Origin of the sequence: Paenibacillus sp. BC26, from assembly GCF_900116125.1 — a bacterium.
In the GTDB taxonomy this organism is placed as follows: domain Bacteria; phylum Bacillota; class Bacilli; order Paenibacillales; family Paenibacillaceae; genus Paenibacillus_Z; species Paenibacillus_Z lignilyticus.
Window position 1 is genome coordinate 1 of sequence record NZ_FPAD01000010.1, and the last position, 56,680, is coordinate 56,680.

Genomic DNA, 56,680 nt, shown 5'->3' on the forward strand with positions numbered 1-56,680 from the left:
GAAAGACGATCAGGTTGATAGGTTCGAGGTGGAAGTGCAGCAATGCATGCAGCTGACGAATACTAATCGGTCGAGGGCTTATCCTACGAACATTCGCTCGGATGTTCAACTTCGGACAAGATCAGCTAAACAAAACCTTCGCAAAGGTTCGTATCCAGTTTTCAGGGCGTAAGTTCTGATTATTACGGCTGCCTCAGTCGTGATGGACAAGCGGTACTTTGAGGCAATTGTGTGGCGGTGTAGCTCAGCTGGCTAGAGCATTCGGTTCATACCCGGAGGGTCGGGGGTTCGAGTCCCTTCGCCGCTACCACACCTATATGGAGGCTTAGCTCAGCTGGGAGAGCATCTGCCTTACAAGCAGAGGGTCGGCGGTTCGATCCCGTCAGCCTCCACCATAATTTTTAAATGCGGAGCCGTGGTGTAGTGGCCCAACATGCCTGCCTGTCACGCAGGAGACCGCGGGTTCGAATCCCGTCGGCTCCGCCATTTAACTAAATCAATAAGGCTCGGTAGCTCAGTCGGTAGAGCAGAGGACTGAAAATCCTCGTGTCGGCGGTTCGATTCCGTCCCGAGCCACCATTTTCATATGGAGGGCTAGCGAAGTGGCCAAACGCGGGAGACTGTAAATCTCTTCCTCACGGTTCGGTGGTTCGAATCCATCGCCCTCCACCATTTCCTTTCAAGTAAGAGCCATTAGCTCAGTTGGTAGAGCACCTGACTTTTAATCAGGGTGTCGTAGGTTCGAGTCCTACATGGCTCACCATTTCATAAACCATTCACCTGTAGGTCATTGACCTGCAGGTTTTTTTGTTTTTTAAGCCCAATATTACATGGGGGGTCAGAGTATTTCATACTGCTGCGGGTAAACTGAACACAAAGGGCTGTTCAGGGGGTCACATAGAGATGAAATACGTATTAGCTGCCGTGCTTTGTTTTGCCATTGTTGCCGTATTGGTGCCGATTCTGCGGAAGTACGCAATCCGCATGGGTTTTGTAGACAAGCCATCTTCGCGTAAAATCCATCGCACCCCCATTCCGCTGATGGGCGGAGCTGCGCTCTATGCAGGGATAGTCATAACGTTGTTTATTTTTCAAGGCGCAACCCCACTTAGCATGACGATCAGCATTGGCGGCTTGATGCTTGTCATCATTGGTTTAGCCGATGATGCGGCGAAAGCGAACGGAGCGGAATTTCCGGTATGGCCCCGTGTGCTGGTTTATTTGGCTGCGGCAACGTTGCCTTTGTTCTTTGGTATTCGAATCGTAGGGCTATCGAGTCCGAACGGATTGATCCATTTTCCGACATGGCTCGGCACAATAAGCTCAATTATTTGGGTATTTGCACTGATCAATATGATTAATTTCATTGATGGTGTAGATGGACTCGCTTCAGGTGTCTCGACCTTCTCATCATTGACGTTATTTATTGCCGCGCTGCTGAAGCATCAGCCTTCTACTGCCATGCTGGCCGTTATACTGGTTGGAGCATGTCTGGCGTTTCTAATCTATAATTTCTATCCGGCAAGAATCTTCATGGGCGATGCCGGTGCTGCTTTCCTCGGCTATGCGCTGGCCGTAACCGCGGTAGACGGTGCTTTCAAGAGCGCTACGCTTGTGACCGTGGCTGTGCCGCTTCTCGCTCTCGGCGTACCGATTCTGGATACAGCGGTCGTCATGCTTCGCAGACTGCTTTCGGGCAAGGGACTGCACAGGGCGGATAAGCTGCATACCCATCATGTTCTGATGCGCTGGGGGTTAACTCAGATTCAAACGGTCTCCTTCATCTACCTGGTAGCCGCGTTGTTCTCCTTATTATCGATCGTCCTGCTCCTTGCCTTAAGCTGAAATAGATCCCAATCTATGGTACAATGTCCCAAGAAGAAACAGCTTTCGCCGTTGAAATCCGGTGAACTGGCGTTTCTTTCTAGATTATAAGCGAAGCCTGTTTAGATCGTATGCTTCCTTATATAATAAAGCGCATTTATGCGTGGATAGGATAGGGGCAAGCCGATGAGTGAAGCAAAATGGATAGCGCAATTGCAAGCTGTTCTGGATTGCCCGGTCCGAGAGCATCAATTGCCAATTCAAGATTGGAAAATGCTGGCCGAGGAAAGTGCGAGTACGGAAGAGCAATCATCACTTAAAAATAATGCAGTATCTATTGGCGATTACGTGCATGGAACCGAAGGAACTGTTTGGTTCGTTATGAACGTTAACGTGCATACCGTCGATCTGCTTGAAATTGAACGAAGCCAATTAAGCGAGAAGGAACAGCGCCTCATTAGCTGGACGTTATCCGAAATGCTGGCTGTACGTTCCAAGAGCTACGAGGGCGTTACGGAATCCGAGCGTTATGCGCGCGAGCTGGGAGCTTGGATCGATGAGCAGCTTGATTCCGCGGAACCGAAGCATACGCTGCCGGAGCGGCTTATCGCACGCGGAAGACTATTCTCGTCCATGATTCCTTTCATGCTCGTCTGCGAGCAGGCAGAATCGGGCCGATCCAGCTACAGCGAATTGGAGAAGCTGCTTCGTACGTTTCTGGCGGAAGAAGTCATTATTATTCCGCTGAAGGAACAAGAATGGCTTGTATTGGGACCTGTTTCGCTTATCCATGAAGCGCAGTCCGAGGAACGGGACGACGAAGAACAGGAATCGGTCGAGGAAAGCTTAGCCTCCATCGTCAACGGTCTGCATGAGATGCTGACGAGCGAGTGGATGGGGGAGTGTCATCTGGCCGTATCCCAACCGATCTCTCCGGCCAATTCGTTGGTCGGAACGACTGCGCTGCTGCGTGAGACGGTTCACCTGGGACGAACATTTCATATCGGATCCAATATTCATTTACCGTGGCTGCTGCATTTAGAGCGGCTGTTAAACACGATCCCTGAAACACATCGGCTTAAATTCGTAGAGCAAGCGCTGAAGCGTACGGATGCTTTTCTGGACCCGGAGATCTTAACGACGCTGGAAACGTTCTTCAGTCTGGACTGTAATGTAAGTGAAACGGCGAAGAAACTCTATATTCACCGGAATACACTCCTGTACAGACTTGATAAGCTTAAACAAGAGACAGAACTCGATGTTCGGCAGTTCCGTGATGCGGTATTAGTCAAAATTATTTTACTATTGTATAAAGTGACGAAAAGGTCGTAGTTTTTTTGTAAAGTATGTGCATAGTCATTAGGACAGCAACTGATATACACTAAGGTTATTGAATTACACTATTTCTTTTAGGGGGAAATACAATGGCTGGTGTACGCTTAGAGCACGTTTACAAAAAATACGCGGGAACTGATCTCGCTTCCGTAAAAGATTTCAACCTTGACATTAAAGACAAAGAATTTTTGGTTCTTGTCGGTCCATCGGGTTGCGGTAAATCCACAACACTTCGGATGATCGCAGGTCTGGAAGAAATCTCCGAGGGTAAACTGTTCATCGGCGAGCGTCTTGTTAATGACGTTGCCCCTAAAGACCGCGACATCGCGATGGTATTCCAATCCTACGCTTTGTACCCACACATGAACGTATACCAAAACATGGCTTTTGGTCTTAAACTTCGTAAATTCAAAAAAGCAGAGATCGACAAACGCGTTCGTGAAGCTGCTAAAATTCTTGATATCGAGCATTTGCTTGACCGTAAACCAAAAGCATTGTCCGGTGGTCAACGTCAGCGTGTTGCCCTAGGCCGCGCAATCGTTCGTGAACCGCAAGTATTCTTGATGGATGAGCCGCTTTCTAACTTGGATGCTAAACTTCGTGGTCAAATGCGCGCGGAGATCTCCAAACTGGCTAAACGTCTTGAAACTACTGTTATCTACGTAACGCATGACCAAATCGAGGCAATGACAATGGGTGACCGTATCGTCGTTATGAAAGACGGTATCATTCAACAAGCTGCTTCCCCGGAAGAGCTGTACAACCACCCGGTTAACATTTTCGTAGCAGGTTTTATCGGCGCTCCTTCGATGAACTTCATCACAGGTACGCTTAGCGAAGCTAACGGTGCTATTCGCTTCAAATCGACTGGTATCGACGTTCTTGTTCCAGATGGCAAAGCACAACAATTGAAAGACAAAGGCCTTCTTGGCAAAGAAATCATCCTTGGTATTCGTCCTGAGGATCTTCACGAAGAGCCTGTGTTCCACGAAGCTTCCCCGCAAACAATCGTGAACGCTCACGTTGAAGTTGCTGAGAACCTTGGTCACGAAATGTTCTTGTACCTGAACGGTCTTGGCAAAGACACAGTTATCGCTCGTGTTGACGGCCGCTCCGGCGTTAAAGAAGGTACAAACGTGAAGCTTGCTCTTGATATGAACAAAGTTCATGTCTTCGACAAAGAGAGCGAACTGAATGTATTTGAAGTATAAAATAAGGCGCTGAGCCTTTCCTGACAACCGCCCGAATTATCGGGCGGTTGTTTTTATTTGTTATTTCCGATACGATAACGATATCTGGTTAATTAATCTAACAACTCGTAGCTGGCTGCGATTTTGAGGAGGCCGAAATAGTGGCTAAGAAAGTGAAAGTGTCCGATCTGGTAAGTCAATTTCAGCTTGAAATCCTAAGTGGGGAAGACGGACTCCGCCGCAGCATTACGTTAGACGATTTATCGCGCCCCGGACTTGAGGTAGCAGGTTATTTCGACTACTATCCGAAAGAACGTGTTCAAATTCTGGGGAAAACCGAAATTACATTCATGGATACGCTTAGCAAACAAGAACGTGTCGATCGCATGGAACGGCTATGCGATGATGAAACGCCATGTTTCATCATAACCCGCGGCATGGAGGCACCGGCAGAATTGCTCGAGCAGTCTAATTTGAAGCAAATTCCGGTACTTCGCAGCAACGCGGCTACGACGATATTTTTAAGTCGGATTACCAATTTCCTTGAACGGAAACTGGCACCTTCGGCTACCATCCATGGTGTTCTTGTCGATGTCTATGGTGTCGGTATGCTCATAACGGGCGGCAGCGGTATCGGTAAGAGTGAGACAGCGCTTGAGCTGGTGAAGCGAAGCCATCGCCTTGTTGCGGATGATGCCGTAGAAATTCGTCAAACTTCAGATGGACAATTGCATGGCACAGCACCTGAACTTATTCGCCACTTACTTGAAATTCGCGGCCTAGGTATCATCAACGTCATGACGCTGTTCGGCGCCGGTGCAGTTCGCAACATGAAGAAGATCAGCGTTGTCATCAAGCTTGAGAATTGGCAGGCGGACAAGCAGTATGACAGACTTGGTCTGGATGAAGAGACGACGAGAATTATCGATACCGATGTGCCGATCGTGACAGTTCCCGTCCGTCCGGGCCGAAACTTGGCGGTTATTATCGAAGTGGCTGCGATGAACTTCAGGCTGAAACGGATGGGTTACAATGCAGCCTTGCAGTTTACGAATAAGTTGACAGAAACCATCGCTGAAGATTCGGATGATTTTGATTGATTTTCATGGATACCGTGAATTGGTAGTCAAACCATCGATTATGGAGAGAGAAGGAGCCGTTGACGCATGTATGGATTACGTTTAGATCCAATTGCTTTTTCGCTGGGCCCGATTACTGTGCATTGGTACGGTATTATCTTGGGTACGGCAGCGCTTGTGGGATTGCTGCTTGCAGTCCGCGAAGGAAAACGATTCGGTTTGTCTCCGGATTTCTTCATGGATTTATTGCTGCTTGGCGTACCGTCCGCTATTCTTGGTGCGCGCATTTATTTTGTAGCGTTCAAGTGGGATGAGTATAAGGGCAATTTGCTCGATTTCTTCAAGATTTGGAATGGCGGTATTGCGATATATGGAGCGCTCATAGGTGCGTTCATTTGCGGTATTATTTATTTTCGATATAAAGGCTACAGCTTCTGGAGAATCGCGGATATCTGTGCGCCTTCGCTTATTGCCGGCCAGATGATCGGTCGTTGGGGCAACTTCGTCAATCAGGAAGCCTACGGCGGACCTGTTGAAGAGAGCTTCCTGCGCGACACGCTTCATTTGCCGAATTGGATCGTAACCAATATGAATGTGGACGGTGTATTCCACCATCCAACCTTCCTATATGAATCAATGTGGAACCTGCTTGTGCTGGTCGTGCTGCTTGTCATTCGACGTCGTCCGTTCTTACGGGCAGGTGAGCTGCTGATGACTTATTTTATCGGTTACTCGATCGGACGTTTCTTCATTGAAGCCTTGCGTACGGACAGCTTGGCTTTCCATGGCGCTTCTTGGGCGGCTTCCTTTATGAATGCCCTATGGTCGCCGATGGGCATTGTTTTCGATCAAGGCTATTTGAACCCTGCAGAGGGTAACATTCGGATTTCGCAATTGATCTCGTTGCTGCTGATTATCGCGGCAATCGCTATGATCATCGGACGCCGTACTACGGGTGAAGCGAATGCGCGTTACAGCGATCCGGTTATCAATTACAAAACCGGTTTGCCTGCAGGTGCAACGACTGAGAAGAAGGTTGAGCGCAAGGAGACGGACAAGGAATCCGCCGGCGGTCACGGAGAATCGACATTAAAGGAGTAATAAATAATCGCATGGCAGCAGTAGTGAAAACAATGTTGTTTGACTTAGACGGCACGATTATGGACACGAATGAGCTGATCATTCAATCGTTCTTGCATTCCCTTAAAGGAATCGTCCCTCCCGAGTTTGATCGGGAGCATATTATACCAAGCATGGGACAGCCGCTCACCATGCAAATGCAGCTATTCTCTGGACGTGAGGACGTTACGGACCTTGTTGCGGCTTATCGTGAGATCAATCTTCAAATGCATGATGATTATGTATCGGCTTTTCCACAGGTAGCGGAAGTGTTCGCGCGTCTGCATGAAGCCGGGATTAAAATCGGGATCGTGACGACCAAAATGCGCCTGACGACGGAACGCGGATTACGTTATGTAGGCTTGTATGATTACGTGGAGCCGGGCGCGATCGTGACGATTGAAGATGTCGAGCATCCGAAGCCGCATCCGGAGCCGGTTCTTAAAGCGCTGGAAGCATTAGGCGCAGATCCGGCGACGACATTGATGGTTGGCGATAGCGTGGTCGACATTGAAGCTGCGGAAGCGGCAGGGGTTATCTCGGTCGGGGTGGCGTGGTCCCTGAAAGGTGAAGCGAAGCTGAAGGAAAGCGGTGCGCGTCATGTGATTCACGACATGCGCGAGCTGTATGCATTCGCGGGATTGGAGTAGAGCACCACTTGAGAAACGTTGAGCGTTATCCGGTCGAAGGGCCAAATGCCCTGTGGCAAGTATACCGTACGGTCAGCAGATTTAAGGCCGTACGGAATTTTATCTTCATCCAGATAGCGCGTTATTGTCCTTCTTTGCCGGTGAAGAACTGGATTTATCGGCATGTGCTTGGCATGAAGGTAGGGCGTCACTGCGCGTTTGCACTCATGGTCATGGTAGATGTGTTTTTCCCGGAGAAGATCAGCATTGGGGACAATTCCATCATCGGTTATAACACGACGATATTGACGCATGAGTACTTGATCAAGGAATACCGGCTTGGCGAAGTCCGAATCGGATCCGGTGTCATGATTGGGGCGAACACAACGATCCTTCCCGGAGTCGTTATCGGGGATGGTGCGGTTGTCGCAGCCGGATCGGTTGTACATAAGGATGTGCCGCCCGGAGCTTTCGTTGGCGGGAACCCCATTGCGGTTATTCGCAGCGGGACGGATCAAGGTACTTAGCGGCACTCTTTGCGGGTCAGAAACGGAGAGCGATGCTCTCCGTTTTTTCTATATCTACAGGCGCGAATAGTTGGATGCCGATGTATTGACGGATAGGGAGTCGCGTGTTATTATTACGACTAATCCTTTATTTTGGCAGTATGGTAATATGGTAACACGTTAACTAACTAAAGCATTGTAGGTGAGCATATAATGTCTAAACCGAAGGTATTTGAGAAGCCGATTGGCGTGAAAGATTATTTGCCGCATGCCGTAACGAAGCTGAGACAAATTGAGAATCAAGTGCTTGCTTGCATGAGCTCTTGGGGATATGAGCAAATCATGACCCCTACGATGGAGTATTACGATACAGTCGGTGTCGCGAGTTCGACTTCCGACCAGAAACTATTCAAGCTGCTAAACAATCGCGGTACGACGCTGGTGCTTCGCTCCGATATGACGGCGCCGATTGCGCGCGTCGTTAGTTCCGTATTGAAGGATGCACAGTTCCCTGTGCGCCTCTCTTATCATTCCAACGTGTTCCGTGCGATCGAAGAGGAAGCAGGCCGTGAGGCGGAATTCTTCCAAACCGGCGTTGAGCTTGTCGGAGACGCTTCCCCTGAGGCGGATGCCGAGGTTGTTGCCCTTGCGATCGCTTCGCTTAAAGCAGCAGGCGTGAACCGCTTCAAGATTGCGATCGGGCATGTTGGCTTCCTGAACGGTTTGTTCGAGGAAGCATTGCCGGGGCAATCGGCTGCGCAAGAAGAGCTGAAGGCTTATTTGCTGGGGCGGGATTACGTGGGGTACCGCGAAGGCTTGCGCAAGCTGACACTGCCTGATGCGATGCGCAGCGAGCTGGAAGGCATCACTCGATTGCGCGGCGGGCAGGAGATCTGCAGCCAAGCGATGGCGCTTAGCCTCGATCAGACAGCGCAGGCTTCGATTCAGCATCTCTGCGAGATGTGGGATGTACTTGAAGCGTACGGTGTGTGTGAGCATGTATTGATTGATTTGACGATGATTGGCGATTTTAAATACTACACCGGCATGACGTTCGAAGGTTACGCGGCGGATCTCGGATTCCCGGTAGCGAGCGGCGGCCGCTATGATAACTTATTGAAACAGTTTGGTCGTCCTGCTCCTGCAACAGGCTTTGCGTTGAAGACAACGCGAATTCTGGAGCTGATCGGGGACCATGTAAGCGAAACAAGAACGGAACGCGTGCTGATCGGTTATGACGCTGCTGGACGTCATGCGGCGCTTAATAAGGCGCGTGAGCTTCGTGAAGAGGCGGATACGGTTAGCGGCGGCAACAGTGGCGAAGCTATTGTTGTAGTGACGGAGAAAATGGACGGGGCTGACGCTCAGCGGGCCATACTTGCTGCATCGGATTCGGCCGATGGACAGGTGAACTATAAAGGCGTCACGTTTACGAAGCTGTTGACATTCTTCGCCGGCGGACAGGGAGGGACTTCAAGATGAGCATGACGAGCAACGGTCTATACACCGGAGATACTTCGGGACGTGAGCTGCTCAAGGTTGCGATGCCGAAGGGACGCATCTATAAAGTGGCTTCGAATCTGTTTCGGGAAGCGGGCGTGCCGATCCCGAGTGATTTTGACGACACACGGAAGCTTATTATTGAACTGCCTGAACTGGGGATGTCCTTCATCATGGCGAAACCCGTCGATGTACCGACCTATGTCGAGTACGGCGTCGCGGATATCGGCATCGTAGGTAAAGACGTACTCATGGAAGAGAATAAAGACGTCTATGAGCTGCTTGATCTGGGTATTGCCAAATGCCGCATGTCCGTTATCGGGCTGCCGGATTGGAAGCCGGTCATCCAACCTCGGGTGGCGACGAAGTACCCGAATGTGGCTTCGCAATATTTTCGTGAATTGGGGCAGCAAGTGGAAGTCATTAAGCTAAACGGCTCTATTGAGCTGGCGCCGCTTATTGGGCTTGCCGACCGTATTGTCGACATGGTGGAAACCGGGCAAACGCTTCGCGAGAACGGACTTGTGGAGATGGAGACGATCTTCGGGATTACGAGCCGTTTGATTGCCAATCGTGTCAGCTACCGGATGAAAAACGATGCGATTCAGAGCCTGTGCGATAAGCTGCAGACTGCGATTGCGGCTAAAGCGGGCGTATAGATAGTTAGGATTAGTGAGCCGCCATAAAGCAAGGTTCTAAGCGGCGGGAGAAGTGAAGGGAGCGGGTGGCGTTATGCGGAAGCTGCGTGCGGAGCAGTTTGGATTAACACGTAAGGTGGACTACGGCTCACCGGAACAAAATGAAGCGGTACGTCAAATCGTAGACGCGGTTCGTACCGAAGGAGACGCGGCACTGCTGCGATATACGGAGCAGCATGACCGCGTGAAGCTGGATGAGTCGCAGCTGCGCGTCACCGAGAGCGAAATTCAAGCCGCTTATGATCGCGTGGATGCGGGCTTTCTGACGGCGATTCGCGAAGCGGCGGCGAACATTCGCAAATTCCATGAGAAGCAGATGCGCCAATCCTGGGTGGATGTACAGCCGGACGGTACAATGCTGGGACAACTGCTCAGACCGCTCAAGCGTGTAGGCGTGTACGTTCCAGGGGGGAAAGCGGCTTATCCGTCTTCGGTGCTGATGAATGTTATTCCGGCACAGGTTGCCGGCGTACCGGAAATCGTGATGGTGACGCCTCCGGCTACCGGCGGCAAAGCCGGCATTGATCCTTATATTCTGGTAGCGGCTGCGGAAGCGGGCGTGAAGGAAATGTACCGCGTCGGCGGTGCGCAGGCGGTAGCGGCGCTGGCTTATGGCACGGCGACGATTCCGCCGGTGGATAAAATTTGCGGACCGGGCAACATCTATGTGGCGCTCGCGAAACGCTCGGTTTATGGCGTTGTTGCGATCGACAGCATCGCAGGTCCGAGCGAGATCGTCGTGCTGGCCGATGAGACGGCTGACCCGGCTTACGTGGCCGCGGATCTGCTGTCGCAAGCCGAGCATGATGAAATGGCGTCAGCGATTCTTGTGACAACATCGGAAGCGCTTGGCGATGCTGTCGCGATTGAGGTTGAGCGTCAGTTGGCGCTGCTTCCGCGCGAAGGTACGGCGAGGCAGTCCATTGACGGTTATGGCGCGATTCTGATCGCCGAAACGATGACCGAGGCGATCGACGCGGTGAACCGCATGGCGCCGGAGCATTTGGAAATTATGACGGCAGAGCCGATGGCGCTGCTCGGCCGAATCGAGAACGCCGGTGCGATCTTCGTCGGACCGTACAGCTCGGAGCCGGTCGGCGATTATTATGCCGGTCCGAATCATATTTTGCCAACGAACGGCACGGCTCGATTCTCGTCACCTGTGAACGTGGATGACTTCGTGAAGAAGTCGAGCTTGATTTACTATAGCAAGGACGCGCTGCTGGCGAATGGGGATAACATTATGACGCTTGCTCGACATGAAGGGCTTGAAGCGCACGCCAGGGCAATCGAAATTCGCTTGGAGCGGGAGCGTAACGCTTAAGTTTAGTTAGCCTTGATGAGCACTCATCATCGTCAAAAATATAGGGTACAGTGGAAAGAAGGATGGATGTAACATGGCAGAGAACCTCGCAATCCGCACGGCAGAAGTGGCGCGTAAGACGAACGAAACGGACATTAAGCTGGCTTTTGGCGTCGATGGAACCGGAATCTCCAAGATTGATACGGATGTTCCATTCCTGAATCACATGCTGGATCTATTCACGAAGCACGGTCAATTCGACCTCACCGTGGAAGCGCGCGGCGACGTGGATATCGACGATCACCACACCGTTGAAGACATCGGTATTTGCCTCGGTCAAACGCTTCGCGAAGCGCTGGGCGACAAACGCGGCGTGAAGCGTTATGCATCTGTATTCGTCCCGATGGACGATGCGCTTGCACAGGTGGTCATTGATTTGAGCAACCGTCCGGCTTTCGAATATCGCGCGCAGTACCCTTCTCAGCAAGTAGGCAGCTTCCAAGTTGAGCTGGTTCACGAGTTTCTGTGGAAGCTGGCGCTTGAAGCACGCATGAACCTGCATGTTATCGTACATTACGGCGTGAATACGCATCATATGATCGAGGCGGTGTTCAAGGCGCTTGGCCGTGCGCTGGATGAAGCGACAAGCATTGACCCGCGGGTGCAAGGAGTGCCTTCGACGAAAGGAGTGCTGTAGGATGATCGCGATCATCGATTACGGCATGGGTAATCTGCACAGCGTCAGCAAGGCCGTGGAGCGACTTGGGCATGAAGCGGTCATCACCGCCGATGCTCAGGAGATCATGGACGCGGACGGTGCGATTTTGCCGGGAGTTGGCGCCTTCGGCGATGCGATGCAGAATTTGCAGAATACCGGCCTTGAAGAAGTGACACGCTTCTACGCCGCATCCGGCAAGCCGTTGCTCGGCATTTGCCTTGGCATGCAGCTGCTGTTCAGCGAAAGCGAGGAGTACGGACAGCATCAAGGGTTGGGACTGCTCCCCGGCAAAGTCATCCGCTTCCGCGGCGACTTCAAGGTACCGCATATGGGCTGGAACAAGTTATCGTTTAAGGAGCAGAAGAGTCCTTTGTTTAAAGGGCTTGAAGAAGGACATGTGTACTTCGTCCATTCCTTCCATGCGAAGCCGGAGCGCGGAGATGATCTGCTCGCGATTACCGACTACAACGGTCCGGTTACCGCGATTGTCGGCAGAGGCAATGTGTACGGCATGCAGTTCCATCCCGAGAAAAGCGGCGAGCTCGGCATGAGCCTGCTGCGGAATTTTCTCGCATTGACGATCGATTCACGTGAAACCGCTCGTTAGATACGAGAGGTGTTCTACATATGAAGCTAGAAGGGAGGCGGCATTCGGATGCTGGCCAAACGTATTATTCCATGTCTGGACGTGAAGGACGGCCGGGTTGTGAAAGGAGTCAACTTTGTCAACTTGCGCGATGCAGGCGATCCTGTGGAGCTTGCGGCAATTTACGACAAGGAAGGCGCGGACGAGCTTGTTTTCCTTGATATCTCCGCTTCGGTTGAAGGCAGAGCGACGATGATCGAGGTCGTCAAACGCACGGCCGGAGAAATCACGATTCCGTTTACGGTGGGCGGAGGCATCTCCCACGTCGATGATATGAAGCGTCTGCTTCGCGCCGGCGCCGATAAGATCGGCATCAATACGGCAGCGGTCAAGAACCCGTCGCTAGTGAAGGATGGCGCTCGCAAGTTCGGTTCCCAATGTATCGTGGTTGCGATCGATGCCAAGTTCAATCCGGCTTGGGGCGAATGGGAAGTGTACACGCACGGCGGACGTACTGCCACCGGCATTAAAGCACTTGCTTGGGTGAAGGAAGTCGAGTCGCTTGGAGCGGGTGAGATCCTGCTCACAAGTATGGATGCCGACGGTACCAAGGACGGCTTTGATCTTAAGCTGACGCAAGCGGTATCGCAATCTATCGGTATTCCGGTTATCGCATCCGGCGGTGCGGGCAAGGTGGAGCATTTCTACGATGTATTTCAGCAGGGTCATGCAGATGCGGGTCTTGCGGCAACGATTTTTCATTATAAAGAATTGACGATCCGCGATGTGAAGGATGACTTGCGGCTGAAAGGAGTCGAGATCAGGTGAGTACGGGACAAGGAATTGAATCGGTTGCTGCGGCGATCAAATGGAATGAGGCCGGCCTCGTACCGGCAATCGTGCAGGATGCCAACAGTAAAGAAGTTCTCATGATGGCTTATATGAATGAGGAATCGCTTGGTCGTTCGATCGCGACGGGCGATACCTGGTTCTGGAGCCGCTCGCGCGGCGAATTGTGGCACAAAGGTGCTACAAGCGGTCATACGCAGCGAATCGTCTCGATGCACTATGATTGCGATGGCGACACGCTCTTACTGCGAGTCGAGCAGATCGGACCGGCCTGTCACACAGGCTCGTACAGCTGCTTCACGAATGAAGTGACCGGCATTCAAGGCGTGGACGCGAATGCGACAACGCTGACAAGCGACCGCTTCGCCATGCTGAATCAGCTCGAGTCCGTAATCGCACAGCGGTATACAGAACGTCCCGAAGGTGCGTACACCACGTATCTGTTCGAGAAGGGCGTCGATAAGATTCTGAAGAAGGTCGGCGAAGAGTCAGCGGAAGTCATCATTGCAGCTAAGAACAAAGACAATGATGAACTGCGTTGCGAAACGAGCGATCTGATCTTCCACCTGATGGTGCTGCTCCGCGAACGCGGCTTGTCCTTGGATGAGGTCATGGAAGAGCTGGGCCGTCGCCATAATAAATCCAAACAGCCGAAGTAATTTATCCAAAGCTGTTAATAGGAGGAACCGAGCCTGATTGCCAGTGCTCGGTTCTACGACGTTTTGCCATAAAACGTTCATAAATCGGGACAAATCGCGCAAGCTGTTGAAAGATGCCGAGAACGCGCAAATGGTGCGGATAATGGGTCTTTTTGCGCATTTGATCGTTTTTTGAAATATTACGATTTCCATGTATAATGAAGGGTGTCGAATCAAACGGTATTTTTGATGCATGTAAATAAAAAGTGGTCTAATCGCTCAGGAGGGTATTATGTTGTTTAGCGACAAGCTGCGTATTTTCTCGGGGTCCTCGAATCCCAAACTTGCGGAACGGATCTGCGAGAATCTAGGTATGGAGCTCGGTAAAATCAAAGTGTCTCGTTTCAAAAGCGGTGAAATTTATGTTCACTATGAGGAAACAATCCGTAACTGCGATGTCTTCCTTGTACAGTCGTTCTCACATCCGATCAATGATCATTTTGTCGAATTACTCGTCATGATCGATGCGGCGAAGCGTGCTTCCGCACGTACCGTCAACATCATTGTGCCGTACTACGGTTATGCACGCCAAGAGCGCAAAGCGGCTCCGCGTGAACCGATCTCGGCTAAAATGCTTGCGGACGTACTGACGACCGTTGGTGCAAACCGCGTTATTACGATCGATCTTCACGCGCCGGCGATCCAGGGCTTCTTCAATATCCCAGTGGATCATCTGACGGGCCTTGATCTGATCAGTGATTATTTGAAATCGAAGAACATTAAGAATCCGATTGTAGTATCTCCGGATGCCGGCCGCGCCTCGACTGCCGAGAAGCTGGCTAACTATCTGGATGCTCCGTTCGCGATTATGATTAAGAAACGTCCGGCACATAACGAATCGGTTATTACACATGTTATCGGTGACGTAGAAGGCCAGACTCCAATAATTATCGAGGACTTGATTGATACGGGCACGACAATCGTCAATGTTGTGGAAGGTCTTAAAGAACGCGGCGCTGAAGATGTGTACGTGTGTGCAACGCACCCGCTCTTCTCCGGCCCTGCTGTGCAGCGATTAGACCATCCGAATATTAAAGAAGTCGTGGTAACAGACTCTATTGCGCTGCCGGAGAACTGCTCCGACCGCTTCACCGTACTGTCTGTAGCGCCAATCTTAGCCGAAACGACGCGCATTATTATTGAGGGCGGCTCCATCAGCACGCTCTTTAAAAATGCCGGAATCTAGGCGACATACGGCCTGTACGTAAGGCCAAACTCCGAAATCGCGGGCGAATGCCCGCGATTTCCCACATATTCTTTCGTGTAAGGATAGGCCGCGCTATGGTATAATCGTAGAATATTTGTTTGTACCGGGGAGGTGCCTTTTGTTATGAAAGAAAAGAAAATTGCGGTAGCCAGCCACAGCACGAAAGTCATTCCGATTCAATGGGACGCAACGTTCTTCTTCGAGCGAGCGGTTCGGTCGATGGATCGTTATCATTATGACAAGGCACTGAAGTATTTCCGCCGCGCGGCCGAGTATGAACCGGATAATCCGGTGAATCACTGCAATATGGCCGGCATTTTGTCAGAAATGGGCAATTACGAGGAATCGAATCGAATCTTGTCGTCCATTGTGAACGAGCTCGATCCGGAGATGACGGAATGCCATTTCTATATGGCGAACAACTTCGCCAACATGGAGAATTACGAAGCGGCTGAGGATTCACTCGTACGCTACCTGGAGGAAGATCCCGAGGGCCAGTTTCTCGATGAAGCCGAAGAGATGATGGAGCTGCTCCAATTTGAATTGGAGCGTCCGATGAAACTGGCGTATATTAAGGCGCGCGAAGGATTCTTCGAGCATGACCGCGCGAGGTCCATGCTGGAAGAAGGCAAGTTTGTCGAGGCAGTGCGATTGCTAGAGAGTATTGTCGAGAAGAACGGCGAATTTCTTGCGGCTCGTAACAATCTGGCATTGGCTTACTACTATATGGGCATGTTCGACAAAGCGATGGTCACGATTCATCAGGTGCTGGACATTGAACCGGGTAACTTGCATGCGTTATGCAACCTGGCGATCTTCCATCAGCATGCCGGCGATCAGGAGCAGTTGAAACCGTTAGTGGAGCTGCTATGCAAAACCGTGCCGTTCCATCAGGAGCATGTGTTTAAGCTAGCTACCACAATGGGTATTCTAGGGGAACACGGCGAGGCGTACCGTCATTTCATACGTCTGCTTAAGGACAATGCGTTGAAGTCCGATCCGTGCCTCTACCACTACGCTGCCGTTGCGGCCTGCAATATGGGGCGTTACGAAGAGGCTAAGAAGCTCTGGCATCAGGTCAGCAAGCTGGACAGCGAATCGCATGTGCCGGGCTACTACCTGGAGCAGCTTTCGCTTATGGAGAAGGGGATGAATGCGGCGCCTACGAGCTACCATTATCATCTGCCCTTCGAAGAGCAGTTTAAGCTGTGGGAGAAATCGACCGAGGCGCTGCCTGATCATATGAAGCGGGATCCGCTTGTTCGCTCTTCGTTCTTCTGGGCGCTGCGCCATGGCGACAGACATACGAAGCTGCAGGTTATCCAAGCGCTTGGCATGATTGCGGACAATGAAGTGAAGGATGCGCTGCGTGATTTTATCGTGGAGCCGCAGGAAGATGACTATTTGAAACGAATTGCGATCTTCGTGCTTCGTTCCATCGGTGTACATGAATCTCTTAAAGCGGTGCTTGAGGGCAAAGAAACGGTTATCGAGCATAGCCGGATGCCTTCACGACTTCCGATTTGGGAGGATAAATGGCAATCGGTCCTTGAAGCTGCATTGATGCGGATGAACAAGCATTATGATCTCGTTCAGCAGCATGATTTACTGACGCTGTGGATCGAGTTTCTGTCGCGGATTTACCCCAATGTGCCGAAGCTTGGGAAAGTCGAAGGCTGGGCTGCTGCGCTGGAGTATTTGACGGCCAAAATGCACCGGAGAGAAATTTCGTACCACGAGGTATCTCAGCGGTACGGGACGTCGATAGCGACTGTAAGTAAATGTGCCAAACGCATTGATGAAATATGCGGAATTAAAGAAAAAATGAGAATGACATTCCCGGGACTTGCGGAAAGTCGCGACTAGGGGAGTCCGTGCTTAGGAGGTAACAACTGTGCATAAAGCAATTATTATCGGAACAGGCCCTGCAGGGCTGACAGCCGCGATCTACTTGGCTCGCGCGAACATGAACCCGCTTATTATTGAGGGTCCTGAGCCGGGTGGACAATTGACGACGACGACAGAGGTTGAGAACTTCCCGGGTTTCCCTGATGGCATTATGGGTCCGGACCTGATGGCCAATATGCGTAAGCAAGCGGAGCGCTTCGGCGCAGAGTTCCGCACAGGCTGGGTGAATTCGGTAGACACATCGAAGCGTCCGTTCACCCTTCAAGTTGAAGGCCAAGGCGAGCTTCAAGCAGAAGCCCTTATCATCTCAACAGGTGCTTCGGCTAAATACCTCGGTATTGCTAACGAACGCGAGAATGTTGGACGCGGCGTAAGCACTTGCGCAACCTGTGACGGATTCTTCTTCCGCGGCAAGAAAATTATCGTGGTCGGGGGCGGCGACTCTGCAATGGAAGAAGCAAACTTCTTGACTCGTTTCGCTTCGGAGGTTGTACTCGTTCACCGCCGCGCAGAAATGCGCGCTTCGAAGATCATGCAGGATCGCGCTCGCGAGAACAGCAAGATCACTTGGGCGCTTGATCGCACGCCGCTGGAAGTTGTCGCAAATGACATGGCTGTAACCGGCCTTAAAGTGCGTAACAACCAAACAGGCGAAGAGGAAGTTATCGAAACAAACGGTATCTTCGTAGCGATCGGCCACACGCCGAACACGAAGTTCCTCGGCGGCCAGCTGGAAACAGATGAGACAGGCTATTTGATCGTGAAGCCCGGTACATCGGAAACGAACATTCCCGGCATTTTCGCTTGCGGCGATGTTCAGGATAACAAGTACCGCCAAGCGATTACTGCTGCGGGAAGCGGTTGTATGGCAGCACTTGATTGCGAGAAATTCATTGAAGGTCATGCCGTGCATGACTGGAGTCAATCGTTATAAGGGCAAGCTGCAAGCTGCATGCTGCATCAAGAGTGTATCTGCACAAGTAAATGACGTATGGATGACGCTGTCCGTAGCAACGGACGGCGTCACTTCATGTTAGCGCGGTTGGGGCATTTTCATATCTCCTATTATCATTCCGAAGTCTTGCTCATTTCCCGCCGAGGCGGCAGCCGTTTCACCTTGAAAACAAGATTGTATAGGTTTCATTCTACACTCACCTTGTATTTCTTCGGAATGAAACGCACTGCGCCACCAATAGGATGGCGGCAGCCGTTTCACCTTGACCAGTTGGAAGCGTTCGCTTATAGTTTAGTTGGAACAGAAGTAACCCCAGATCCTTATATTATAGAGGTGGCCTATTATGTCTGAGAAAATAGTCGTTGGTGTAGATATTGGCGGTACAACAATTAAGGTTGGTATTTGCAGTATGGAAGGCGCATTGCTGCATACGTATGAAGGAGCAACGGAAGTTGAGAAAGGCTCTGACGCCGTTTGCTCGAATATCGCTGATTATGCCAAGCTGATCGTCGAACAGTCCCCGTATTCGTGGGAGCAAGTAGAAGGCGTAGGCATCGGTATCGCCGGTTTCCTCGATATCCCGAACGGGATCGTGAAGCAGTCGGTTAATCTGTTCTTTGATCATGTTCCACTGAAAGCCATTCTTGAAGAGAAGCTTGGCAAAAAAGTACTAGTCAATAATGACGCAAACGTTGCAGCACTTGGCGAAGCATGGGCAGGAGCAGGCCGTAACATCTCGGATTGCGTATGCTACACACTTGGAACGGGTGTTGGCGGCGGTGTAATTATAAACGGTAAAATCGTAGAAGGTTTCGCTGGTATGGCCGGCGAGCTTGGACATATTCCAATCGTGCCGGATCTGGAAGCCATTCAATGCGGCTGCGGCAGAATGGGCTGCTTGGAGACTGTTTCTTCGGCAACGGGCATTATCCGTATGGCGAAAGATGCTGTCGAACGCGGAGACCGTACTTCGCTGTCGTTCGTACCGAACATTATGGCGAAGGATGTCGTAGATGCGGCTAAAGCCGGCGATGAAGTGGCAGCTCGTATCGTAGCTCGCGCAGCTCATTACTTGGGCAAGTCGATGGCTACCGTAGCGGTTGTTCTGAATCCGCAGCGTTTCATCATCGGCGGCGGCGTATCCAAAGCAGGCGAATTCTTGTTTGAACAAATTCGTGAAGCATTCAAGAAATCAGCACCTGAGATGGCGCAAGAAGGCGTCGAAATCGTACCGGCTATTCTTGGTAACGATGCAGGCGTTGTCGGTGCAGCAGGTCTAATCATTCGCGCGTAGAAAGTCATGGTAGACGGTGGGAGGGATTGAGTGTGGAAGCGGGAACAGCGATGGCAAAGCTAGTCATCATTACAGGCATGTCCGGTGCTGGTAAAACGATTGCGGTACAAAGCCTGGAGGATCTCGGATTTTTCTGCGTAGATAATCTTCCGCCGGTGCTCATTCCGAAGTTTGCGGAGCTCATAGAACAGTCTAATGGCAAAATCGGTAAGGTCGCACTCGTCATTGATTTACGAGGACGCGAGTTTTTCACGGCGTTGTCAGAGTCGCTGAACTATATGAAAGAGCACTACACGATTGGGTATGAAATTCTCTTCCTGGATGCAACGGATGGCGTGCTTGTGCAGCGCTATAAGGAAAGCCGCCGACTTCATCCGCTGGCTCCGGAAGGCTTGCCTCTGGAAGGCATTAAGCTGGAAAGACGCATTCTTGAGGATCTGAAAGGCTGGGCAACGCAGGTTATCGATACAAGCAACCTGAAGCCGGCTCAGCTGAAGGAACGAATCATGTCTCGCTTCACAAACTCGGATCTCAATACAATCTCTATCAATGTCACTTCATTTGGATTCAAGTATGGAATCCCAATCGATGCCGATCTCATATATGATGTTCGTTTTCTCCCGAATCCACACTATGTCGATCATTTGCGCCCCAATACAGGGCAAGATCCCGAAGTGTTCGAGTATGTGATGAAATGGCCGGAAACGCAGGCATTCCTCACGAAGCTGCTCGATATGCTGCAGTTTCTTATCCCCCTCTATCGGAAAGAAGGCAAGAGCCAGGTTGTTATCGGGATAGGTTGTACGGGCGGCAAACACCGTTCGGTCGCCATTGCCGAATATCTAGGGCGAATGCTTGGCAGCAGTGATACAGAGCTCGTTCGAGTCAGTCATCGAGATTCAGATCGTGATCGGAGCTGAGGTAAGCGTGGCAGAACGGAGAAAAGAACAGAAGCCCCGAATTGTTGTTATCGGCGGGGGCACAGGACTGTCGGTCATGCTGCGTGGATTGAAAGAGAAGCCGCTTGATATTACGGCCATCGTAACGGTGGCCGATGATGGCGGAAGCTCCGGTATTCTGCGCAATGAACTGCAGATGCCGCCTCCGGGTGATATCCGCAACGTGTTGATTGCCCTTGCTGACGTCGAGCCGCTTCTCTCCGATTTGCTGCAATACCGGTTTAATTCCGGTAACGGCCTTGCGGGTCACAGCTTAGGCAACTTGATGCTTGCGGCAATGACCGACATATCCGGCGATTTCGTGTCCGGCGTTCGGATGCTCAGCAAAGTGCTTGCGGTTCGCGGACGTGTGCTGCCGGCAGCAGGTGAAGCGATTGTGCTGAAGGCGGAGACGGTGGACGGCACGATTATTACGGGCGAGTCTAACATTCCGAAGGCGGGCCAAGCGATCAAGCGGGTCTTTATCGAACCGGCAGATGTCGAGCCGCTCGAGGAAGCCGTTGAGGCAATCCGCGAAGCCGATGCGATCTTGATCGGTCCGGGCAGTCTTTATACGAGTATTATCCCGAATTTGCTGGTGCCTAAGCTGGCTCAAGCAATCGTCGATTCCAATGCGGTGAAGATGTTCGTTTGCAACGTCATGACGCAGCCGGGAGAAACGGATAATTATTCGGTAAGCGACCATTTGGCTGCGGTACATGCGCATATCGGTCATCATCTGTTCGATTATGTCATCGTCAATGACGGCGAGATTCCCGAGCAGGTGCAAAATAAGTACGCCGAACGAGGTGCGAAAGCCGTGCATCTTGATCTCGAAGAAGTGAAACGGCGCGGGTATGAAGTTATTGCGGACCGGCTCGTACTGTTTCGCACGTATTTACGTCATGATGCAGCAAGGTTAAGTCATCATATTTATCAGCTTGTGGAAAACTGGATGGAACGAAAGAGGTGAGTTACATTGTCTTTTGCGGGACAAACCAAAAAAGAATTGACGCTCATCGAAGCCGATCCGTGCTGTGAGAAGGCGGAGCTCTCTGCACTGATTCGAATGAACGGCTCGGTTTCGTTGTCGAGCCGAAAGGTAATACTCGATATATCGACGGAAAATGCGGCGATCGCCAGACGGATCTATTCGCTCATCAAGAAACAGTTCGCCGTTCATACGGAGCTGCTCGTTCGCAAGAAGATGAGATTGAAGAAGAACAACGTCTATATCGTGCGGATTCCGGCCAGAGTGCAAGAGATATTGAGTGATCTCAAAATTGTCTCCGAGGGCTTTATGTTTAATCAGGGCATCGACAGGGACATCATTCGCAAGTCATGCTGCAAACGTTCCTACTTGCGCGGTGCGTTCCTGGCCGGGGGTTCCGTAAATAACCCGGAAGGATCGTCCTACCACCTGGAGATAGCCACTATGTATGAAGAGCACTGTCAAGCGCTCGTGGAGCTGGCGAATAAGTTTGAATTGAATGCCCGCTGCATCGAACGTAAGAAAGGGTTCATCTTCTACATGAAAGAGGGCGAGAAAATTATCGAGCTTCTCAGCATCATCGGTGCTCATCAAGCGCTCTTCAAATTCGAGGATGTTCGCATCATGCGCGATATGCGAAATTCCGTTAACCGTATCGTCAACTGCGAGACGGCGAATTTGAACAAAACGATTGGTGCGGCCGTGAGGCAGATCGATAATATCAAGCTGCTCGAGCGCGAGGTGGGGCTGGATACATTGCCTGATAAGCTTCGCGAGGTGGCGAATATACGCCTGCTGCATCCGGATTTGAATTTAACGGAAGTCGGCGAAATGCTCAAGGGCAAGGTGAGCAAGTCCGGTGTGAACCACCGTTTGCGTAAAATCGACGAGTTGGCCGAAAAATTAAGGAACGGTTAAGCAGAAGGCTAGTGTAGACTTTAGAAAAGTGATATAATAGCGAGTAAAATGACTTGGTGCAAATGATCGCAGGATTGAATTTCGTATAGGGGGTAAGGTTTCCATGACAAGGCATCCGGTTGTCGTTCGACTGAAGACAGGTCTTCATGCAAGACCGGCCGCACTTTTTGTTCAGGAAGCGAACAAGTTTTCTTCCGAGGTGTTCGTAGAGAAAGACGATAAAAAAGTGAACGCAAAATCGATTATGGGTATTATGAGTCTCGCTATCAGCTCAGGTACTGAGGTTACAATAAGCGCGGAAGGTTCCGACGCCGATCAAGCTGTAACCGCTTTAGTCAACCTGGTTAGCAAGGAAGAGCTTGAAAACCAATAATCAGACATAAACGACTCGAAGAAGCTCCCTATTGGGGGTTTTTTCTATTTTTTGGACCATTTTTTGGCTGGATAGCGCAACAAAGCATTAGAGCACAGCGTCTGAGTAGATAGAACCAAATATGAAGATTGAAGGGGGCTGAACGTGATGGTGAAGTGTAAATCCAAATGGCTGATGGTACCTGTACTGGCACTGGCGGTTGGCGTTGGGGCAATGTTTGGGGCAAGCGGTCATGGCAGCAATGAGGTGTATGCGGTGGATAATGGGACCATTGTACAGAAAAGCACGATTACGGTAGCGGGAACAGGCAAGCTGGAAGCGGCACCGGATGTGGCGTACCTAAGCGTGGCGGTAGAAGCGCGTGCGGCTACGGCAAAGGAAGCACAGTCAAAGAATGCGACGCAGTTCGCAGGCTTGAAGAAAGTGCTGTTCGATACGTACAAGATGAATGCCAAGGATGTGAAGACGGTAGGATTCTATGTGCAACCGGAATATGAATACAACAGCAAAGACGGTACAAGCAAAATCAAAGGTTACCTGTCCGTGCATAACATTCAAATTACAACGCGCGACTTGGGCGGCATCGGCAAATTGCTGGATGATCTATCCGCGAATGGCGCTAACCGGGTAGACGGAATTCAGTTCAATACAGAGAAGCAAGAGCAATATGAAATTCAAGCGCTTGAGAAAGCGATGACGAACGCCAAAGCAAAAGCGGCAGCGCTTGCGAAAGCGGCTGGCAAGCAAGTGAAGGAAGTCATCAGCATCTCGCAAAATGGCATGAACAGCGGGCCGATTTATTATGGACGTGATCAGATGGCTCCGGAAGCGGCAGGAATGGCAGATAAAGCGGTAACGAGTGTGCAAACCGGTGTCATTAATGTATCTGCGGATGTTACAGTCGTCTATGAAATGCAATAACAACACGGCAGTTGATTAGCAAAAAAATAAGGCAGACCACTCTCCGGCCGGAGAAGGGTCTGCCTTATATGTTGAACTGGCAGTAATGCTGTCTGCAAGGCGGGTTAGGCTAATGATTTGCGATCATCGGCAGTGGACAAACCGCGCTGCTCAATAGCATGTTCAATCAGTGCAATAAACTCTTCGGATAAGCGCATCGCTCTGGCTTCATGATACACTTCAATTAAGTGAGTATCGCTAAGTGGACGCAACAGGAGAGACTTGTCCTGCATAGGCAAGAAGAGATGTTGATTATCTGTGTCCGTTGGGGCATGCTGAAAATTAGGCTCATACGATGGCGTGTAGGAAGTGTAGACGCTGCCAGAATCACTGGATCGAATGAAATTTCGCACGCTTGCGAATGGGTTCGTAAGTTTCATGCGTGTGCAACTCCGTTTATATTAGATTTCCGAAACGTAACCTAAGTGACGGTGGATATGGAATCATTTAGTACATCTTATCATGATTTTATGGAGCAGTCCGCACCCATTCAGCGCTTCAAATTGTCATTGACAGACCAAGTGAACTGTGGTAATCAAGAGGTCGTGAAAGATAAAAAGAGCGTTAATCCCGCGAAGGATTAACGCTCTTTCTTAGTTTAATACATGATGGCTTACAATTTCTCGATTACCTTGTCGACGAGGCCGTAAGCTGCCGCTTCTGCAGCGGACATGAAGTAATCGCGGTCGGTGTCGCGCTCGATCTTCTCGAGCGTTTGACCGGTATTCTCCACCAAAATCCGGTTCAGCGTATCGCGAGTCTTCAAGATGTGCTTCGCACGGATCTCGATATCGCTTGCTTGACCTTGCGCGCCGCCAAGCGGCTGATGAATCATCACTTCGCTGTTCGGAAGCGCGTAACGCTTGCCCTTGGCACCGGCTGCAAGCAAGAATGCGCCCATCGAAGCGGCCATGCCCACGCAAATGGTGGAAACAGACGGTTTAATGAAATTCATCGTATCGAAAATGGCGAGACCTGCAGAGACCGAACCGCCAGGGCTGTTGATGTAAAGCGAGATGTCCTTATCCGGATCGTCGGCTGCAAGGAACAATAGCTGCGCGATAATGGAGTTAGCCACCATATCGTTGACAGGCGTGCCTAGGAATACAATTCGATCCTTCAGCAAACGGGAGTAAATGTCGTATGCGCGTTCGCCGCGGTTGTTCGATTCGATAACCATTGGTACGAAACTCATCGTAAGTCCCTCCTCTAGAACATTCAGATAGTGGTGAAACACAGATGCAGCAGTCGGAGCGGTAATAGCACCCTCGATTGTTGAACTGCTAATAAATTCATCATAACGGATTACGAATTAAAAGTCAAAGATGGTCAAATTATCTGCAAACAAGCTAAGCAGACAGAAATGAAGGTTACATTCGCGCAGAATTGGGGATGCTGTTTGAGGTGAGCTTTCTGCCCGGAACATGAAGAAGGACCCTCCGATCAATCGGAAGGTCCTTCATTATGAGTCGTTCATTATTGATATAATGGCGCGCCCGCGAGGAATTGAACCTCGATCTCAGGCTCCGGAGGCCTACGTCATATCCATTGGACCACGGGCGCAAAGTGACAGCGAAGATAAGTATATGTGATTAAGGAAAGAAAAGCAAGATCATTAGATAAATTAATTTTGTGCAAATCGTGTCAGTAAACGGTTTCATTAGGCAAACTGATCTTGCCCCTGTCTTCAGTTTGGGTTACAATAGGTGTGGGACTTAAAATGAGCATATGGGACGAAAAGCGTCCCTGCCAATGTCCTAAGAGATATGAAAGCCTCTCTCTGCAACAGGAGTTGATGTTGGAAGATGCAATCTCTCATCGAAATACAGCAGCAGCTTCTGCCAGACTTACTGATCGTCATGAGGAAAAGGTATCTTATTCTCCGTCAGGTCATGCTCTCGGATATGATCGGTCGGCGCACGTTGGCAGCTTCACTCGATATGACAGAGCGGGTGCTGCGCGCGGAAACGGATTTTCTCAAAGCACAGGAGCTTCTCCTCATTGATGCTGCAGGAATGCGGATCAGTGATGCAGGCAAACGGCTGCTTGAGGATATGGAGCCTTTCTACAAAGCGATGTTCGGATTGTCGGAGCTGGAAGAGAGAATTCGCAAGCATTTTGGTTTAAAGCAGGTTGTTATCGTCTCCGGCGATTCCGATGCTTCCCCTCACACCAAGCGGGAGCTGGGCCGAGCAGGATGCGCGGTGCTGAGCAAAGCGATGAAGAACGACGATGTCGTTGCCGTAACCGGCGGATCGACATTGGCGCAAGTCGCCAATCAGCTGACTGTGCAAACACCGCTCAAAGGCAATTGGTTCGTACCGGCGCGTGGCGGACTTGGCGAAAGCTTGGACTACCAAGCTAATACGATTGTTTCGACAATGGCTAAGCGAACAGGTGCGCAATACCGGATGCTCCATGTACCGGATCACTTGGGCGAGGAAGCGTACACCTCCTTGATGCAGGAACCTAACGTGAGGGAGATTGTGGAAGTTATTCGCAAAGCCCGCATCGTCATTCACGGGATCGGGGACGCTATGGTAATGGCTCGTCGCAGACGCGTGGATGCGGCAGTTGTCGACGCACTCAAGGCAGAAGGAGCGCTTGCGGAATCATTCGGGTACTATTTTGACCGAAGCGGTTCTGTCGTTCATAAGATGCTCACTGCAGGTCTTCGAATCGAAGACATTATGGATACTGAGGTTGTCATCGCGATTGCGGGCGGCCGCAGTAAAGGTGAAGCAATCGCAGCAGTGATGCGCTTTGGACATGATGATGTACTCGTCACCGACGAGGCAGCTGCCCTTGAAATCGCAGCGATCATCGATCAGGAAGAATAAGTGTTGTGATCTTGACGAGTGGACCGCCGGAAACCGGTGTCCAACGCCTCGTCTTGAGATAAATGAAATTATGCCTAGGAGGAAACTAAAATGGTAAAAGTTGGTATTAACGGATTTGGTCGTATCGGCCGTAACGTGTTCCGCGCAGCATTGAACAACCCGAATGTACAAGTGGTGGCTGTTAACGATTTGACAGACACAAATACTTTGGCTCACCTGCTTAAATATGACACTACTCATGGCAAGCTTGAAGGTACTGTAGAAGCTAAAGAAGGCGCGCTGATCGTAAATGGCCGTGAAATCAAGGTTTTTGCTGAACGTAACCCTGAGAACCTTCCATGGGCTTCCGTAGGCGCTGAAATCGTTGTTGAATCCACAGGTATTTTCACAGCGAAAGAGAAAGCCGAGCTTCACTTGAAAGGCGGCGCGAAGAAAGTTATCATCTCCGCTCCTGCTACTAACGAAGACATCACAATCGTAATGGGCGTTAACGAAGATAAATACGATGCTTCCGCTCACACAATCATCTCCAACGCATCTTGCACAACGAACTGCCTTGCTCCATTCGCTAAAGTAATCAACGACAAGTTCGGTATCGTAAAAGGTATGATGACTACAATTCACTCGTACACTAACGATCAATCCGTATTGGACGTTCCACATAAAGACCTGCGCCGTGCTCGCGCCGCTGCAGAAAACATCATTCCTTCTTCCACAGGCGCTGCTAAAGCAGTATCCCTTGTACTGCCTGAGTTGAAAGGCAAACTGAACGGTATGGCTATGCGTGTTCCTACGCCAAACGTTTCCGTAACTGACCTGGTTGCTGAATTGAAAGTTAACGTAACGGTTGACGAAGTAAACGCAGCATTGAAAGATGCAGCTGAAACTTCCCTTAAAGGCATCATGAACTACTCCGATGAGCCGCTTGTATCGAGCGACTACAACAGCGACCCGGCTTCCTCCACAATCGACGCTTTGTCGACTATGGTTGTTGAAGGCAACATGGTAAAAGTGATTTCTTGGTACGACAACGAGTGGGGCTACTCCAACCGTGTAGTTGACCTTGCTGCTTACATCGCTTCCAAAGGTCTGTAAGACATCCCCCTAGAAGGACGATCCCCCTAAGTCCCCCTTAAAAAGGGGATTCCGAGGGTCCCCCTCTGGACACCCAATATTTGTCGAAGGAGCTGCTTGTGGCAGCTCCTTCGCGATAGTTTGCGGGTGCTCGCCATACGACCATTGAGTTCCGCTTCATTAAGCGGAACTCGGGATCGTAAGCTTTCATGCGGCGCTCCCTAACTCAGAGTTCAAGTTCAAGAGACTTAACGCATCGGCGCTTCCCTTTGGGAAGCTGATGCTCGTTTTAGAAGCGGTTGCCCGTTGCAACCTGCTAAGAGCCGGTTTCCCTGCGGGAAACTAGAGCAAACATATATAGATATAAACCCGCAACAGACTGCGGGATGGATAGCAAGCGGAGAATTTAAATATACTTAAGACCTTTATCATGGGGTTCCCGGGAGGATTTCACTAATGAACAAGAAGAGTGTGCGTGACGTTGAAGTAGCCGGTAAACGTGTATTTGTTCGTGTGGATTTTAACGTACCAATGGAGAACGGTGCGATTACGGATGATACGCGTATTCGCGAGACGCTGCCTACCATCAAGTATCTGATCGAGAACGGTGCGAAAGTGATTTTGGCGAGCCACCTGGGACGTCCAAAAGGTCAAGTCGTTGAAGGCATGCGTCTGACTGAAGCCGGCATTCGTTTGTCGCAATTGCTCGGCAAGCCGGTTGTTAAAACAGACGAAGCTGTCGGCGAATCTGTTAAAGCACAGGTAGCTGCTCTTAATGAAGGCGACGTGCTCTTGCTGGAGAACGTTCGTTTCTACGAGGGTGAAGAGAAGAACGATCCGGAATTGGCGAAAGCTTTTGCCGAGTTGGCGGATCTGTTCGTAAATGATGCTTTCGGCGCTGCTCACCGCGCTCATGCATCGACTGAAGGCATCGCACACTATCTGCCGGCTGTATCCGGTCTTCTGATGGAGAAAGAGCTGGACGTGCTGGGCCGCGCACTCTTGAAACCAGAGCGTCCGTTCACGGCGATCGTAGGCGGTTCTAAAGTAAAAGATAAAATCGACGTGATCAACAAAATGATCGAAATCGCAGATAACATCATCATCGGCGGCGGTCTTTCCTATACGTTCTTCAAAGCACAAGGCCATGAAATCGGCCAATCGCTCTGCGACAACTCCAAGCTTGACCTGGCGCTTGAGTTTATCGAGAAAGCCAAATCGATGGGCAAGCAGTTCCTGCTGCCGGTTGATATTGTTGTAACAGACGAGTTCAGCGCAAAAGCAAACACGAAAATCGTTGATGTTGACGGCATCCCGGCTGAATGGGAAGGCATCGACATCGGACCGAAAACGCGTGAGCTGTATGCGGATGTAATCAAGAACTCCAAGCTGGTTGTATGGAACGGGCCGATGGGCGTATTTGAAATCGAGCCATTCTCCCACGGTACACGTGCCGTTGCAGCGGCTTGCGCAGATACAGCGGCTTACACCGTTATCGGCGGCGGCGATTCCGCGGCGGCTGCTGAGAAGTTCGGTCTGGCTGACAAGATGGACCACATCTCCACGGGCGGCGGCGCATCGCTGGAATTCATGGAAGGCAAGGCGCTTCCGGGCGTTGTTGCACTGAACGATAAGTAAGGATAAGGGGCGAATAACGATGCGTAAACCAATTATTGCAGGCAACTGGAAAATGTTCAAAACGGTTTCTGAAGCGACTGCATTCTTCGCAGACGTTAAAGGCAAAGCAGAGGTTGACGGTGTAGAAACGGTCATCTGCGCGCCATTCACAACACTGCCTGCGCTTGCAGAAGCGGCTAAAGGAACTTCAATCGCGATCGGCGCACAAAACGTCCACTTCGAGGACAACGGCGCATTCACGGGCGAAATCAGTGGCGTTATGCTGAAAGACCTCGGCGTTCAATATGTGATTATCGGTCACTCGGAGCGCCGCGCATATTTTGCGGAATCCGATGAGATTGTAAATAAGAAAGTTCATGCTGCATTCAAACACGGCCTGACGCCAATCGTTTGCGTAGGCGAGAAGCTGGAAGAGCGCGAAGCAGAGCAAACCAAATCGGTTTGTAAAGTTCAAACGGAAGCAGCTTTCCAAGGTCTGTCCGCTGCACAAGCTGCAGAAGTAGTTGTTGCGTATGAGCCTATCTGGGCGATCGGTACAGGAAAATCCTCGACTTCGGCTGATGCAGAAGACGTGATCGCGTTCATCCGCGATGTTATCGCCGGACTGTACGATGCAGCAACGGCTAACGCCGTTCGCATTCAATACGGCGGCAGCGTAAAACCGAACAACGTAAGCGAATATCTGGGTCAATCCAATATCGACGGCGCTTTGGTTGGCGGTGCAAGCTTAGAGCCTGCTTCCTTCATCGCACTTGTCGAGGGGGCGAAGTAAGATGACAGCTCCGGTTGCACTCATTATTTTGGACGGATTCGGTTTGCGCAACGATGTTACCGGCAATGCGGTTGCACAAGCGAATAAACCCAATTACGACCGCTACTGGAATTCCTATCCGCACACGACATTAACGGCGTGCGGAGAGGCGGTAGGCTTGCCGGAAGGACAAATGGGCAACTCCGAAGTTGGCCATTTGAACATCGGCGCAGGCCGCGTCGTCTATCAAGACCTGACACGCATCAGCAAGTCGATCCGCGACGGTGAATTCTTCGACAACGAGACGTTGATGGGCGCCATCCGTCACGTGAAGGAAAGCGGCAAGAAGCTGCATTTGTACGGCCTGCTGTCTGACGGCGGCGTACACAGCCATATTGCTCACTTGTTTGCACTGCTTGAGCTTGCGAAGAAGGAAGAAATCGAGGAAGTATACATCCATGCGTTCTTGGACGGCCGCGACGTATCGCCGGACAGCGCGAAGGGGTACCTCGAGCAATTAACAGCCAAAATCGCAGAAATCGGCGTAGGCAAAATTGCGACTGTACAAGGTCGTTACTACGCGATGGATCGTGATAAACGCTGGGAGCGGACCGAGAAATCGTACCGCGCAATGGTTTACGGAGATGGCCCGCAATATACGGATCCGATCCAAGCCGTTGTGGAATCCTATGAGAAATCAGTCTATGACGAGTTCGTCATGCCGACTGTGATCGTGAAAGAAGACGGCAGCCCGGTTGGCGTCGTGGAGTCCGAAGATGCGGTTATTTTCTTCAACTTTCGTCCTGACCGTGCGATTCAGCTGTCGCAAGTGTTTACAAACAGCGACTTCCGTGGTTTTGACCGCGGTCCGAAAGCGCCGGAGAATCTGTATTTTGTCTGTTTGACACTATTCAGTGAAACCGTTGGCGGTTTCGTTGCGTATAAGCCGAAGAATCTCGATAACACGCTGGGTGAGGTGCTCGTGCAGAATGGGAAGCGTCAGCTTCGCATCGCAGAGACAGAGAAGTACCCGCATGTTACGTTCTTCTTCAGCGGCGGTCGTGACGCAGAGCTTCCGGGCGAGACGCGTATTCTGATTCCTTCTCCGAAGGTAGCCACTTACGATCTTCAACCGGAAATGAGCGCGTATGAAGTAGCGGCTGCAGCAGTGAAAGAAATCGAAGCAGAGCGTCAAGATGTGATCATCTTGAACTTCGCAAACCCGGATATGGTGGGTCACTCCGGTATGCTTGAGCCGACGATCAAAGCGGTTGAAGCGACTGACGAGTGTCTGGGTCAAGTAGTGGAAGCGGTGCTGGCTAAAGGCGGCGTATGTCTGATTACGGCTGACCACGGCAATGCTGATATGGTGATTGATGAGAACGGTCGTCCGTTCACAGCCCATACGACAAATCCGGTTCCATTCATCGTCACGAAGCAAGTTGGACCTCTTCGTGAAGGCGGCATCCTCGCGGATATCGCGCCGACGATTCTGTCTCTTGCAGGTCTTCCGAAGCCGGCCGAGATGACAGGAACATCGCTAGTGCAAGGTTAGGAACGGGAACTGAAAAAATGTCTAGGCTCGTTTACTATATTCATTCATGCGTTTAATGATTAATGTCGATAAATGGGTATAAGAATCAATCAAAATTAAAGGAGTGTTTTCGAACATGTCTATCATTACTGACGTTTATGCACGCGAAGTACTTGATTCCCGCGGTAACCCTACCGTTGAAGTTGAGGTTATGCTGGAGTCCGGCGGCAAAGGCCGCGCAATCGTTCCATCCGGTGCTTCCACAGGCGCTTACGAGGCTGTTGAGCTTCGTGACGGCGACAAATCCCGTTACCTCGGTAAAGGCGTTCTGACAGCTGTAGAGAACGTAAACACAATCATCGCTCCTGAAATCATCGGTCTGGATTCGCTTGATCAAGTATTGATCGACCGTAAAATGATCCAGCTTGACGGCACGCACAACAAAGGCAAATTGGGTGCCAACGCAATTCTTGCCGTATCCATGGCTTGTGCACGCGCAGCAGCTGACGCGCTTGATGTACCTCTTTACACATACCTTGGCGGATTCAACGCGAAAACACTGCCGGTTCCAATGATGAACATCGTTAACGGCGGCGAGCACGCTGACAACAACATCGACGTTCAAGAGTTCATGGTTCTGCCGGTTGGCGCAGAAAGCTTCAAAGAAGCGCTTCGCATCGGTACTGAAATCTTCCACAACCTGAAATCGGTTCTGAAAGATAAAGGCCTGAACACAGCAGTAGGCGACGAAGGCGGTTTCGCACCGAACCTTGGTTCCAACGAAGAAGCAATCACGACAATCATCTCCGCTATCGAGCGCGCAGGCTACAAGCCGGGCGTTGACGTATTCCTCGGTATGGACGTTGCTTCCACTGAGTTCTATAAAGACGGCAAATACCACCTTGAAGGCGAAGGCCGCTCGTTCACTTCCGCTGAGTTCGTGGACCTGCTTGCTTCGTGGGTTGAGAAGTACCCAATCATCACAATCGAAGACGGCTGTTCCGAAGACGATTGGGAAGGTTGGAAATTGCTCACTGACAAATTGGGCGGCAAAGTCCAACTCGTTGGCGATGACCTGTTCGTAACGAACACAGAGCGTCTGTCCGACGGTATCGATAAAGGCGTAGGTAACTCCATCTTGGTTAAAGTAAACCAAATCGGTTCCTTGACTGAAACATTCGATGCCATCGAAATGGCAAAACGCGCTGGCTACACAGCTGTAATCTCCCACCGTTCCGGTGAGTCCGAAGACAGCACAATTGCAGACATCGCAGTAGCGACAAATGCAGGCCAAATCAAAACAGGCGCTCCGTCCCGTACGGACCGCGTTGCGAAATACAACCAATTGCTTCGCATTGAAGATCAATTGGGTTCGACTGCACAATACGCAGGCAAAAGCGCATTTTACAACCTTAAAAACTTTAAATAAGTCGATAAGGAAAAAGGCCTAAAGCCAAAATGACATAAGAGTGTCCCAAAAGGTGAGGTAGTTTCAACCTAGGCATTCGCTATAATTAGGGAGAGATGACAGGGCGCAAGACCTGTTGCTCTCCCTTTTGTGTTGGAAAGAGCAGGAAAAGACGAACAAAAAACTATAGAGCTATGAGGTGGAAGCATTGGCTAAACCGGTTGTTGGCTTACAGTTGTATACGCTTCGTGATCAAACGGAGAAGGATTTCATCGGTACGATTCGCAAAGTAGCGGAAATGGGCTATAAAGCAGTAGAATTTGCAGGCTACTTCAACACTCCTGCGAAGGAATTGAAAGCCTTGTTGGACGAGCTTAATTTGCAAGCGCCTTCAGCGCATGTTGGTCTTAACTTCGGTGAGCCTGAGAAAATCGAAGCCGATCTGGCAAAGCAAATTGAATACGCCAAAGAAATCGGCCTTCAATATATCGTGACGCCATGGGCGCCGCTGCCTGAGAACCCGACGGCAGAAGATGTGAACAAGCTTGCAGACATTCTGGCTGCAGCCGGTAAGCAAGTATCGGAAGCGGGACTTATCTACGGCTATCATAATCATGATTTCGAATTCAAGCTGGTGGACGGCAAGCCGGTCATTGACCTGCTGCTGGAGAAAGTCCCTGCAGAATACCTCATAGCTGAATTTGATTTCGGCTGGGTACACATGGGCGGACAGAATCCGGTCGATTATGCAAACCGTTATGCGGGCCGTTTGCCTTTGGCGCACTTTAAAGATTTTGGCCAAGGCCGCAGCGACACCGAGGTGGGCAAAGGGATCGTGAATTTGAAAGGCGTTCTGGATGTGGCCGAGCAATCGGGCATTCAATACATTTTCGTGGAACAAGAGCAGTTCGTTTCTTCGTCGCTGGAGAGCGCGAAGATCAGCCTTGATTTCTTCCGCGAGAACGGCTATCTATAAGCGATCAATGAGAAAGGCTCTGCGGTTCCCGTTTAGGGGACTGCGGAGCCTTTTTTGGCATGGTGCTAAATAAACCGAGAAAGCTTGCGGAATTGGCCCGGAGGCACACCGGTGTGCTGTTTAAACCATTTCGTAAAGTTGTGGATGGAACCGGCTTGAAGCTCATCGGCGATGGTAAGGAGCGAGAGCTCGGAATGGGCGAGCAGTTCCTTGGCAAGCGCCAGCTTACGGCTCATGAAATAATCGTAAGGGGTTGTTCCCAGCTGTGCGCGGAAGAGTCTTGCAATATGATCCGGATGGTAGGAGCTCCACTGTCCAAGCCAATTGTGGTTATAGCGTTCGCGTGCATGCTCGTCGCATTTGGCTGCGATTGCGCTAATGATAGGGGATAACGGCTGCTGACTGCTGCTTGTGCGAAGCTCCTCTTGCTTCATGGCAGCCAGCAGCTCCAGTAGAAGTCCGCGAAGAAGCGGAGCTGTATAAGCTCGCGATTCGGCACTGTAGCATTCTGCCAGACGGGCGAAGCGGGGCTCGAACCGTTCAATGGATAGCTGCCGCATATCTTGAAACAAGAGGCAGTCCTCCGATTGCGCGGCATTCCCAACCAGCATTCGGTTATCCTGTTTAGAATCTTGAGCCGGGTCGAATTTGGCGGTGTCGCGAATCTTAATCCCGGAGCTTCTCCCGGAGGCGATATGTTCTTCCCAGCTGAAATGCAAGCCGTATAAGAGAAACGGAGCAGCCTCATCGGCAATGAAGTGATGCACCGTATCCGGGCCGTAGTAAAACAAGTTCCCAGGGTGAGCATCATAAGGTTCCCCTTGAATGAAGGCCGTTCCACGACCGGCAGCAACGAAAATAAACTGATGCTCGTCGATGACCCTTGGACCGAAGGAAAAGCCCGGCAGACACTGCAGTTTATTGGCATACCACACGGCAGGCTGGAGCGACTGCCAGCTAATTGCGGGCAAGTGATCGTTGTTCATGATAGCTGCCTCCCTTTGCGGTCAGAATATCGTTCAGAGTTAAAAAGTCATCGGGTGCAAGCAAATACACCGCTTTCACCTAAGCATATAATGGAATTATAAAGTCGACAATCGACAAATTCCTAGTGGGATGAAAGGGCGGGATGGCGATGGATCCGGCGATTAAACCGGCAACACGGTCTTTTGAAGATGCGACACCTTTACTGGCGGCACCTGAGGAACTGAGACGTGAAGCGGAGAAGAAAGGGTATTTGTTCTTTAAACACTTCTTCACTCGAGAAGAAGTGACAGCGCTTCGGGGGCAGATGCTGAATGTCCTGCAGGAAGAAGGTTTGCTGGACCCTGCAGCGCCGCTGCTTGAGGGGATTGGCAATCAGCCGCTCATTGACGGAATGACGGTCGAAGAGCTGAACTGGAATGGAATCGGAACGACGCAGCAGGTCTATCATAAGGTGCAGAAGCTGGAATCCTTCCACGCTGTGGCTCATCATCCCAAGCTTATCGGGTTGTTCGACACATTGTTCGGAGAACGCACCTTCCCGCATCCCCGTAACATTGCCCGCATCATGCTGCCGAGCGACAAGCTGAACGTGACGCCGCCGCATCAGGATTTTCTCCATATTCAAGGCAGCTACAATACGTGGACCTGCTGGGCTCCGGTTGGCGACGTGCCTAAAGCTCTTGGCGGTTTGTCGGTACTTGAAGGCAGTCATGATACGGGATTGTTAGGCGTTACAGCGAATCCCGGTGCCGGAGGATTGGAGTCAATCCTGTGCGGGCTTGGTTATGAGTGGGCGGAGACGGACTATGAAGCGGGAGACATTTTGATTTTCCACAGCTTAACGGTGCATAAGGCGCTCGCCAACACCATCCCGGGACGGGTGCGGTTATCGCTTGATTTACGTTTCCAACCTGTCAGCCAGCCGATCGAGAACGCATCGCTGCTGCCGCATGGACCATTCGAGTGGGATGAATTGTACGAAGGCTGGACACGCGAGGAGCTGCAGTACTATTGGAAGAAGGAGCAGTTCACGTTCCTGCCGTTCAACGAGGAGATCCGCTGGCAGAAGGACAAAATCTGTTAGCTTGTATTAGCCACCTTGCTATGATACAATAATATTGCTGTTTCTAGGTCTTGTCTCCTTAGGCAAGGCACGGCAAACTTTAAATTTGCTCCTTGTGCGCAGGAGGTGGAACTATGGAAATCACTTTTAAAATTTTGCTTATCATTTTCTCCTTGGCTCTGATCTCAGTTGTACTTTTGCAAAAAGGGAAGAGCGCTGGGTTGTCGGGTGCTATTTCCGGCGGTGCTGAGCACCTGTTCGGTAAGACAAAAGCACGCGGCTTAGACCTGTTTTTACAGCGTATGACAATTGCAGTCGCAGCAGGCTTCTTCATTACTGCTCTGATTGTTGCGTACCTAGTTAAGGCGTAATGAAATAAGATGTACGGAAAGCGGGCTTAGGGCTCGCTTTTTTTGTTGCTTATCCAAACTGGAAAAAGTTTACTGAGTACATGCATCAGGCGAAAATTGTTGTTTTTGCCAGGCTGGCGCGGATGGTGGCCATACCTTTCGTGTATACTATATAGTATATGGCAATCTATCAACCGACTGCTGCATAAACGCTGATTGGTTTGAACGAACTTCTGGATCGTTCGGATTTCAGCATCAATGGGATTGACGGCATCGCGGTACATGAGTATGAGGTGAGAAGTTATGGTAACAGAGCAGCAGCTGCTGGAGTTTATGCGTGAGCAGGCGTACAAGCCGATGACCTACCAAGAGCTAGATAAGCAGCTGGGCGGAGAGGGAGACGCGGCATCGTTCCGCAATTTCCTGGTAGTCTTGAATGAGCTGGAGAATGAGGGCAAGATCGTACGGAATTCCAGCGACCGCTACGGGCTTCCGGAGCGGATGAATTTGGTGCGCGGACGAGTACAGGCGCATGCGAAAGGTTTTGCTTTCTTGATCCCTGAGGACAAGGGACATGGCGATGTTTACATCAACGCCAACGATTTGAAGAGTGCGATGAACGGCGATATCGTGCTCCTGCGCATCACTTCGAAGAGCGCATCCGGCGGTCGCATGGAAGGCGAAGTCGTGAAGATCATCGAGCGTGCCGTCACGCAAATTGTCGGAACATTTGATCATCATGAGTCGTACGGTTTCGTACTGCCCGATGATAAACGGATTAATCGGGATATTTTTATTCCACAAGGTCAATTCAAAGGTGCGGTAACCGGACAAAAGGTCGTCGTGCGCATCGTCTCCTATCCGGAAGGCCGTTCGGCTGCGGAAGGCGAGATCATTGAGGTGCTTGGTCATAAGGATGACCCGGGCATCGATATTCTGTCCATCATTCGGAAGCATCAGCTGCCCGAGAGCTTCCCTGATGACGTGATGGCGGAAGCCGAAGCGGCGCCGGATTCGATCACGGAGGATGAGATTGTACGTCAAGGCCGCCGCGATCTGCGCGATAAGGTCATCGTGACCATTGACGGTGAGGACGCCAAGGACCTTGATGATGCGGTCAATGTAGAACGGCTGGAGAACGGAAACTTTGTGCTGGGCGTTCATATTGCCGATGTCGGCTATTATGTGAAGGAAAACTCGGCGCTGGACCAAGAAGCGTACCGCCGCGGATGCAGCGTGTACTTGGTTGACCGCGTTATTCCGATGCTGCCCCACCGATTGTCGAACGGGATCTGTTCGTTGAATCCGAAGGTGGACCGGTTGACGCTCTCCTGCGAGATGGAGTTCGATGCAGCGACGCTTAAGCGCGTGCGCCATGATGTGTTCACGAGCGTGATTCGCACGAAAGAGCGGATGACGTATACGAACGTACGCAAAATCGTGGCCGACGAAGATCCCGAGGTTATGGAGCGTTATGCCGACCTGGTGCCGACGTTCAAACTGATGGAAGAGCTTGCGATGCGCTTGCGCGGCATGCGGATGAAGCGGGGCGCGATTGATTTTGACTTCATCGAGTCGAAGGTCATTGTGGACAGCGATGGCAAAGCGATCGACATCGTGAAACGCGAACGCTCCATTGCGGAGTCGATTATCGAAGAGTTCATGCTTGCGGCTAACGAAACGGTCGCGGAGCATTTCTATTGGCTGAAGGTGCCGTTCCTGTACCGGACGCATGATAATCCGGATCAAGAGAAGCTGCTGCATTTCGTGCAGTTTGCGGCTAACTTCGGGTATACGATTAAAGGCAAAGGCGGAAGCGTCATTCATCCGCGCGCGCTGCAGACCTTGCTTGAAGATGTGCGCGGCTCGAAGGAGCAAACGGTTATTTCGACGGTGATGCTGCGTTCGATGAAGCAGGCGAAGTACGATGCGGAAAGTCTCGGCCACTTCGGCCTTGCCGCCGAGTTCTATTCGCACTTCACGTCGCCGATTCGGCGTTATCCCGATCTTGTTATCCACCGCGTCATGCGCGAAGTCTTCGAGAACGGCGGCACGCTGACGGATGCCCGTCAGGAAGCGCTGACCGCGCGGATGCCGGATATCGCGCAGCAGTCGTCGGAGCGGGAACGTCTCGCCGTCGAAGCGGAGCGCGACACGGAGAAGCTGAAGAAATGCGAGTACATGCTGGATAAGGTCGGCGAGGAATTCGACGGCATCATCAGCAGCGTGACGAGCTTCGGCATCTTCGTGGAGCTGCCTAATACGGTCGAAGGGCTCATTCGTTTGAGCGAGCTCTCGGACGATTATTATCACTTCCACGAGCAGCACATGCTGCTGATCGGCGAACGGACGTCGAAGACGTTCCGCATCGGCGATGAGGTGCGCATCCGCGTGGAGCGGGTGAACATGGATGAGCATACCATTGATTTTGGGATGCTCGAGAATAAGAGCGCAGACGGTGCCGACCGTGCGCGCGAGTATGGGTTTGGCGGCCGCAGCGGAGCCGGCCGCGGTTCGCGCAGCGGCGGCGGAGGCCGCGAGCGTGGCGGTGCAGCCGCGCAGCGCAGCGCCAGCGGGCGCGGAGGCGCAGGCGCGCGCGAGGGCCGCGGAGGTGGCAGCGGCGCGCAGCGCGGCGGCGGTAGCGCGGCGGCGGCGCGCGAAGCGGCCGTTGGGCCGCGCGGACGCGGCCAGCGGCGCGGAGGCGCTGCGGCGGCGGAGCCGGGCGCGACGCGCAGCGGAGCGGGAGCGCCGCAGGCGCAGGAGCGCGGCGGCAGCGAGCGCGGCGGGCGCCGGCGCAAGGGCCGCGGCGGCGAAGCCGGGCGCAGCGGCGGAGCGGCGACGCAAGGCGCGGGAGTCGCGCCGGTGCGTCGCGAAGGCGATGCGCGCGCATGGAAGCCGGAGGATGATTTCAACCTCGATCGGATTCTCGGTACGGATAGCGGTGCAAGGAGTGGCGGCGAATCCGGTGACGGTAAGCGCAAAGCAGTCCGCACCGATATGTGGGGCTTGCCGATTCTGAACGCAGGGTCGCTCAAGGATAACGGCGAAGATCCGGATGCTTACCGTTCACGCGGTCGCGATGGCGGCGGCCGAGGACGTTCCGGCGGCGGGGACCGCGGATTTGGCGGTCGTTCATCCGGCTCCGGTCGCGGCGGGTCTTCCCGCAGTGGCGGCGGCAGCGGCGGCAGCGCAGCTGGGGGAACCGGCTCGCGCCGCAAGAAACCGGCCAGCGGCGAGTCTGCTCAGGCAACGCCGGCACCTAATGCGGGCGGCACTGGTAGTACAGGTGAAGGCAGCAGCGGGGCGAAGTCGCGCAAGAAGAAAAAAAACGGTAACTCGACAGCCGCATTTGTGCGGAAGAAACGCTTGTAGGACGCGGTTCGAGCTTGCTTTTACCAAATCTTGATTTCAATCTGTAAAGTTGTTACAATGGACTCCTGACTGCAATGGTTAGGAGTCCGTTTATTACCGGAGAGGTGGGATAGAAGTGGCGAAGAAGAGTGACGGGAAACAGCTCGCACAGAATAAGAAGGCTTCCCATGACTATTTCATCGAGGATACCTTTGAAGCGGGCATGGTGTTGATGGGAAGCGAAATTAAGTCGCTTCGGATGGGACGGGCCAACATTGGCGATGCATTTGCCACCATTCGTAACGGCGAGATTTTCATTCACAATTTGCACATCAGTCCTTTCGAGCAAGGGAACCGAAGCAATCCGGATGATCCGACTCGGACGCGCAAGCTATTGATGCACAAGGTACAGATTCATAAGCTGCTTGGGTTGTCCAAGCAAGATGGCTATGCGATCGTACCGCTTAAGATTTATGTTCGCAACGGTTACGCGAAGCTGCTGCTCGGCCTTGGTAAAGGGAAGAAGCAGTACGATAAGCGTGAATCGGCGGCGAAGAAGGATGCACAGCGGGATATTCAACGTGCATTGCGTGAGAAACAGAAGGTTGCCAGATAGATGCTCGGATGGCTGACTGGATGCAATGGTTGAACATCGCCAACTCTTCCAGCAAGACATGCCTTCACGAAGTCGGCACCTGTGTTATACTAAGTAAGCAACGAACGAAGTATCGTTTTACATGCTCAAGTACGTTGAGCCTGCCTGAACGTTAGGCGGGACCAGTCGACAGAGCGTCTTACCTGCTAAACGGAACGTATGGGGCCGTTTATGCGACATTGGGGGCGTTTATGGATTCGACGGGGATAGTTCGAGCATGGGTTGCGGGTAGTGGGGACGCGTCCACTTCATCAACGCTAAAGCCTATTAAACGGCAAATCACAAAACAACTACGCTTTAGCAGCTTAATAACCTGTTAGCGTGCTCCTCCTCAGCATCGCCCATGTGACTGGGATAGGGGCTCACATATAGTGGGATACGCCGCTTCGGTCTCCGCCTGGGGTCGACGGAAGAAGATAATCAGGCTGACCCAACGCAGAGCCGGTTACGGGGCGCTGCTCGGGTGACATCAAAACTGTGACTACACCCGTAGAAGCCTGTGTGGCGTTGTCTTCGGACAGGGGTTCAAATCCCCTCGCCTCCACCAAATGTAAAACCACATCCGCATGAGGATGTGGTTTTTGCTTTTTAATGGCTCTGAAGATTCTTAGGAACCTTTCAGGTAGTTTTAAGATTCATTTTAGGATCGGCCTGCATAATAGAGTCATCAAGAGCACAGGAGGATGATTCTAATGGATGAGAACAAGGGAATGAAACCTGAACATAATACCAGCGAAGGACTAACCATATATCGCTATGATTCTTCGAAAAAGGTGACTGCCTTACAGAGGGTGTATGACGAAGCAATCGCGGCTAATGAGGAACAAGGTGCTCAGGGAGACGGCGCCAATCGACGCAGACGAGCGTCTTCTAAATCGATTCTGGCAGCTTTTCTTGTCGGCGCAATAGTGGTTGGCGGGCTAACCTACATGTCCGATCGAATGAGCTTGTTCGGCGGAGAGACGGCCAATGTAGTCCAGACGGTCGTTTCGAATGGCAACTCGAATTCGTCCGATGCCGGAGTAACGACCGCTTCGCTCCAATCCTGTACTGAGAACTTCGCTTCGGTTTTTGAGCAAGCGAACCCTGCAGTCGTGGAGATTGCCAATTATGGAGTGGAGAACAATCAGTCGAATCCCAACCTCTTCGGCAGAAACGGCGCTCGGTCGGATAGTCGGCAGCAGTCGCCGCAAAGCAGCGCGGACCCCGTGCTGATGGGTACCGGGTCCGGATTCTTTTTCAATAAGAACGGTTATATCCTGACGAACCAACACGTCATTGCAGATGCCACGGAGCTTAAAGTCACCGTGCCCGGATACGATGAGCCGCTTAAAGCCAAGGTCGTTAACGCGAACGAAGATCTGGATTTAGCGGTGCTCAAGGTTGAGAACCCGGACGGCAAAGATTTTCCGGCTCTAGGCTTCGGCGACTCGAATCAAGCGAATATCGGCGATTGGGTCGTTGCGATCGGCAATCCATACGGCTTGGATCACACGATGACGATCGGCGTGCTTAGCGCGAAAGAGCGTCCGATTACGGTCACGGGGGAGGATGGTCAAGATCATCAATACAAACATCTTCTGCAAACGGACGCTTCGATTAACCCCGGCAATTCGGGCGGACCGCTGCTAAACGCAAAGGGTGAAGTGATCGGAGTGAATACCGCAGTCAACTCCGAAGCTCAAGGCATGGGTTTCGCCATATCGTCCGGTACGATTCTGGATGCAGTGAAAGAGATGATGGCAGGAACGACGGAAAGATCTTTGTAACTTGCTGCTATAACGCCAAGTAAATCCACAACCATATGGGTTGTGGATTTTTTTATGGCCATCGCCGCATTTGCGTTGCGCGGGTGCAAGCAGCAGGCCGGATGGGGAGTTTCAACGCGCGATCATCGCAGCAACCGTAAAATTCGCACAAAATACTTCAAATGGCTAAGACACACCGTCTCTCGTAAGTGGTATAATTTGATATATTATATGCGCTTGCATGATGATGATAAATGCTATGAACGTCGCTAAATAATCTTTTGGATGACGTGGACATTTTACGATAAAGGAGCCGATCTTCGTTGAACACCGTTTATCAATTTGAAGAAGTAGCCAGACTTCCTTTGCCGGGGGATAATTGCGCCGTTGCGATTCGCCAACTGAACGCCGGCACGGTCATTCAGTACGGCAGCCAATCCATCGTCTTGGATTACACGGTTATGGAAGGCCATCGATTCGCGGTACAAGCGATCGCTCCCGGCGAAGAGCTGCTTTCGTGGCAATTGCCTTTCGGCGTGGCGCTTAAGCCGGTACAACCCGGCCACTATGTAATTAACGAAACCGTACTGGGAGCGCTCGGCGTGCGCAAGTTGGCATTCGCGCTGCCGCCTGAGCCTAATTTCGCGGATCAAGTTCATCCTTATATCCTTGACGAGGAGAACTTCCGGCCGGCTCCGGCATCGCCGGCGTATACGGAGACGCGTACCTTTATGGGATATCGACGCCATGAAGATCGCGGGGTCGGCACGCGGAACTACATCGTACTGCTTGGCACCACCTCGCACACGGGCAGTTACGTGAAGCAGCTTGCTGCACGCATGCAAAGCGAGTGCAAGAACTATCCGAATATCGATGGAATCGTTCCCGCGGCTCATACGGAGGGCGGTACTTCGACGCCGAATAACGCGGAGCTGCTGCTGCGGACGCTCGCCGGTTTTATGGTCAACCCGAATGTCGGCGCGGTATTGCTCGTCGATTATGGTAATGAGTCGATCACGAACGTGATGGTGGAGGCTTACGCACGCGAGCACGGCTACCCGATCGATGAAGTGCTTCATAAATTCGTATCACTCACGGGTACCTTCGAAGAGGAACTGGTTAACGGTGAAACGGTAGTCCGGGGCTGGCTGTCAACGGTCAATGCCATGCAGAGGACGCCTGAATCCATCAGCCACTTGCGAATCGGCCTGCAGTGCGGAGGTTCGGACGCATTTTCCGGCGTATCCGCGAATCCGCTGCTCGGCTGGATTTCAGAAGAGTTGGTGCGTTACGGCGGTGCGGCCAGCCTGGCCGAAACCGATGAATTGATCGGCGCGGAGCCGTACGTCCTGTCGAAGGTACGCAACGTGGAAACAGCGCGCAAATTCCTGGACCTTCTGGACCGGTTTAAGGAGCGCACCTCTTGGCATGGCACCAGCGCGGAAGGTAACCCGTCCGGCGGTAACATGTATCGCGGCTTGTACAACATCTATCTCAAATCCATAGGCGCCGCGATGAAGAAAGACCCGACAACGCGGATCGATTTTGCAACCGAGTACGGGGAGCTCATGAAGGAAGGCGGCTATTATTTCATGGATAGCCCCGGCAATGACTTGGAGAGCATCGCCGGACAAGTGGCCGCAGGCTGCAACATGATATTCTTTACGACGGGAAATGGTTCGATCACTAATTTCCCGTATGTGCCGACGGTTAAGGTGGTCACGACAACCCGCCGCTTCCAATTGCTGTCGAACGACATGGATGTAAACGCGGGTCAATACCTGGAAGGCAAGTCGATGGATGAGCTGGGTGAAGAGGTATTCGAATTGGCGATTCAAATTGCTTCCGGGCAGCGAAGCGTAGGCGAGAAAGCGGGCCACTCCCAGGTGCAAATTTGGCGGAACTGGCAGCAGAACGATGCGAGCCAACTGCAATCGTTGCTGCACGCTCCCATACCGACAGGAGCGCCGATAGAAATTCAAGACGATGCCGCAACGACGGCTAACGCGATCCAATTTACCTTTACGCGGCATCATGATCGCCGGTCCAGCGACAAAATCGGACTGATTGTGCCAACCAGTCTGTGTGCCGGACAGGTAGCTAACATGATCACAAAGCGTCTGAACGAGCAAAAAGCAGGGCAACCCGATATCTCGGGTATTGTCTCTTTGGCACATACAGAGGGCTGCGGCGCCTCGGGAGGAACAGCTGAGTCGCTGTTTGCCCGCACGATGATCGGCTATATTACGCATCCGATGGTGGAGCATTGTTTGCTGCTGGAGCATGGCTGCGAGAAAACGCATAACGATTATATGCGCCATCAGATGGAAGTTCACGGCGTCGATGCGAGCCGGCTCGGGTATGCCAGCATTCAGCTCGACGGCGGAATAGCCAAAGTAAGCGAGAAGGTCGAAGCATGGTTCTCCGATCGATTGGCCGCGTCCGAGCCTGCGGAGAAAGTGACAGTCGGCCTGGAAGGACTGCGTATCGGAATCGTAAGCGAGGGTGCCATTTCCGACGATGCCGGCGAGCAGTTGGCGTCGCTGACCAAGATGATTGTCGGCGCAGGAGGTTTGGTGGTCGTACCTGAGAACAGCGGATTGCTTGCCGCTGCCGCATTCGGGGAGCAGCTATCGTTAACGCCTCAAGTTCGGCCGTCCATCGCTTATGGGGAACATGCCCGACTGAACGGATTTCACATTATGGAGACTCCTACGACGCATTTGGTGGAGACGATCACGGGCCTCGCCGCCACAGGAGTGGAACTAGTGATTGCGCTGATCGGCAATCGCCCGATGCAGACGCATCCTTTTGTCCCGATGCTGCAAATGACGTCAGGGCAAGCCTTGCAGCAGAAACATCAACAAGATGTTGACTTGATGCTCTCGGGTGAGCCTAACTTATGGCCGAATCAAATTCTCGAGCTCAGCAAACAAACGTTGGAACATGCCTATGTGCCGCGACTCTATAAGCAAGGAAATATCGATTTCCAATTGACGCGGGGCTTCTTGGGTGTATCGTTATAAAGCAGATATCTATGAAAAGCGAGGTCTAAACCATGTTGAACACGCTTCTATCCAAACGGCCGCTTGGCAATACCGGCCTGCTCGTAACGCCGCTATGTTTGGGAGCCGCCCCGCTCGGGGATATGCCGGAAACCTTTCAATACAGCACGTCGGAAGAACAAGCATTGATAACGCTGCGTACCGCTTTTGAAAGCCCGATTAATTTTCTGGATACGGCTGCATCCTACGGCTTCGGTGAGAGCGAGCGGCGGATCGGCAAAGCCATTCAAGCGAATGGCGGACTTCCGGAAGGATACGTGTTGGCTACCAAAGCCGATCGTGACTTTGCGACCGGCGACTTCAGCGGCGAGCAGATCAAACGTTCCGTCGAAGAGAGTCTTGAACGATTGGGACTGAACCGTCTGCAGTACGTGTATATCCATGATCCTGAACATACCACCTTTGAAAATGTCATGGGATCCGGCGGGCCGTTAGCGGTATTGCAAAAGTTTCAAGAAGAAGGAGTCATCGATCATATCGGCATATCCGGCGGACCGATCGATATGCTTATTCGATACGTAGAAACGGGAGCATTCAGCGCTGTGGAGACCCATAATCGGTATACGCTGCTTAATCGATCCGCCGAATCTTTGCTTGAAGTCGCGAGCCGTATGGGCGTCGCCGTCATTAACGCTGCTCCGTATGGCAGCGGCATATTGGCCAAAGGTCCGGACGCATACGCCCGCTATGCCTATAGCGAAGCTTCGCCAATCGTCTTGGAAAGAGCGCGTTCGTTCGCCAAAGTGTGCCAGGAATTTAATGTCCCATTGGCCGCTGCTGCTCTTCAATTCTCGCTTCGCGACCCGCGAATTACCAGCACGGTCGTCGGCATGAGCAAGCCGGATCGGATCGCTCAGACGGTGGATCTCGCGAATTACCCCATTGCCCCTGAACTATGGCCGGCGCTTGATGCCTTCGGTTATGATACGGAGGATCCTGAAGCGAATCGATTTGATTAAGGGATATAGCTTACGATAACTGCACGTATGAAGTGATTCTTCTGCATTCAAACCACATCCGCATGAGGATGTGGTTTTTGTGTTTCGCTTCCGTCTATTCACATGGACAAATCCTCGGAGGTATGATTATAGCGTAAGATTCGGGATTATAAAGGAGAATCTGCAGCATGCTGCTCCTCACTCTCAACTAACCGAATGGTATGGCGTCTGTGCACGGTAAGAGCAAACTTGTCCGTTCGGGCAGGTTTCTTTGGCTGTGCATGGCTTATACGGCATCGGTAAGAAGAGACGACGGGAGATGAGCGGATTGCGCATTCTTTATTTGTTGATGGGCGTGCAGGGTTTATCGTTGCTCGGCACCCGAATGACATCCATGTCGATTGGGATTTGGCTTTATCATTCAACGCATCAAACTACGCCGATTTTATGGATATCTTTATTTAACGAACTTCCGGCCATGCTCGCCGGAAGCCTGGCCGGGATTTGGGTGGACCGGCTTCCGAAACGGGTTGTGCTATTGCTAAGTGATGCGGGGCAAGCGGTCGGGAGCCTATTATTAATGTGCAGCTTCTGGATTGGCTTTTTTAGTCTGCCGTTATTGTACGTGGTCGTCTTTTCTCAAGGAATATGCGCTATGTTCCAAGCGCCGGCTTCGCAAACGGTAACCGCTATGTTAGCGAGCGAGGAGAAGCGGGACCGGGTTAACGGAATTAAAGAAATGGTATTTCCGCTTGCAGGTATTATTGCGCCTGCATGTGTAAGTCTGCTTTATCATCCGCTCGGGATAACAGGCATTGCCCTCGTCGACGCATGTACCTTTGTCGCATCTGCGGTTTTCTTATTGTCAGTGAGGTTGCCGGATGAGTCGAGAAAAGAGCTTAACGAAGTTCAAGCTGCAGGAGGTCTTCGGGACGTTTTCGAGGGCATCGTATTCCTGTTTCGGCATCGATTAATTGGCCTGGCCGTATATATTGGTGTAATCACCTTTCTGTTAAATGGAACTCTGGATATGGTCGTTCCCTACGTATCGGGTTCTTCGGGGAATATCGGTTGGGGTGTGTCGTTTGTCCTCACATGCATGAATGCCGGCGCATTCGCGGGTGCGCTTATCGTAGCCTTGATAAGCGGTTTCCGGAACCGGATTACAACGTTAATGACGGGTTATCTGCTGACGGGGCTTATGTTTATCGCTTTCGGATGGGCAACTGGTCCGATATGGCGTGGCGTAACATTATTTGTGCTCATGATTCCGCTACCAGCCACCAATGCGTTGTTAAATTCCCATTTTCAATCGATAGTGCCTCCGGCGTTACAAGGTAGAGTTTTCGCCTTCCTGTACCAAATTAATTTAGCTTCCGCTGTCGTATCATTCGCTGTTATGGGGCCGCTTGTCGACCGGATTTTGCAACCAGCCGCCGAAGAAGGAGCACATTCCTGGCTATTCCGCTATTTTAGCGATCAAAGGGTTGCCGGAATAGCCGTTCTATTAATAGCAACCGGAATCGTCATTATTGCCGTTACGATAACGGCAATGCTGCTTCGGAGAAGGATGAAAAGTTAATTTCTATACAAACAGCAATAAGTACGAGGTTCTATATTTGGCGGCAGATTGAGGTTTTAACACAGATAGGGTTCATCTTCGCGTAATTTAAAAACCACATCCTCATGGGATGTGGTTTTTGTTTTTCTCGGGTAGCCGAATAACGCTCTCCTTGGCCGTCCTCCTCACCGGAAGGATAAACAGGACTACTGGCGAATATCATTCTTTGCTCAGTATATCGATTCATACTTGTTGTGAGGTGGCGGAGGTGCGCGGCATTCGCTCGATAAAGACGACCAGAACGGTTCATAGGAACACAAGCTTCATGCATGTACTGCTTAATCGGTTCGGTTTCTCCTCGTTACGCAAACGAATTATGATGCTTCTGACGATTGGCTTAGTCGGCTTCGCCATCTTAATGGCGACCGTTTCTTACAATGCGATTTACACGATGCAGCACGATAAGATCAAGACCTCCATGGCTTTCGATCTGTACCAGCAAACAACCAAGCTGAACCAAATGTACAATAACTTGCTTCAGGTTACGCAGCAGATGACCCCCGAGGGCACGGTGGGCAACCTGATGGAGTCCTACCTCTCTGCCAAGGACTCGTACAGCCAGCGTATTCTCTCTCGGGATATCTCCTACAACATCGGACTAATTACATTTTCAAATCCGGCGATGGAGCTGGTCATGTACTATCACCCGGAAACCGGTCAGCCCGCTTTGACGAATCTGCCGCTGCGCGGAGACTTCACGCTGCAGTCTTTGCCGGATGTCTCCGGCATGGGACAGCTGAAATACCAATCCCCGCATAAATCGTTATGCCGCTTTAGCGATGATCAGGTAGTGTCCGTGACACGGGAAGTGAAATTCTCGGACGGCACGCAATTGGTCGTTTACGTGGAAGCCAAGACCGACATTTCGACAGATATGAATTCGCTTTCAGAAAGCGTGAATATGCCCTATTCGCTGGTTTTCACGGATTCAACAGGTTTGGTCACTTATAATAGCAGCGATTCGACGGCCTTTGCGGCCGGCCAGCGGCTCATGCTAACCGGGCATTCGGGCTCGGCGGACGGCTATGTGTGGAACCGGATGACAGGCGATTACGGCTATGGCATCACGCTGCTTCTTCCTATCTCTTACTACAATCACGAGCTCTATACGTGGAAGAATCATATGTATTGGATTCTCGCCATTGCCTTACTGATGATGTTTCTGCTTACCCTGCTATTGCGGCGGCTTATTAATGGGCCTTTTCAATTAATCGAGAGGGAAATGAGGACGTTCGGCAAGGGATACATGGGAACCAGTCAATACCGTACGGGAATCGATGAGTTTGACCGGATATTCGATCAGTTCAACATTATGAAACGGCAAATTCAGCAGCTCATTATCGACGTAGAGCAGAAGGAGAAGCGCCGGCATCAGCTCGAGATCGAGAAGCTTGCCTACCAGATCAACCCGCATTTTCTGATGAATACGCTCAATTCGGTACGTTGGCTGGCGGTGATGCATAAGCAAGCGAAGATTGAGAAATTTGTTTCTTCTTTAATTAATTTGTTGAATTATAACTTGGGTAAGTCTAAGGAATCGGCTACTTTTCGTTCCGAGATTGAGGTCATGCGCACGTATTTGGAGCTGCAGCAGATGCGGCATGATTTTGAGGTGGGACTGGACATTGAGGAAGGCGTCTATCTGGATAGCCCGGTTGCGAGATTTATCCTGCAGCCCATCGTGGAGAATGCCGTCTGTCACGGCCTGGATGACCACGGCAAGCTGGAAATCTCCATTTCACCCGATGAAACGGCACAGATGGTGCACATCACGATCCGCGACGATGGCAAAGGGCTGAGCCGGGAGACGCTGGCCTTATTGCAGCGCGACACGCCGGACCAGCAGCAGACGGGATGGGGGATTGGGCTTCGTTATGTGCGCTCCATGTTGGAATCATTTTATGGCCATAACGCTCGTATGGGTATAGAGAGTACGCCGAATCAAGGGACAACGGTAACATTAGATCTTCCTTATCTTCAGCACAGAGAGGAGAAAGCGATTTGATCCGAGTATTAGTCGTTGATGATGATAAACTGGCGCGTAAAGGCTTGATTTCGATTATGCCATGGTCGAGCCACGATATGGTTGTCGTCGGAGAAGCGGCGAACGGCGCGAAGGCGCTGGAGTTTATGGAAAAGCATGAGGTGGATCTCATGTTCGTGGATCTCTCGATGCCAGTCATGTCGGGAATGGAGCTGCTTCAGGTCACAAGACAACGATTTCCGGGGCTGCGTTCCGTTATCTTATCCTTCCACGAAGAATTCGAGAATGTGCAAACGGCTTATCGGATGGGAGCACTCGATTATCTGTCGAAGGTGCGCTTAGAGTCGGAGGACGACGAGCAAATATTGAAACGCATCCAGCAGCAAATGTCCGGCGAAAAGCTTCAGCAGGCAGCAGCTAAGCCGCCGACGGCTCCTGCTCCCGAGTCCACTACCCGCTCACAAGAGGAAGAAGTTTGGTCCGGGCTGGAACAGGAGTGGCGCTCTCACTACTGGCTGTATAATGAGTCGGTCTTTCAGCGCCTATGCAAGCAAACGGTAGAGTCCAAGGTTTCTTTTCGCCGCTTAGAAGGGATGTTCATGCGTGTCATTTCACAAATCGAGACGATTACCGCGCTGGATATCGAGCTCCGCTCGGATGCCAATGACGTCCGTTCGGCGGTTGAATGGCTGCGCGATTACAGGAAACGCGTGTATGTGCAGGTTGCGGGATCCTCTGATTTCACCAATACGACAACCAGCATTCTAAAGGCTGTATTGTTCATTCGCGAGCAAGCTTCGAATACATTGCATGCCGAGGAAGTCGCCGATCATGTACATATGAGCCGAAGTTATTTTAGCCAATGCTTCAAGAAGCTGACAGGCTCGACGTTCAATGATTACTTAAGGCAAGAGCGGATGAGGGCTGCCGAACGGCTGCTGTGCGAAACCAATCAGTCCATCGCGTGGGTTGCTCATGCCGTAGGCTACAATGATTCCAAGTATTTCTCTCAGCTCTTCTATGAGCAGACGCGTCTGTTGCCCTCCGAATTCCGAGCCCAATTCCACAAGGGGGATGATTGATTGCAATCGATCGAACAAATGCCCACCTCGCTCTTGTATTTACCGCAAAACACGGCACATCCGTCTGACTTTTTTTCTTCGCTTCCCATGTACAATGAGAAGGCAAGAAACAAAGGGGAGGGATAAGATGAAAAGGAAAATGGCATTGTTGCTTTCCACCGCATTACTTGGTCTAACCGTGACAGCATGTACTTCCAATGATTCATCGAACAATTTGAAAGCGTCTTCAAATTCGGAATCGAACTCCGCAAGCCCGGCATTAACGGGTGATGATCTGGCTTTCTCCAAATTTCCTAAGCCTGTTGACGTTCACATCGGCATGGTGGTGGATCCGACGGACAAGACGCTGCCGGAAGGCGACAGCGTAAGCAACAACCCGTACACGCGTTATCTGAAGGAAAAGTACAACATCAATATCATTGTCGATTGGACCGCAGCTACCGGTAACGACTTCAAACAGAAGGTCAGCTTGACGATCGCATCAGGCAAACTGCCTGACGGTATGGTCGTCGACGATCGTTCCTTTATGACCAAAGCAGCCAGCTCTGGACTGCTCTATGATATCACCGATATTTTCAATCAATATCAATCCTCGCAGGTGAAAGAAATTATGGCCAGCACCGGAGGCCGTGCGCTCGAGAATGCCAGCTACGACGGCAAGATGGTAGCCCTTCCGAACATCACGGTGGATACGGACGGCGTTCACGTACTCTGGGTTCGCAAAGATTGGCTCGATAAATTGCAGCTGCCTGTGCCGAAGACGTTGTCTGATATCGAGAAAACGGCGAAAGCGTTCATCGACAACAAGCTTGGCGGAGACAAAACGATCGGTATCGCCGGTCCTTCCAAGAACTCGTTCCCTTACTCCACCTTCCTCGTTTCCTCCAATAACATGGGAGGCTTCGATCCGATTTTTGGCGCGAACGATGCTTACCCGGGCTACTGGCTCGACAATGGCGACGGATCGGTATCGTACGGAACGACGTCGGACAATACGAAGAAAACGTTGGCTTTGCTGGCTGACTGGTACAAAAAAGGACTCATTGATCCCGAGGTGGGCACACGCGACAACGTAGGCGATCCGATCAATGCCAACCAAACGGGGATTTTCTTCGGCCCATGGTGGAATGGCGGCTACGGCAACGGGGATTCCTTCAAGAATGATCCGACTGCGAACTGGCAGGCCTATCCGGTTTATACCGACGACAACAAATGGAATTCGCACATGAAGACGACCGGCAGCACCTACACCGTTATTAGCAAGAACGCTAAGCCGGATGTCGTTAAGGCGATTATGATCATGAATAATGCGCTTGTGCGCGATGAATCGACCTTCGATTTGTCCGTTAGCGTAGGCTGGTATCCGCTCCGCAACGTTATGGCTGCGGCCAACGAGACGGAATACGAGTATACCGAGCTTCTGAAAGTGCTGAAGGGCGAGACGAATCCGGAGGATTACAATAAGCCGAACAGCTTGTACAAACTGATGTACGCGGATGCCAAGAAAGTGAAGGACGTCGTGAAGCCTCCTTACGATGACTTGAATGTCAGCAACTTCAATACGACGAACTTCGGCGACTTCCAGCGCTTGTATTCCCTCTTAATTGGCGATCGTCCGTTCACAACGGTTCCGATTGATAAGAAGGTGTTCAGCGTAACGTACAACCAGACGCCGACCATGGAAACCAAATGGGCGAATCTGAAGAAGATGGAAGATGAGACGGTTATGAAAATCATCCTTGGCCAAGCGTCCATCGACTCCTTCGACAAATTTGTAAGTGATTGGAAGTCTCAAGGCGGAGACGAGATCACGGCTGAAGTCACGAAACTCTTGAAGAAGTAACCATGCAGAAGCTTGCGGAAGGCACTTCCGATTGAGGTGCTTTTCGCAAGCTTTACTATCCTGCCGGGATAGGGAGAGGGAGGTTAGTCGGGATGAGAAAATTGGGCCATCAGAAGCACTATTATTTGATGCTGCTGCCGGGTATGGTCTGGCTTGTGATGTTCAGCATTGTGCCGATGTTCGGCATTCTGATGGCATTTCAGAATTATAATCCGGGAGCGGGGCTATTCAAATCCGAGTGGGTCGGGCTGGAGAACTTCAAGTATATGTTCCAGCTCAATGACAGCAAGACGGTTATCGTCAATACCCTGATCATCGCGGTCGGCAAAATCGTGCTCAATCTGCTTGTGCCGCTTATCTTCGCCATTCTGCTAAATGAACTTCGCAGCTTGCGTTACAAAAAGCTGGTTCAGACCGTTGTTTACCTGCCGCACTTTCTGTCCTGGGTTATTATGTCCACGATTGTCATTGGGATTTTCGGCTATTATGGCGTTATCAATACGGTTATCGGCATGTTTGGCTATGATCCAAAACTATTTATGGCGGATGCGGGCATTTTCCGGCAGATCGTCATCGGAAGCGACGTGTGGAAGGAATTCGGTTATAACGCGATTATCTTTCTTGCGGCACTGACGGGCATTAATCTCAATCTGTACGAGGCGGCTGCCATTGACGGCGCTAATCGCTGGCAGATGATCAAGCACGTCACGCTTCCTGCGTTGTCGACCACGGTTGTTTTGCTGGGCGTGCTCAGTTTAGGCAACGTACTGAACGCCGGCTTCGATCAAGTGTATAACCTGTATAACCCGCTCGTATTTTCTACCGGAGATATATTAGACACATGGGTGTACCGGCTGGGCTTGCAAAATCTTCAGTTCTCGCTGGCGACGGCTGCCGGGTTGTTCAAGTCGGTCATTAGCTTTGTACTGATTTTCATATCCTATCGTCTGGCTTATCGCTATGCCGATTACACGGTATTCTAAAGGAGGACGCTGCATTGGTTAGAAATACAACGTTAGGCTCGCGGACGTTTGAAATTGCCAATATTATCGTCCTCGGTATTCTGCTTGTAAGCTGTGTTTATCCGTTATGGTACACGTTCTGTGTATCGATCTCCATCAAGTCCGCCGCGAATGCAGGACTGGTTACCATTTATCCGATCGGTTTCTCCTTGGCGCCGTATAAGGAAATTATCAACGACAGCCTGTTCTTTAACGCGTTCTGGATTTCCATCCAGCGTACCGTTCTCGGTACATCGTTCTCCTTGCTGATGACCGTATTAATGGCGTACCCGCTGGCTCGGCCTAAGAGAGATTTTAAAATGCGCAATACCTTCATGTGGATCCTTGTCTTCTGCATGCTGTTCAACGGAGGCTTGATCCCTTGGTACCTCACGATTCAAAACTATCATATGATCGATACGATCTGGGCGTTGGTGCTGGGCGGAGGCGTGCCGGTATTCGACGTCATCCTGATCATGAACTTCTTCCGGAATCTGCCGAAGGAGCTCAATGAGGCGGCCGTAGTCGACGGTGCCGGTCCGTGGTCCGTTCTGTTTCGGGTGTATATCCCATGTTCGATTCCTGTGCTTGCGGCAGTGGCGTTGTTCCTTGCCGTCTACCACTGGAACGAGTTCTTTAACGGCTTGGTGCTGATGAATACGGCTGCCAAATATCCGCTCCAAACCTATATTCAGCAGCTGGTCGTCAACATTCCGGTCGGTACCAGCCTGACTCCGGAGCAATATAAGAAGCTTTCGGAGCTGTCTAATCGGACCCTGAACTCGGCTAAGGTGTTTATCGCTATGGTGCCGATGCTGATCGTATATCCGTTCCTGCAAAAATACTTCGTATCCGGTATTATGCTTGGCGCCGTGAAGGAGTAAAGGGCAGAACAAAGAAGAACCCTACCGAACAGGTAGGGTTCTTCTTTTGTGATATGGAACGGCAAAAGGATGGCAATGGCTCAGACCGTCAAATCATTTTCTGATTTTATGGTAATCGCTTCTTGTAGAAGCCGTTGGAGGATAGCGGCAAAAACAGTGATCACGAGCGAAGCGAAAATGACGAGGAGCCCTAATAATCCAACGGGAGGATCTGCTTTCTTCGCTACGAAATGCAAGAGAGGCATCCCTAATACATATAAACCACTGATTGTAAGCGCACAGTGCTTGATGATTTTTAACGCCTTTACAGATGATTCTGAGAACGCGATGTTCTTATCAATGTACCGTAAGAGCTTGAAAGCCTGATAGAGAGCAAAGTAAAAAGGCACTGCCGCTCCATACATCACGATGAAGATGAGATATTTCATAGGTGCAATCGTCGGATACATGTCCGCTGCGAAATTCGCCGCTTGCGGCACTAAAAATATACATAATGCCAGAACCGGCAGTCCTATAATAAAAAGAGAAATTTTTAATAACAATGTCGTGACTTCTCTCAGAATGATTACCTCCCGGTTTTATCTTGGATCTGCTGCGTTATCTTTAATGGTAATAAGATTTTAGCATATTATTTATCGTGTAACAATAAATTAGTATTGTTTATAATTAGATTATTGTTGTTGCATCTCCATGAGGTGGGTCCTTCGTTTTCGTTTTCGTTTTCGTTTTTAATTGGGTAAAATAGAGGGATTAGTCAAGCTGTACTATGAAAGATAGAAGGGAATCGTGCGAATGAAGACATTTGAATGGATGTTGAACAAATATGCGGAATTGGTTGTCAGAGTCGGGGTGAATGTTCAAGTCGGGCAAGTGCTGATTGTACATGCTCCCATCGAAACGGCTGAACTCACTCGGTTAATTGTAGCGAAAGCGTATGAAGCGGGAGCTAAATTCGTCATTGTGGAGTGGGATGACGATGCGGTTACTCGCGCCCGCTATGAGAAGGCATCGGATGACTCCTTCGATTATTATCCGCAGTGGCTGGCAGATAGTATGGTACGGTTTGCCGAAGAGGGCGGGGCGATCCTGCATATTAAAGTGCCTAATCCGGACCTGTTCCAAGGTATCGATTCTTCTAAAGTATCGGTGGCGGTCAAGTCGGCGGCAATCGCACGTAAGGAATACTCCTCCTACACGCGCAATAGCAAAATCAGCTGGTCGTTGATCAAAGCGCCGACCGTTGCCTGGGCTAACAAAGTGTTTGCCGACCTTCCGGAAGAGCGGCGCGTGGATGCGATGTGGGAAGCGATCTTTGCGATGGTGCGCGTGAATCAAGAGGATCCGATCGCCGCTTGGCGCGAGCATATCCAGCATTTGAAGACAAGGCAGGATCTGCTGAACGCCAAACGCTATAAGAGTCTCCATTACCGTGCGCCGGGAACGGATTTGCGCGTGGAGCTTCCTGAAGGCCATATTTGGCGCGGCGGAGGCGGGGAGAATGATAAAGGCATCTATTTCGTGGCGAATATGCCGACGGAAGAAGTGTACAGCATGCCGCATCGTACCGGCGTGAACGGAACGGTTAGGAGTACCTTTCCGCTCAATTTGAACGGCAGACTTGTGGAAGGGATTACGTTTACGTTCAAGGGCGGCAAAGTGGTCGCCTATGATGCAGAGTCCGGTCGCGAACATTTAACCTCGCTGCTGGAGACGGATGAAGGGGCATCCTACCTCGGAGAGCTGGCCTTATTGCCGCATGATTCCCCGATATCGAATTTGAACAGAGTCTTCTATAATACGGGCATCGATGAGAATGCTTCCTGCCACTTTGCTCTCGGAAGCGCTTATCCTGTGAATCTGGAAGGCGGCACGAAACTCACCGGTGACGAACTACTGGAGCGGGGGGCTAACGTAAGTCTGACACACGTGGATTTTATGATTGGCTGCGCGACGCTCGATATTGACGGGGAATTGCCGGACGGTTCTATAGAAGCAGTATTCCGCCAAGGGAATTGGGCGTACTAATGAATAGTAACTCAGACCATTCCCGTAGATAGAAGCGGGAGTGGTCCTTTGATGTATAGGGAGAAGGCAGCGATTCTAGTAGCCGGATAATAAAATTCTAAAAAACAGTTGCAATATGCTAGTAGTCCATGGTATATTCTATTTCTGCCTCCGAGACATCAACATGGATGCGGTGATCGAAACGAAAACAAGCTGAAAAATAAAGCTTGCAATCATGTTTCGATTCATGGTAAGATCTAATTCCGGTCATGAGCCGGAAGGAAATAAACCAAGTATTTGTTCTT

At 51.2% G+C, this 56,680-nt stretch carries 49 protein-coding genes, 7 tRNA genes, 1 rRNA gene and 1 other RNA gene; 53 read left to right on the top strand and 5 right to left on the bottom strand.

Translation table 11 applies throughout. The annotated features are described in order from the left end of the window. The 31 genes from BM412_RS31190 to BM412_RS31335 all read left to right on the top strand — a co-directional run. A 23S ribosomal RNA gene (locus BM412_RS31190) occupies nucleotides 1-86 on the top strand; the annotation flags it as partial. Nucleotides 87-233: 147 nt separating this feature from the next. Beyond that, nucleotides 234-310, top strand: a tRNA-Met gene (locus BM412_RS31195). A gap of 9 nt (nucleotides 311-319) precedes the next feature. Then, nucleotides 320-395 (top strand) — tRNA-Val (locus BM412_RS31200). A 14-nt stretch (nucleotides 396-409) separates the two neighbouring features. Continuing rightward, nucleotides 410-486: transfer RNA gene (locus BM412_RS31205), tRNA-Asp, on the top strand. A gap of 17 nt (nucleotides 487-503) precedes the next feature. Then, nucleotides 504-579: transfer RNA gene (locus BM412_RS31210), tRNA-Phe, on the top strand. Between the two features lie 9 nt (nucleotides 580-588). Then, nucleotides 589-672: transfer RNA gene (locus BM412_RS31215), tRNA-Tyr, on the top strand. 15 nt (nucleotides 673-687) lie between these two features. Continuing rightward, nucleotides 688-763: transfer RNA gene (locus BM412_RS31220), tRNA-Lys, on the top strand. Between the two features lie 140 nt (nucleotides 764-903). Beyond that, complete coding sequence (locus tag BM412_RS31225) at nucleotides 904-1,845, top strand: MraY family glycosyltransferase (RefSeq protein ID WP_091225585.1); 942 nt, start codon at nucleotides 904-906, stop codon at nucleotides 1,843-1,845. 165 nt (nucleotides 1,846-2,010) lie between these two features. Continuing rightward, nucleotides 2,011-3,156 carry a PucR family transcriptional regulator gene (locus tag BM412_RS31230; protein WP_091225586.1) on the top strand — a complete coding sequence of 382 codons (1,146 nt, stop codon included), beginning with the start codon at nucleotides 2,011-2,013 and terminating at the stop codon, nucleotides 3,154-3,156. A 92-nt stretch (nucleotides 3,157-3,248) separates the two neighbouring features. Next, on the top strand, nucleotides 3,249-4,370 hold the full coding sequence (locus tag BM412_RS31235; RefSeq protein ID WP_091225587.1) for an ABC transporter ATP-binding protein: 1,122 nt from the start codon (nucleotides 3,249-3,251) through the stop codon (nucleotides 4,368-4,370). 140 nt (nucleotides 4,371-4,510) lie between these two features. Continuing rightward, nucleotides 4,511-5,449 carry an HPr(Ser) kinase/phosphatase gene (hprK, locus tag BM412_RS31240; RefSeq protein WP_091225588.1) on the top strand — a complete coding sequence of 313 codons (939 nt, stop codon included), beginning with the start codon at nucleotides 4,511-4,513 and terminating at the stop codon, nucleotides 5,447-5,449. A gap of 66 nt (nucleotides 5,450-5,515) precedes the next feature. Beyond that, nucleotides 5,516-6,529 carry a prolipoprotein diacylglyceryl transferase gene (gene lgt / locus BM412_RS31245; RefSeq protein WP_091225589.1) on the top strand — a complete coding sequence of 338 codons (1,014 nt, stop codon included), beginning with the start codon at nucleotides 5,516-5,518 and terminating at the stop codon, nucleotides 6,527-6,529. A gap of 11 nt (nucleotides 6,530-6,540) precedes the next feature. Then, on the top strand, nucleotides 6,541-7,197 hold the full coding sequence (gene ppaX, locus BM412_RS31250; protein WP_091225590.1) for a pyrophosphatase PpaX: 657 nt from the start codon (nucleotides 6,541-6,543) through the stop codon (nucleotides 7,195-7,197). An 8-nt stretch (nucleotides 7,198-7,205) separates the two neighbouring features. Then, nucleotides 7,206-7,703 carry an acyltransferase gene (locus BM412_RS31255; RefSeq protein WP_091225591.1) on the top strand — a complete coding sequence of 166 codons (498 nt, stop codon included), beginning with the start codon at nucleotides 7,206-7,208 and terminating at the stop codon, nucleotides 7,701-7,703. Nucleotides 7,704-7,895: 192 nt separating this feature from the next. Further along, nucleotides 7,896-9,164, top strand: a complete 1,269-nt coding sequence (locus BM412_RS31260) for an ATP phosphoribosyltransferase regulatory subunit (protein ID WP_091225592.1) — start codon at nucleotides 7,896-7,898, stop codon at nucleotides 9,162-9,164. 2 nt (nucleotides 9,165-9,166) lie between these two features. Next, nucleotides 9,167-9,841, top strand: a complete 675-nt coding sequence (gene hisG / locus BM412_RS31265) for an ATP phosphoribosyltransferase (protein WP_091225628.1) — start codon at nucleotides 9,167-9,169, stop codon at nucleotides 9,839-9,841. Nucleotides 9,842-9,914: 73 nt separating this feature from the next. Then, on the top strand, nucleotides 9,915-11,204 hold the full coding sequence (gene hisD, locus BM412_RS31270; protein ID WP_091225593.1) for a histidinol dehydrogenase: 1,290 nt from the start codon (nucleotides 9,915-9,917) through the stop codon (nucleotides 11,202-11,204). A gap of 73 nt (nucleotides 11,205-11,277) precedes the next feature. Next, nucleotides 11,278-11,880 (top strand): imidazoleglycerol-phosphate dehydratase HisB, encoded by a 603-nt coding sequence (hisB, locus tag BM412_RS31275; RefSeq protein ID WP_091225594.1) that lies wholly within the window; start codon nucleotides 11,278-11,280, stop codon nucleotides 11,878-11,880. A 1-nt stretch (nucleotide 11,881) separates the two neighbouring features. After that, nucleotides 11,882-12,508, top strand: coding sequence for an imidazole glycerol phosphate synthase subunit HisH (gene hisH, locus BM412_RS31280; RefSeq protein WP_091225595.1), 627 nt, complete (start codon nucleotides 11,882-11,884; stop codon nucleotides 12,506-12,508). Nucleotides 12,509-12,556: 48 nt separating this feature from the next. Then, the gene (gene hisF, locus BM412_RS31285; protein ID WP_091225596.1) at nucleotides 12,557-13,315 is read left to right on the top strand and encodes an imidazole glycerol phosphate synthase subunit HisF; all 759 of its coding nucleotides are present in this window, start codon (nucleotides 12,557-12,559) and stop codon (nucleotides 13,313-13,315) included. Next, entirely contained in the window at nucleotides 13,312-13,995 is a 684-nt protein-coding gene (gene hisIE, locus BM412_RS31290) for a bifunctional phosphoribosyl-AMP cyclohydrolase/phosphoribosyl-ATP diphosphatase HisIE (RefSeq protein ID WP_091225597.1), read from the top strand. Before hisF ends, hisIE begins: the two co-directional genes overlap by 4 nt. 274 nt (nucleotides 13,996-14,269) lie before the next feature. Further along, nucleotides 14,270-15,220 (top strand): ribose-phosphate diphosphokinase, encoded by a 951-nt coding sequence (locus BM412_RS31295; RefSeq protein WP_091225629.1) that lies wholly within the window; start codon nucleotides 14,270-14,272, stop codon nucleotides 15,218-15,220. 144 nt (nucleotides 15,221-15,364) lie between these two features. Next, on the top strand, nucleotides 15,365-17,107 hold the full coding sequence (locus tag BM412_RS31300; protein WP_091225598.1) for a tetratricopeptide repeat protein: 1,743 nt from the start codon (nucleotides 15,365-15,367) through the stop codon (nucleotides 17,105-17,107). A 28-nt stretch (nucleotides 17,108-17,135) separates the two neighbouring features. Continuing rightward, the gene (trxB, locus tag BM412_RS31305; RefSeq protein ID WP_091225599.1) at nucleotides 17,136-18,083 is read left to right on the top strand and encodes a thioredoxin-disulfide reductase; all 948 of its coding nucleotides are present in this window, start codon (nucleotides 17,136-17,138) and stop codon (nucleotides 18,081-18,083) included. Further along, nucleotides 18,061-18,186 carry a hypothetical protein gene (locus tag BM412_RS32725; RefSeq protein ID WP_256256683.1) on the top strand — a complete coding sequence of 42 codons (126 nt, stop codon included), beginning with the start codon at nucleotides 18,061-18,063 and terminating at the stop codon, nucleotides 18,184-18,186. The genes trxB and BM412_RS32725 overlap by 23 nt, the downstream gene beginning before the upstream one ends. Before the next feature lie 261 nt (nucleotides 18,187-18,447). Then, a complete protein-coding gene (locus tag BM412_RS31310; RefSeq protein ID WP_091225600.1) occupies nucleotides 18,448-19,398 on the top strand; it encodes an ROK family glucokinase in 951 nt (316 codons plus the stop codon). 50 nt (nucleotides 19,399-19,448) lie between these two features. Continuing rightward, nucleotides 19,449-20,318 carry an RNase adapter RapZ gene (rapZ, locus tag BM412_RS31315; RefSeq protein ID WP_091225630.1) on the top strand — a complete coding sequence of 290 codons (870 nt, stop codon included), beginning with the start codon at nucleotides 19,449-19,451 and terminating at the stop codon, nucleotides 20,316-20,318. 7 nt (nucleotides 20,319-20,325) lie between these two features. Continuing rightward, on the top strand, nucleotides 20,326-21,309 hold the full coding sequence (gene yvcK / locus BM412_RS31320) for a gluconeogenesis factor YvcK family protein (RefSeq protein WP_091225631.1): 984 nt from the start codon (nucleotides 20,326-20,328) through the stop codon (nucleotides 21,307-21,309). 6 nt (nucleotides 21,310-21,315) lie between these two features. After that, nucleotides 21,316-22,245 carry a DNA-binding protein WhiA gene (gene whiA / locus BM412_RS31325; RefSeq protein ID WP_091225601.1) on the top strand — a complete coding sequence of 310 codons (930 nt, stop codon included), beginning with the start codon at nucleotides 21,316-21,318 and terminating at the stop codon, nucleotides 22,243-22,245. 103 nt (nucleotides 22,246-22,348) lie between these two features. Beyond that, entirely contained in the window at nucleotides 22,349-22,618 is a 270-nt protein-coding gene (locus tag BM412_RS31330; protein WP_090583454.1) for an HPr family phosphocarrier protein, read from the top strand. Between the two features lie 147 nt (nucleotides 22,619-22,765). Further along, nucleotides 22,766-23,539: an SIMPL domain-containing protein gene (locus tag BM412_RS31335; RefSeq protein WP_091225602.1), complete on the top strand. Its 774-nt coding sequence runs from the start codon at nucleotides 22,766-22,768 to the stop codon at nucleotides 23,537-23,539. Between the two features lie 104 nt (nucleotides 23,540-23,643). Here the strand turns inward: BM412_RS31335 and BM412_RS32730 are convergent, their stop codons facing one another. From BM412_RS32730 to BM412_RS31350, 3 genes are all read right to left on the bottom strand, one after another. Beyond that, complete coding sequence (locus BM412_RS32730; RefSeq protein ID WP_091225603.1) at nucleotides 23,644-23,958, bottom strand: sporulation histidine kinase inhibitor Sda; 315 nt, start codon at nucleotides 23,956-23,958, stop codon at nucleotides 23,644-23,646. Nucleotides 23,959-24,191: 233 nt separating this feature from the next. Beyond that, nucleotides 24,192-24,773 (bottom strand): ATP-dependent Clp endopeptidase proteolytic subunit ClpP, encoded by a 582-nt coding sequence (gene clpP / locus BM412_RS31345; protein WP_091225604.1) that lies wholly within the window; start codon nucleotides 24,771-24,773, stop codon nucleotides 24,192-24,194. A 293-nt stretch (nucleotides 24,774-25,066) separates the two neighbouring features. Further along, nucleotides 25,067-25,141: transfer RNA gene (locus tag BM412_RS31350), tRNA-Arg, on the bottom strand. Between the two features lie 242 nt (nucleotides 25,142-25,383). On the opposite strand from BM412_RS31350, the gene BM412_RS31355 reads away from it, so the two are divergent. The 7 genes from BM412_RS31355 to BM412_RS31385 all read left to right on the top strand — a co-directional run bounded on the left by BM412_RS31355 (nucleotide 25,384) and on the right by BM412_RS31385 (nucleotide 33,799). Then, nucleotides 25,384-26,418 (top strand): sugar-binding transcriptional regulator, encoded by a 1,035-nt coding sequence (locus BM412_RS31355; protein ID WP_091225605.1) that lies wholly within the window; start codon nucleotides 25,384-25,386, stop codon nucleotides 26,416-26,418. A gap of 90 nt (nucleotides 26,419-26,508) precedes the next feature. Then, the gene (gene gap, locus BM412_RS31360) at nucleotides 26,509-27,513 is read left to right on the top strand and encodes a type I glyceraldehyde-3-phosphate dehydrogenase (protein WP_091225606.1); all 1,005 of its coding nucleotides are present in this window, start codon (nucleotides 26,509-26,511) and stop codon (nucleotides 27,511-27,513) included. Between the two features lie 435 nt (nucleotides 27,514-27,948). Then, complete coding sequence (pgk, locus tag BM412_RS31365; RefSeq protein ID WP_091225607.1) at nucleotides 27,949-29,130, top strand: phosphoglycerate kinase; 1,182 nt, start codon at nucleotides 27,949-27,951, stop codon at nucleotides 29,128-29,130. A 19-nt stretch (nucleotides 29,131-29,149) separates the two neighbouring features. After that, nucleotides 29,150-29,902 (top strand): triose-phosphate isomerase, encoded by a 753-nt coding sequence (gene tpiA / locus BM412_RS31370; protein ID WP_091225608.1) that lies wholly within the window; start codon nucleotides 29,150-29,152, stop codon nucleotides 29,900-29,902. 1 nt (nucleotide 29,903) lies between these two features. Further along, a complete protein-coding gene (gpmI, locus tag BM412_RS31375) occupies nucleotides 29,904-31,436 on the top strand; it encodes a 2,3-bisphosphoglycerate-independent phosphoglycerate mutase (protein WP_091225609.1) in 1,533 nt (510 codons plus the stop codon). Between the two features lie 115 nt (nucleotides 31,437-31,551). Further along, nucleotides 31,552-32,844 carry a phosphopyruvate hydratase gene (gene eno, locus BM412_RS31380; protein WP_091225610.1) on the top strand — a complete coding sequence of 431 codons (1,293 nt, stop codon included), beginning with the start codon at nucleotides 31,552-31,554 and terminating at the stop codon, nucleotides 32,842-32,844. 178 nt (nucleotides 32,845-33,022) lie between these two features. Beyond that, nucleotides 33,023-33,799, top strand: a complete 777-nt coding sequence (locus BM412_RS31385; RefSeq protein ID WP_256256685.1) for a sugar phosphate isomerase/epimerase family protein — start codon at nucleotides 33,023-33,025, stop codon at nucleotides 33,797-33,799. Between the two features lie 65 nt (nucleotides 33,800-33,864). On the opposite strand, the gene BM412_RS31390 is transcribed toward BM412_RS31385, so the two are convergent. Then, a complete protein-coding gene (locus tag BM412_RS31390; protein ID WP_091225612.1) occupies nucleotides 33,865-34,785 on the bottom strand; it encodes an AraC family transcriptional regulator in 921 nt (306 codons plus the stop codon). A 143-nt stretch (nucleotides 34,786-34,928) separates the two neighbouring features. On the opposite strand from BM412_RS31390, the gene BM412_RS31395 reads away from it, so the two are divergent. The 14 genes from BM412_RS31395 (at nucleotide 34,929) to BM412_RS31460 (ending at nucleotide 54,371) form a co-directional block, all read left to right on the top strand. Continuing rightward, on the top strand, nucleotides 34,929-35,870 hold the full coding sequence (locus BM412_RS31395) for a phytanoyl-CoA dioxygenase family protein (protein WP_091225613.1): 942 nt from the start codon (nucleotides 34,929-34,931) through the stop codon (nucleotides 35,868-35,870). A gap of 113 nt (nucleotides 35,871-35,983) precedes the next feature. Further along, a complete protein-coding gene (gene secG / locus BM412_RS31400) occupies nucleotides 35,984-36,220 on the top strand; it encodes a preprotein translocase subunit SecG (RefSeq protein ID WP_091225614.1) in 237 nt (78 codons plus the stop codon). Between the two features lie 282 nt (nucleotides 36,221-36,502). Beyond that, complete coding sequence (gene rnr, locus BM412_RS31405; protein WP_091225615.1) at nucleotides 36,503-39,571, top strand: ribonuclease R; 3,069 nt, start codon at nucleotides 36,503-36,505, stop codon at nucleotides 39,569-39,571. Between the two features lie 115 nt (nucleotides 39,572-39,686). After that, entirely contained in the window at nucleotides 39,687-40,166 is a 480-nt protein-coding gene (smpB, locus tag BM412_RS31410) for an SsrA-binding protein SmpB (RefSeq protein ID WP_091225616.1), read from the top strand. A 220-nt stretch (nucleotides 40,167-40,386) separates the two neighbouring features. Beyond that, nucleotides 40,387-40,752: a transfer-messenger RNA gene (gene ssrA / locus BM412_RS31415) on the top strand. Nucleotides 40,753-40,897: 145 nt separating this feature from the next. Continuing rightward, on the top strand, nucleotides 40,898-41,974 hold the full coding sequence (locus tag BM412_RS31420) for a S1C family serine protease (RefSeq protein ID WP_177246172.1): 1,077 nt from the start codon (nucleotides 40,898-40,900) through the stop codon (nucleotides 41,972-41,974). Between the two features lie 302 nt (nucleotides 41,975-42,276). Next, nucleotides 42,277-44,979 carry a UxaA family hydrolase gene (locus tag BM412_RS31425; RefSeq protein WP_091225618.1) on the top strand — a complete coding sequence of 901 codons (2,703 nt, stop codon included), beginning with the start codon at nucleotides 42,277-42,279 and terminating at the stop codon, nucleotides 44,977-44,979. A gap of 32 nt (nucleotides 44,980-45,011) precedes the next feature. After that, nucleotides 45,012-45,977, top strand: a complete 966-nt coding sequence (locus tag BM412_RS31430; RefSeq protein ID WP_091225619.1) for an aldo/keto reductase — start codon at nucleotides 45,012-45,014, stop codon at nucleotides 45,975-45,977. 298 nt (nucleotides 45,978-46,275) lie between these two features. Beyond that, complete coding sequence (locus BM412_RS31435; protein ID WP_091225620.1) at nucleotides 46,276-47,538, top strand: MFS transporter; 1,263 nt, start codon at nucleotides 46,276-46,278, stop codon at nucleotides 47,536-47,538. A gap of 304 nt (nucleotides 47,539-47,842) precedes the next feature. Then, on the top strand, nucleotides 47,843-49,582 hold the full coding sequence (locus BM412_RS31440; RefSeq protein WP_177246173.1) for a sensor histidine kinase: 1,740 nt from the start codon (nucleotides 47,843-47,845) through the stop codon (nucleotides 49,580-49,582). Then, nucleotides 49,579-50,643 (top strand): response regulator transcription factor, encoded by a 1,065-nt coding sequence (locus BM412_RS31445; protein ID WP_091225622.1) that lies wholly within the window; start codon nucleotides 49,579-49,581, stop codon nucleotides 50,641-50,643. The genes BM412_RS31440 and BM412_RS31445 overlap by 4 nt, the downstream gene beginning before the upstream one ends. Before the next feature lie 127 nt (nucleotides 50,644-50,770). Further along, nucleotides 50,771-52,486, top strand: coding sequence for an extracellular solute-binding protein (locus BM412_RS31450; protein WP_091225623.1), 1,716 nt, complete (start codon nucleotides 50,771-50,773; stop codon nucleotides 52,484-52,486). Between the two features lie 92 nt (nucleotides 52,487-52,578). Further along, nucleotides 52,579-53,469, top strand: a complete 891-nt coding sequence (locus BM412_RS31455) for an ABC transporter permease (RefSeq protein WP_091225624.1) — start codon at nucleotides 52,579-52,581, stop codon at nucleotides 53,467-53,469. A gap of 14 nt (nucleotides 53,470-53,483) precedes the next feature. After that, nucleotides 53,484-54,371, top strand: coding sequence for a carbohydrate ABC transporter permease (locus tag BM412_RS31460; RefSeq protein ID WP_091225625.1), 888 nt, complete (start codon nucleotides 53,484-53,486; stop codon nucleotides 54,369-54,371). An 80-nt stretch (nucleotides 54,372-54,451) separates the two neighbouring features. On the opposite strand, the gene BM412_RS31465 is transcribed toward BM412_RS31460, so the two are convergent. Beyond that, nucleotides 54,452-54,931 (bottom strand): DUF2975 domain-containing protein, encoded by a 480-nt coding sequence (locus tag BM412_RS31465; protein ID WP_091225626.1) that lies wholly within the window; start codon nucleotides 54,929-54,931, stop codon nucleotides 54,452-54,454. 232 nt (nucleotides 54,932-55,163) lie between these two features. On the opposite strand from BM412_RS31465, the gene BM412_RS31470 reads away from it, so the two are divergent. Continuing rightward, on the top strand, nucleotides 55,164-56,396 hold the full coding sequence (locus tag BM412_RS31470; protein WP_091225627.1) for an aminopeptidase: 1,233 nt from the start codon (nucleotides 55,164-55,166) through the stop codon (nucleotides 56,394-56,396). The last annotated feature ends 284 nt before the right edge of the window (nucleotides 56,397-56,680 follow it).

Coding starts and splice junctions, on each gene's coding strand:
- BM412_RS31225 (WP_091225585.1), top strand. CDS start 904: ATGAAATACGTATTAGCTGCCGTGCTTTGTTTTGCCATTGTTGCCGTA.
- BM412_RS31230 (WP_091225586.1), top strand. CDS start 2,011: ATGAGTGAAGCAAAATGGATAGCGCAATTGCAAGCTGTTCTGGATTGC.
- BM412_RS31235 (WP_091225587.1), top strand. CDS start 3,249: ATGGCTGGTGTACGCTTAGAGCACGTTTACAAAAAATACGCGGGAACT.
- lgt (WP_091225589.1), top strand. CDS start 5,516: ATGTATGGATTACGTTTAGATCCAATTGCTTTTTCGCTGGGCCCGATT.
- ppaX (WP_091225590.1), top strand. CDS start 6,541: ATGGCAGCAGTAGTGAAAACAATGTTGTTTGACTTAGACGGCACGATT.
- BM412_RS31260 (WP_091225592.1), top strand. CDS start 7,896: ATGTCTAAACCGAAGGTATTTGAGAAGCCGATTGGCGTGAAAGATTAT.
- hisG (WP_091225628.1), top strand. CDS start 9,167: ATGACGAGCAACGGTCTATACACCGGAGATACTTCGGGACGTGAGCTG.
- hisD (WP_091225593.1), top strand. CDS start 9,915: ATGCGGAAGCTGCGTGCGGAGCAGTTTGGATTAACACGTAAGGTGGAC.
- hisB (WP_091225594.1), top strand. CDS start 11,278: ATGGCAGAGAACCTCGCAATCCGCACGGCAGAAGTGGCGCGTAAGACG.
- hisH (WP_091225595.1), top strand. CDS start 11,882: ATGATCGCGATCATCGATTACGGCATGGGTAATCTGCACAGCGTCAGC.
- hisF (WP_091225596.1), top strand. CDS start 12,557: ATGCTGGCCAAACGTATTATTCCATGTCTGGACGTGAAGGACGGCCGG.
- BM412_RS31300 (WP_091225598.1), top strand. CDS start 15,365: ATGAAAGAAAAGAAAATTGCGGTAGCCAGCCACAGCACGAAAGTCATT.
- BM412_RS32725 (WP_256256683.1), top strand. CDS start 18,061: ATGACTGGAGTCAATCGTTATAAGGGCAAGCTGCAAGCTGCATGCTGC.
- BM412_RS31310 (WP_091225600.1), top strand. CDS start 18,448: ATGTCTGAGAAAATAGTCGTTGGTGTAGATATTGGCGGTACAACAATT.
- rapZ (WP_091225630.1), top strand. CDS start 19,449: ATGGCAAAGCTAGTCATCATTACAGGCATGTCCGGTGCTGGTAAAACG.
- BM412_RS31330 (WP_090583454.1), top strand. CDS start 22,349: ATGACAAGGCATCCGGTTGTCGTTCGACTGAAGACAGGTCTTCATGCA.
- BM412_RS31335 (WP_091225602.1), top strand. CDS start 22,766: ATGGTGAAGTGTAAATCCAAATGGCTGATGGTACCTGTACTGGCACTG.
- BM412_RS32730 (WP_091225603.1), bottom strand. CDS start 23,958: ATGAAACTTACGAACCCATTCGCAAGCGTGCGAAATTTCATTCGATCC.
- clpP (WP_091225604.1), bottom strand. CDS start 24,773: ATGAGTTTCGTACCAATGGTTATCGAATCGAACAACCGCGGCGAACGC.
- BM412_RS31355 (WP_091225605.1), top strand. CDS start 25,384: ATGCAATCTCTCATCGAAATACAGCAGCAGCTTCTGCCAGACTTACTG.
- gap (WP_091225606.1), top strand. CDS start 26,509: ATGGTAAAAGTTGGTATTAACGGATTTGGTCGTATCGGCCGTAACGTG.
- pgk (WP_091225607.1), top strand. CDS start 27,949: ATGAACAAGAAGAGTGTGCGTGACGTTGAAGTAGCCGGTAAACGTGTA.
- tpiA (WP_091225608.1), top strand. CDS start 29,150: ATGCGTAAACCAATTATTGCAGGCAACTGGAAAATGTTCAAAACGGTT.
- gpmI (WP_091225609.1), top strand. CDS start 29,904: ATGACAGCTCCGGTTGCACTCATTATTTTGGACGGATTCGGTTTGCGC.
- eno (WP_091225610.1), top strand. CDS start 31,552: ATGTCTATCATTACTGACGTTTATGCACGCGAAGTACTTGATTCCCGC.
- BM412_RS31390 (WP_091225612.1), bottom strand. CDS start 34,785: ATGAACAACGATCACTTGCCCGCAATTAGCTGGCAGTCGCTCCAGCCT.
- BM412_RS31395 (WP_091225613.1), top strand. CDS start 34,929: ATGGCGATGGATCCGGCGATTAAACCGGCAACACGGTCTTTTGAAGAT.
- secG (WP_091225614.1), top strand. CDS start 35,984: ATGGAAATCACTTTTAAAATTTTGCTTATCATTTTCTCCTTGGCTCTG.
- rnr (WP_091225615.1), top strand. CDS start 36,503: ATGGTAACAGAGCAGCAGCTGCTGGAGTTTATGCGTGAGCAGGCGTAC.
- BM412_RS31420 (WP_177246172.1), top strand. CDS start 40,898: ATGGATGAGAACAAGGGAATGAAACCTGAACATAATACCAGCGAAGGA.
- BM412_RS31430 (WP_091225619.1), top strand. CDS start 45,012: ATGTTGAACACGCTTCTATCCAAACGGCCGCTTGGCAATACCGGCCTG.
- BM412_RS31435 (WP_091225620.1), top strand. CDS start 46,276: ATGAGCGGATTGCGCATTCTTTATTTGTTGATGGGCGTGCAGGGTTTA.
- BM412_RS31440 (WP_177246173.1), top strand. CDS start 47,843: ATGCATGTACTGCTTAATCGGTTCGGTTTCTCCTCGTTACGCAAACGA.
- BM412_RS31450 (WP_091225623.1), top strand. CDS start 50,771: ATGAAAAGGAAAATGGCATTGTTGCTTTCCACCGCATTACTTGGTCTA.
- BM412_RS31455 (WP_091225624.1), top strand. CDS start 52,579: ATGAGAAAATTGGGCCATCAGAAGCACTATTATTTGATGCTGCTGCCG.
- BM412_RS31470 (WP_091225627.1), top strand. CDS start 55,164: ATGAAGACATTTGAATGGATGTTGAACAAATATGCGGAATTGGTTGTC.